Raw genomic sequence first — 57671 nt, 5'->3', positions numbered from 1 at the left:
GCATCATTGCCGCAGTTTGTTTGTTTTATTCGTTTTCAACCGTACACCCAGAACGTGAAAGGTACTTTTTTTACCCGTTCTTTTTCTTTCTAGTAACGGGAGTAAACGGTTCTTTCTTAACTGGTGATCTCTTTAACTTGTTTGTCTTCTTTGAGGTCATGCTCCTGTCTTCTTATGCATTAATGGTAATTGGCGGAACAAAATTTCAACTTCGAGAAACATTTAAATATGCAGTTATTAATGCTTTCTCTTCCATGTTGTTCCTAGTTGCCATTGCTTATATTTATGGCATCCTTGGAACCGTCAATTTTGCCCATATGGCAGAACGAGTTGCCGAACTTGAACAAGCTGGCGCTTTAAATGTCGTAGCCATTCTCTTGTTTCTAGTTTTTGCAACAAAAGGAGCGTTGTTTCCACTTTACTTCTGGTTGCCGCATTCTTACATTGGACCACCTACCGCCATTAGCGCCTTATTTGGAGGTTTGCTAACAAAGGTAGGGGTCTATGCAATTATAAGGATGTACACGCTTGTGTTCACATTTGATATTGCCTTTACGCATAATTCAGTCATGTTAATATTAGGTGGACTGACAATGCTTCTAGGTGTATTAGGGGCTGTTGCACAGTTTGACTTTAAACGGATTCTATCATTTCATATCATTAGCCAGATTGGTTATATGATTATGGGAATTGGACTAAATACAGCTTTAGCTCTAGCCGGCGCCATCTTCTTCCTTGCTCACAACATGATCGTTAAAACTGGGCTCATTTTAATGTCAGGTGCAACAGAAAAAGTCACTGGCACAACAGATCTAAAGAAAATGGGTGGAATATTAAAATCACATCCTGTATTAGCTTGGTTCTTTTTAATTCTCGGGCTATCGATTGCTGGTATTCCGCCACTCAGCGGCTTTTTTGGGAAATTCCCATTGATCGTAGCTGCATTAGATGAGGCTAGCTATTTCTTAGCATTTCTAGCTTTATTCGTTGGAATGCTGACCCTCTTCTCAATGATTAAGATCTTTTTAAACGTATACTGGGGAGCTCCTCAGTACACGAAAGAGCAGGCATCTATTTCACTTAAATCAACGTTATTTGCCGCCTCGCCTCTTATCGTATTGACAATTATTATGGGTATATTCGCTGAACCGTTCTTTGCTTATACTGAAATTATTGCAAACGAGTTATTAGATCCATCAATTTATATTCAATCTGTTCTGGGGGAGTAGATATACCATGGCCTTTCAATTATTAATTAACGTAATAATTGCCATCGTGTGGATGCTGTTTCAGAACAGCTTCACAATTGTTGATTTTGTTATTGGATTTACAATCGGTTTTTTTGTAGTCCTTGTCTTAATTCGTTTTAAAGGGTATGAATTTTATTTTTCTAGAGTGCTTGCTTTGTTGAAACTTATGCTCATCTTTGCTAAGGAACTTGCAATTGCTAATGTCGTCGTATTGAAAGCTGCATTTAGTCCTAAAATGGATGTTGCTCCAGGTATTGTAGCCGTTCCAACAAAATTAGAAACAGATGCTGAAAAAACATTATTTGCTGTAATGATGACATTAACACCAGGCACACTGTCCATTGAATTCTCATTGGATAATAACGTCATTTTTGTCCATGCCCTTGATGCAAGAGACCGTGAGGGAATTATTGACTCGGTCCAAAACACATTTGAAAAAAGCATTCTGGAGGTGACTCGAAGATAATGTTTGAGACGATCTTATCATGGATTTTAGTCGCAAAATGCGTAGGAGCCCTGCTCTGTGTCATTCGAGTCCTCATTGGTCCTACTTTATCTGATCGAATTGCAGCTCTAGATACTCTAGGCTTAATGCTCATTGGTTTTGTGGGGATTTTAATGATTATCCAAGATACCATTGCGTACACTGAGGTTGTGCTCGTTATAGCAATCCTTGCTTTTATTGGTTCAATTGCTTTAGCGAAGTTTTTAGAAAGGGGGACTTTATTTGACCGCGATTGAGTGGACAATTGTCATCCTTGCAAGCGTCGGTACGATCTTTAGTTTTGGTGCCGGCTTAGGCATCATTCGGTTCCCTGATGTCTATTCTCGTTTACATGCAACTGGGAAGAACGCAACTGCTAGCGTCATTTTGATTATGTCAGCAACATTTATTTATTTTCTTATTGAACACAATATGTTCATCGGAAAAATCTTGTTGACGATTCTATTTGTTTTTTTGACAACCCCTGTTGCAGCGCTCCTTATCTCCCGGTCAGCTTATCGTATTGGAGTTCCAATGGATAAGAGCTCTGTAAGAGATGAGATGAAGCCTTATTACGACAATGAAAAATCTTCTCCGGCAAAAAATGAATAAAGACTTGCGAATTCGCAAGTCTTTTTTCTATGAAGTAAAGTGGCCAATTTCTTCTCCCATTTTCACCTCTAACTGCGTAAGTGTAGGATGAAATGAATTTTTTTCAAATAGCAAAATGACAGTGGAACCGAATGAGAAATGCCCTACTTCTTCTGCCTTATCCCAATCTGCTTCTTTTTTCGTTCGAACAATCGTATTAATATTCATTGCGCCCACCTCAATCATGGCGGTAACGTTGTTGTTACGGTATAGGTAGTTAACTTGACGATAATTTAACGACAGCGGTTGTTTTCCGTAAAGTAAACCTAATTGATTTACAGGATAGGATCGATTTCCTAACAGCTTAGACTCTTTTACAATGCATTCAAAGGGGCTATGAATTCGATGATAATCACGCGGACTTAAGTAAAAAATAACATAGTAGCCTTCTTCATATTTTCTTCCTTCATGCTCTGAACCTAACATGTCGCTAAGCGAATAAAGTTGCCCTTTCACTTTAAAAGTAGCTCCCTCTTCAATGATCCCTCTTTCCTCACAAACGCCGTCTACTGGAGAGACCACAATATTCTGCCCAGCTGCAACAGGACGTACGTCAGTCTTTAAAGGACGGGTGAACAACGCGTGTAAACTCTTAAAATCTTTTTTATCGTAAAACGATTCATCCATATTTAACTGGAATGTTTTTATGAACGTAGGAATTAAAAGTCTACTCGCTTTTGATTTAGCGAATTGTTTAATAAGAAATGAACTCCACTTTCGATTTGTAAGCTCAATACACAGTTGAAACATTTTTCTTTTCAAATTAATCACCTTTAGCCATTTTTAAATCATTCAATACGAATGTATGGTATACTTTGGTATTATACCACGTAATTAAACTCGAAAAGAGGTGATTCATACGTGTTTCTATTAAATCAGCTTGATTTAACTAGAAAAAAAATAAAAGGACAGCTAGCCAATATTTTAACACTGATTAATTTAGGTTTTGGGATTACTGCTATCATGTTTATTTTTCAAGGAAGCATATGGTATGGTTTTTTATTCATTGCGATTGCTGCTTTATTTGATCGATTTGATGGTCTTGTTGCTCGTAAGTTAAGAATTGAAACAGAGTTAGGTAAACAACTTGATTCTCTTAGTGATCTTGTTTCGTTCGGTGTAGCTCCTGCCCTTCTTGTACAACAAGCTAGCCTAATGCCTTTAACGATCATTGGCGGCACTGCTGTTGTCTTATTCATCCTATGTGGCGCGCTTCGCTTGGCACGCTTCAATATTACCGATTCTCCCAATGAATTTATCGGGTTACCGATTACAGCGGCAGGGTGCATATTAGCTTTCTTGACTTTATTTAACGATACGTTATCTCCAGTCGTTTATATTGCAATTATGATTTCTTTATCAGGACTCATGATTAGTAATATTCGGGTAAAAAAAGGGTGATGTTTAAAGACACTACCTGATGGAATTGTGCATTTTCTTATTGAAAAATGGTAAATATGGTGTATCTTTCGCCAGAATACGCGTAAAAATACGACGTATGGCTTGACACCAATAGAATTCATGAGTAAATTAAGGGCAGGCAGTTCCGCTGCCCGCTTCCATAAGCGATTAAAAGCATACATATTATTCTCTTTTAGGAATAATAGGCTTATTTTAAGTTTAGAAAAGGAGTTTTTACAGATGAACAAAACAGATCTAATCAATGCCGTTTCAGAGCAAGCAGAAATTTCTAAAAAGGATGCTTCAAAAGCAGTGGACGCTGTATTTGAAGGAATCACTAATTCCCTTGTGAATGGTGGAAAAGTACAACTAGTAGGTTTCGGGAGCTTTGAAGTTAGAGAGCGTTCTGCTAGAAAAGGCCGTAACCCACAAACTGGTGAGGAAATTGAAATTGCAGCAACTAAAAACCCAGCTTTCAAACCAGGTAAACAATTGAAAGATGCGGTTAACGAATAGGAGCTTCACATAAGGTTAATATATTCCACTAGGGGTGCGTTTAAGCTGAGAGAAGGTTTTTTTAACCTTTAACTCTTCAACCTGATCTAGTTAACACTAGCGTAGGGAAGTGGACAAGCAAAGAAGTTCATTCTTTGTTAGAACAGTCGCCTCTTAATAAACGGGCGACTGTTTTTTATTTGAAAGGATGTCATCTATTTTGAACTCTGTTTATCGAGCTTTAACAATTGCAGGAACAGACCCGACCGGAGGAGCAGGAATTCAAGCTGATTTAAAAACATTTCAAGAGCTTGAAGTCTATGGCATGAGTGTAATTACTTCACTTGTTGCACAAAATACGACCGGTGTACAAGCTATTCATGATTTACCAATTGAATTCATCGAAAAACAATTTTACGCTGTTATGAGTGATATATACCCTAATGCCATTAAAACAGGAATGATTGCCCAGCCTGACATGATGGCTTTATTAAAAGAAAAACTAGAAGAACATCATTTAGTCACTTATGTTTGTGATCCCGTTATGATGGCCAAAAATGGTGATCCACTTCTTGAGAAACATGTTCGTGCCACTTTAAGAGATACACTTGTAGCAGTATCAAGTATTGTTACACCAAATATTGCTGAAGCAGAAGATTTAATAGAGATGAAAATTGAGACAGTTGAGGATATGAAAAAAGCAGCGACACGTATTGTAAAAGAACTCGGAGCAAAAAGTGCAATCATTAAGGGTGGTAGCTTAGCAGGGGACGCTGTAGACGTGTTCTACAGCACGAGTGAAGGTATTATAGTATTTGAGGCGCCTCGTACCGATACGAAGCATACACACGGTACAGGCTGTACTTTTTCAGCAGCTCTTTGTGCAGAACTAGCAAAAGGATCATCCATCTACCAATCTGTTCATAAAGCTAAACAATTTACTGCAGACGCTATCTATTGGTCCTTAAACCTTGGTAATGGATATGGTCCAACAAACCATTGGGCACACCGAATGCAAGGATTACCTACACAGTACAACACTAAAGGCTAAAACGATTCTTATTAGAATTATCTTGTACATTCGAACATGATAAGATCTGTTCAATTGAAAATGCTCTAAACGCTTGCTTTAAGTGACAGAAACAAAAAAGATGCGTCGTAGTTAGAGTGTAAACCGTTACCAAACGTTGTGATAATTTTTTATTCTTTGCTTCATAGATAATTTCAACCTGTTTCCGATCACGTGCAGCTTTGGTTAATAAATGTTCCATGATGCTTCCCTCCTTTATCTAAGTATAATCACGGAACGTGCGTTCGTCAATTTGAATTAGTAAAAAGCTCACCTAATAAGGTAAGCTTCTTTTTTTCCGATTGAATTACGCGATGCGAACGATTTGCAAAACTGCACCTTGCCCAGCTACTAATACTGCTGCACCAAGCAATCCAAACAATTCAACCTCTACCAAATCTCCTGCTGCTAATGTTGCCACAGCGTTTCCAGATAAATTTGTAACAGCAACTCCTGGTGATACAGCCGAAGACGTTAACGGGGTACCGTTAACTGTTAAACGCAGACCTAATAATAATCCTGCAGTTAAATTAACGCCATAGGAAATGCTATACGTCCCCGCTGTATTGATTGTGAAACCATCTCCAGCTGGAGTAATACCAGATGAAAGTTGGTTACTAGGAACTGGTACGGTTGTTCCTCCTAACAAAACAGCTATCGTTGAACCTCCATTTGTTCCAAATGCATACGTGCTTGTTAGCGATTCTCCCGTTGGACTAGCTGGACCGGTCGCACCTGTAGCACCTGTTACCCCTGGTACACCAGTCGCTCCAGTTGGTCCGGTAATGCCAATCCCGGCTGCGACCAATTCAAAATCTGGTGATACACCTGGAGTTCCTGTTGGAGCGTCTACAAGTACACGGTAAATGCTTCCTTCAAACGTAACAAGATCCCCTGCTACTAATGTTGGTGCAGTCGCTGGGTCAAACAAGGTTACCCCTTCTAAACCTACTCCTGTTGCTCCAGTCGGACCAATTGCACCTGTTGGACCTGTTTCCCCTGGTAAACCGGTTGCTCCTGTTGGACCAGTTATGCCTATTCCTGCTGCGACTAATTCAAAATCTGGCGATGCACCTGGAGTTCCTGTTGGAGCGTCTACAAGTACACGGTAGATGCTTCCCTCAAACGATACGAGCTGGCCCGCTAATAGTGCTGGAGCAGTCGCTGGATCGAATACAGTTACTCCATCAAGACCAAGCCCTGTTGGACCTGTTACCCCTGGTAAACCCGTTGCTCCCGTTGGACCCGGTAATCCGGTTGCTCCTGTTTCACCCGGCAATCCCGTTGCTCCTGTTTCACCTGGCAAGCCGGTTGCTCCTGTTGGGCCCGGTAACCCTGTTGCTCCTGTTTCACCTGGCAATCCTGTTGCTCCTGTTGGGCCCGGTAACCCTGTTGCTCCTGTTTCACCTGGCAAGCCGGTTGCTCCTGTTGGGCCCGGTAACCCTGTTGCTCCTGTTTCACCTGGCAATCCTGTTGCTCCTGTCGGGCCCGGTAAACCCGTTGCTCCTGTTGGACCTGATATACCTGTGTCACCTGTACCGCTGCCAATGATCAGCTGAAACTCTGGGGACGTTCCAGGTGTACCAATCGGAGCATCCACCAACACCCGATAAATGGATCCATCAAATGAAACAAATTCTCCTGCAACAAGGCTAGGTCTTACTAGCTCACTAAATGGAATTATATTATCAAGCCCTAATCCTGTTGGACCTGTTGGACCCGTTGGACCCGTTGGACCCGGTATACTCGTTATTCCGGTTACTCCTCCGGGAGGTCCAGTTGGTCCTGTTGGGCCTGTTGGACCAATTTGACCAGGACGTAAAAACCCTCCACCATTAGTCGGTGTCCTTGGAAACCTTTGTATATTATTACAATCAAAATAATCCATTCTTTACTCCCTCCTCTTTTTTCACCGCATAATTGCAGCTCTTAAATAATATGAATCTCTCGCGAGAATCGCTTGTGTGGACTACACGGTATTCTACTAGTTATTAGTTGATTTCTTACTAGAATAATTCTTTCAATTCTTAATTATAAAACCATTTCTGTTTTGCGGTTATGTTCTTTAATAAAAATAGACATCGGGACGTTTGATCTTTATAATCTGCTTATGCCCATTTAATACATATAAAGGTAAGGAGATTTTTAATTGGAGAATAAACCTGTCGGTAAACTGACAAATGTTTTTTATTGGACACTTGGAATATTAGTTATCTTCGTTGGAATAGGTATACTGTTTCCTTCTCAGCTCGAATCTGTAACTGCTACAGTGCGTAATTTCATTGCTGATGTTTTTGGTTGGTATTACTTAATTGTTGTAACAATCTTTTTGTTAGTCTGCTTGTTTTTTTGTTGTGAGTCCGTTTGGAAAATTACGTCTAGGAAAAGAAGACGACAGGCCTGAGTATAGCTACTTAACTTGGTTTGCTTTTCTTTTCAGTGCTGGTCTTGGCGTAGGACTTCTCTTTTTTGGTGCGGCAGAGCCGATCGCTCACTATGCAATTGAAGCTCCAACTGCAGATGAAAACACTGGTCAAGCTGCATTGGAATCGTTAAAGTATGTCTTCTTACACTGGGGTTTTCATGGTTGGGCGATTTATGCCATTGTCGCTATCTGTCTTGCTTATTTTAACTTCCGGAAAGATATGCCTGGCTTAATAAGTGCTACTCTTTCTCCACTCATTAACCCTAAAGGATTTTGGGGTCAAATAATTGATGTTATTGCTATTGTGGCTACATTATCAGGAATTGCTACGACTCTGGGTTTCGGTGCTGCGCAAATGAACGGTGGCATTTCCTTTCTAACAGAATTCCCGAATAGTTTTGGTTTGCAACTTGTTATCATTATTGTCATTACCATCTTGTTTTTAATTTCCGCAAGCACTGGTTTAGACAAAGGCATTCGTATATTAAGCAGCATGAATATGATTTTAATCATGTTAATGTTATTGTTTTTTATGGTTTTTGGCGCCTCACTTTACTCACTCAATTTGTTTACAAATACACTCGGACAGTATATTCAATCATTACCTGAGTTAAGCTTTAATATCGCCCCAAATAGCTCAGAACACCGCGAATGGATTAATGCCTGGACTCTTTTTTACTGGGCATGGTGGATGGCTTGGTCCCCTTACGTTGGAACATTTATTGCACGCGTATCACGCGGACGTACACTGAGAGAATTTGTCATTGGCGTATTACTCGTTCCACCAATAGTTGGCTTCGTTTGGTTCTCCTTTCTAGGTGGTACAGCTATTTCAATTGAGTCACAAGGAATTGCAGCCATTTCGAGCTTAGCTGAAGAGGAAGCCCTATTCGGTGTTTTAGAGACGATGCCGTTTAGTACGATCACTTCATACATTACCATTTTCTTAGTCGCTGTCTTTTTCATCACGTCCGCGGATTCAGCAACCCATGTTTTAGGAAGTCAGTCAACAAATGGTTCACTTAATCCCCCAACAAAAATTAAAATTTTATGGGGTATCCTGATGTCAACTACGGCTGCTGTTCTTTTGTATAGTGGTGGCTTACAAGGTTTACAAAATACAATGATAGTCGTTGCTTTTCCATTTTCCATTATTATGCTTCTGATGGTTATCTCATTGTTTAAAGCGTTGCGTCATGAACACTTAAAAAAAGAAGTCAACCAAAGACGCCTGCTCCGTGAAATTGCTGAGTTACGGCAATTTAAAAGCAAGCAAGAACGTGCTGAAAAGAAACGGTTGAAGGAAGAACGAAAAAAGAAGAAAAACGAAGAACGCCCAGAAAAAAAATTAAATGAGAAAAAAGCTAGAAAGAAAAAATACAAAACAAATAAACCTCCTAAAAAAGAATAAAAAAACGTGTTGTCTAAATCAGACAACACGTTTTTCATCTTCTTTGGTCAATGTATTTTCCTAAGTGTATGACCATTGCGCCCATTCTTTCTTTTTCTGGAAACAACACACGAGACACTCCAGACTCTGTTAATGCTTCGGCCGTTACTTTTCCGACTGCTGTCGCAAGGACAGCAGTTTCTAAACATGAAATTAAAGCTTGTTCAAGGCCACGAGCCTTTGCACATGCAAACAATGCCTTTACTTGCAATGCAGAAGTGAAGCAAATTGCATCATAACATTCCTCTTCTAAAAGCTCGTTTAGTAACTGATCTGCTATATCTTGATTTGGAGCATGATGGTGATAAGGTAACCAGATTGTCAATTCTGCTTGTTGTTCACGAAAAAATAATTCCAGTTCCGGTGATCGAATTCCATAAAGCTGGACAACAACCTTTTTTCCTTTAAAGCTGTATGATTCTAATTTCTGTAATAACTGCTTTGTTGTCCCATCATCTGAAACGAGTTCGAAGGGAACCTGTTCTTTATTAAGTACGGCTACCGCCTTATACCCTCTAACCGCTACATTGGTTTTCCTAAGTTTATCCACAAATTTATCTTTTACTCCTAGCTCATCAGCATGTTGTAAGAAGGTTTCAATTCCAATACCAGTCGTGAAAATAAACCAATCAATCGTAACATCCAAACTGTCGAAAATGAGTTTTTTGATGACAGCGGAATCTTCAATAACTGTACCTTGCATCGACCGAACCCGGCTTTCTCCTCCTTGCTTCTTAATTAATTCTTGCATCTCCTCTGTCTTACGAGATGCGGTTAGTGCAATCCGTTTATTCTGTAAGTACTTCATAAGCCCTCCCCTAATTTTCGTCTTGCATGAAAGTAATCAAACGGTTCTGACCATCTGTATTTTCTTGGTACAGACACAAACAAGCCCGGCAGCGCATACGTATAAATTGGAGGTGAAGATGATGTCTGCTATACTTGCTGCGATCACTTATTTTGCAAAAGAAGTGATTGTTTTTGTTTCGTATGTAAAGAACAATGCTTTTCCTCAACCTTTAAGCAAGGATGACGAAAAAAAATACTTAAAATTAATGGCAGAAGGCGACAAAGAAGCGCGAAATTTATTAATTGAACATAATTTAAGGCTTGTGGCCCACATTGTCAAGAAATTTGAAAACACACGTGAAGATGCGGAGGATTTAATATCGATTGGCACAATCGGACTCATTAAAGCAATTGAGAGCTATTCTGAAGGAAAAGGGACAAAACTCGCTACCTATGCTGCCCGTTGTATAGAGAATGAGATTTTAATGCATCTCAGAGCTTTAAAAAAAGTAAAAAAAGATGTCTCTTTACACGATCCGATTGGGACTGATAAAGAAGGAAATGAAATTAGTTTAATTGACATTCTTCAAGAAGATGCAGAAGATATTGTTGATCTATTACAAGCTAAGATGGAGAAAAAGCAAATTTATCAGTACATTCACGTACTTGATGATCGTGAAAAAGAAGTGATCGTTGGTCGTTTTGGCTTGCAATTAGAGGAGGAGCGCACGCAGCGTGAAATCGCAAAAGAGCTCAATATCTCCAGAAGCTATGTATCAAGAATTGAAAAACGAGCATTGATGAAGCTTTTTCATGAATTCTACAAGCACAGTCGCGGAAAAGGTTAAGCAACAAGGAGATGGCTAAATGCATCTCCTTTTTAGCTTTTTTTCACCGATCTCCATTTTCCAAAAAAGGCAGCCAATACTTGTTGAAATAACGTCCCTACAATGACCGGCAACGTTACAGCAGGTGGAAAATACACTACTGCAATTGCAGCACCAACTCCGATATTTCTCATCCCAGTTAACAACATCATACTTAATTGGTCTTCTCTTGAAAACTTAGCCCATTTCCCTACTAGAAGTCCTGTAAAATAACCGATAATAGCTAAGATAAAAACGGTTGCTGTAATTGAAAAAAGTCCGAAATCAAATGCACGGAAGTATGGAGCGGCGACAGAGCTATTTAAACAGATGACAAATAACAATCCTAGTTTTGTAAACGGTGCACCTATCTTGTGAATTGGACTAACCCAATTAGGTTTATAAACATGCATTACAAGCGCTAACACGGAAGGCGCAACAACCATCCAAAACACACCAAGTAAAATTCCGAGTGTATCTAGATCAATTACCGCTCCGAAAAAAACAGCTAATGTTGCTGGAATAAACACGGGAGCAACTAACGTGTTAACTAAAATAACGCACAGTGCTAGCGTACGATTCCCACCATAAACAGAGATCCACATTAAAGACACAATGCCAGTTGGGATTGAAAAAGCCAGAACTAAACCCGTTCGCGTAAAATAATCATCGTTAAATAACAGCCAACCGACTCCGTAAGCTATAGCTGGCATAACAACTTGTAAAAGCAAGAGTACAAAAGTAAACGGCAATGGAAAATGGACAACTTCTTTCAAATCAGCAGGATGGATTGTAATACTATTTGCAAATGACATGAGTGCAAAAATCCATGGTACTAAATACACAAACCCTTCTAACTGAGCGGCAGCTAACACGCCCATTAGCACAGCTACTGGAGTTAAAAACGGTAACCCTTTTTGTAATAATTTATTAATGTAAATCAAAATAGAATCTCGCTTCCTCATTCATAGTAAGTCTACTCCTTTGGAGCTATCATAGCCTTAATTGTCACTATGATCTAGTTTAAACCATTTGTTTAAGCGAAATAGTCGATTAAAAGAAGGGAAATAGGTATACTAAAAAAGAATGGAATTGAAAGGGGCTATCTACTATGAAATTTATTGACAATGCAAACATAACCGATCCACAGATTAATTTAGCTATTGAAGAATGGGCGCTAAAAAATTTAGATCCTGAAGAAACCTATTTACTTTTCTACATAAACGAACCATCCATTATAATAGGGAAAAACCAAAATACATTCGAAGAAATTAATCTCGATTACGTTAAAGAAAATCATATTCATGTTGTACGTCGCCTTTCAGGTGGTGGAGCTGTTTATCACGACCTAGGCAATTTAAACTTTAGCTTTATTACAAAAGATGACGGTGACTCGTTCCATAATTTCAAAAAATTTACGGAGCCTGTTGTTCAAGCATTAAAACAATTAGGTGTAGACGCTCAATTAAGTGGCCGTAACGACATTCAAGTAGGCGAACGAAAAATCTCAGGCAATGCGCAATTCACAACAAAAGGTAGAATGTTTTCTCACGGTACACTCATGCTTCAATCTGAGATAGAAAACGTCGTTTCTGCCCTTAAAGTGAAAGATGAAAAAATCAAATCAAAAGGGATAAAATCAATCAGAAGTCGTGTTGCGAATATCTCCGAATTCTTAAATAATCCAGTCACAATGGATGAATTTAAACAACTTCTATTGAGCTACATCTTCAATAACGAAACGAATATTCCAAAACATGATTTAACGGAAAAAGAGTGGAACGAAATTCATGCACTATCAAAAGAACGTTATCAAAATTGGGATTGGAACTATGGAAAATCTCCTTCTTTTGATATCCAACGCTCCAAACGCTTTGCAATTGGTTCGATTGATTTACGCTTAAATGTAAAAAAAGGCATGATAGAAGCGTGTAAGATTTATGGTGATTTCTTTGGTGTTGCGGATGTTTCAGAACTTGAAAAAGTGTTTATCGGTAAACGCTACGATGCAAAAGAATTAGCACAAACGCTTGAGGACGTTGATTTAAAAGCTTATTTTGGCAACATAGATAAAGAAGAATTCCTAACGTTAATCTATTAAATAAAAAAAGCGGCGACCAGTTAATGGTCGCCTCAATTGGGGAGAGAGACAAGAAAGAACAATTCGGAAGCAAAGGTTGCATCCTTTCCTTACTCTTACTCTATCGGATATCCACGTGCTAGACAGCAATTGTGTTACATCATCTTACAAACAAGTTTTTAAAGGAGGTTTGCGTCGTGCACTTCCATGAAATCAAACAGAGACTTACTACTGAACCAGTAGCATCGCATCAAAAAGACGCAGCAATCCTTCTTCCGCTCGTTCAAATTGAAAATCAGGTTCATATTCTTTTTCAAGTTCGTGCACTCTCATTAAATGCGCAACCTGGAGAAACCTGCTTTCCAGGAGGGCGAATTGACCAGGCAGATTCGACGCCTAAAGATGCAGCAATCCGCGAATTCACTGAGGAACTGGGAATTGACCCTTCCCTTCTTAGTATTCTCGCAGCTTTGCCAAAAATTGAATCACCACGAAAAGGTTTAATCTATCCATTTGTTGCAGAAGTGTACTCACTTGATACCATCCAGCCTAATCCAGAAGAGGTTGATGACTGGTTTACAATCCCACTTGACTACTTGCTTCATACCGAGCCTACAACAGGCTATATAACGATTACAATTGAACCTGGTGAGAATTTTCCGATCAATCAAATCGCAAATAAACGAGCTTATGAAAGAAAGACCTATCAGATGCCAGAGTATTTCTATACATACAATAATCGCATCGTGTGGGGTCTGACAGCACGGGTGCTAAATAGCTTCTTACAGCACCTAAAACAGCAATAAACGACCTTATCCGCTAGATAAGGTCGTTTTAGCTATTTATTTTCTAGTTTGTCTAATTGTATTTTTGCCCGGTAAGAAAGCAGGTGGCAGCTACATGCACATAGAAGCGATACACCAATCACAGTAGCAAGCCAAAGTGTCGGCTGAATCTGATAAGGTTCAGGGAGCCAAAGCCCAATCGTCAAGAAAAAACTTACCGCTAAAAATATTAAGCTAAATCCATGGTAATCTTGTTGTGCACACTTAAGATCCTTCTCTTTCTGTTCCACTTCATCTCCCCCTCATAACGCTATCTTAGCAGAGATCAAGAATGGAGATGACACTGTTTTCTTGGAAGGATAGGTAGATTAATCCACTAATTCTTCAATCATAAACATGACTTGCTTTGCTGAATTTACCGCAGATTTTTCTAAGAATGTGTCATAGGACATTTTCGCATCCTGACCTGCCACATCAGATAGTGCACGAATAATTACAAATGGAGTCTTAAATTGATGGCAGACTTGCGCAATCGCACCTGCCTCCATTTCTGCACAATACGCAGTTGGAAAACGTGTCTTAACTTCATTCACACGTGATTCCTCACCCATAAATGAATCTCCAGTGACAATTAACCCCTCTTCTGTGTGAAATCCGACTTTTTCCGCTGCTTTTTTCGCTGCCGCCATTAAAAGTGGTTCAGGAAGAAATGCTGGAACCATCCCAGGCACTTGCCCGTACTCATAACCAAATACCGTTGCATCTACATCATGGTAGCGCACTTCAGTTGATATAACGAGGTCTCCGACGGACATGGTTTTATTTAAACCACCCGCAACACCAGTATTAATTACATAATCGGGTTGATAGCGGTCATTAAGCAATGCCGTAGCTAATGCCGCATTGGCTTTACCGATTCCGCAGCGGGTTAAAACGACTCCAGCTTTTCCAATCGTACCTTCTGTAAATTCACAATCGGCAATAGTTGTAACAACCGGGTTTAAAATTTGTGTTCTTAAAAACTCTACCTCTTCTTCCATTGCTCCGATAATACCGATTTTCATCAAAAACCTTCCCTTCTTCCATAAGCATTCGTATTTTAGTATACACAGAATAAAGACGAATTTCATGCATTAACTTTTTTCACCTTATTTTATTGTCATAGTACTTCTTTTCGCTACTCTATAGTACTAAGGATCATTCTGTTCATGAATAAAGCAATGCGCTGTGCGCATTGCTTTATTCACTAATTGCGTGGGTTTGATTGATGCTCTGTTACTTGCCCAATTCTCCAACCTTGGTTATCTTCCCACTCTAGTCGAACCTGATAATAGAGGCCTGTACTATATTCAAGCAATGTACCTACAGAACTTGTTGTGGACCCACCATTTCCTAACCACATAAGCTCTGATGTAGAGCTGTTGAGGCCTGTTGCTTGATAAAGAGCTTGAACCATTTCATTCCAGTTTTCACCAGAGCTACTAAAATCATTTGGTGTTGGGTTGGCTTGCTCCGTCTGCAAAATATCCCCTTCAGCAAGGGTTGCACCATCTGATTGCTCTTCTTCAGTTTCCTCGTCTTCGTTCGTGCCCTCTTCCTCTTCTGTTCCTTCTACATCTTCGTCTTCTTCCGTTGCTTCATCATCTTCCGTATTACCTGACTCATCTTCTGTTCCTTCATCTGAATCAGGAGCAGCTTCTTCATCCTCGTCAATTGTTTCTCCTTCTCCACCTGTCTCACCTATACCTGTTTCCGGCTCTGGAACGTTTGCATCTTCAGAACCCCCGAAGAAATTAATAAGTAAACTACCTCCAAGAAAAAGAATTAATGCTGCAACAACGGTGATAGCAATATTTAAGATACGATTACTAGTGCGGTTACTTTTACGTTTTTGATAGCGTTGGCTCATCTTATATTTACCTCCAATTATCCTACGTGTCCTGACTTCATTATAGCTCGTTTCAGTTAAACTTCAACCGATAAGAAGTACCGTTTTTCTTTATAAAAAGAAGCTTCCTGTTAAAAACACAGGAAGCTTTACGATTCTATCGAATTTCAAGAATTTCAATTTGCATCTCACCAGCAGGCGTGTTGACCGTCACTCGATCTTTGACTGTTTTTCCAATCAAACTTTGTGCCATTGGAGAGTCATTTGATATCTTTCCTTCAATTGGGTCAGATTCAGCAGAACCTACAATTGTGTATTCTTCTTCATCACCATCAGGAAGTTCCATTAGCCTAACTGTTTTTCCAAGTGATACAACATTCCCATCCACTTTTTGATTTTCAATCATGATTGCATTTCGAATCATTTTCTCTAACTGGGAAATTCGACCCTCAACAAAAGCTTGATCTTCCTTTGCAGAATCATATTCAGAGTTCTCTGAAAGGTCACCAAAACTACGAGCTACTTTTATACGTTCAACGACTTCTTTGCGTCGCGTTGTAATCAAATGCTGCAACTCATCCTCTAACTTCTTTTTACCTTCTTCTGTCATATAATGTTTTTTCTCTTCTGACATTCTTTTTTCACTCCTCAAAATTATCTAGTTCATTATTCTAAAGCAGAAAGATTACCATTTCATTAGGTTGACTGCTGCTCAATAACGGTACGAATTTTTGTTGCCATTAAATCAATTGCTACTTTGTTTTCTCCACCTTCAGGTATGATGACGTCTGCATATCGCTTAGTCGGTTCCACAAATTGCAAGTGCATTGGTCTAACGACCTTCGTATATTGCTCGATAACCGAGTCTATAGAGCGTCCACGGTCTTGAGTATCTCGAAGAATTCGTCTCATAATTCGAATGTCCGCATCCGTGTCTACAAATACTTTTATGTCCATCATACTCCGTAAACGTTCGTCTTCAAGTATCAATATTCCTTCAAGGATAATAACATCTTTTGGAACAATTTTTGACACTTCTTTCGCTCGCGTATGGTTTGCATAGTCATAAGCTGGCTTAAAGATAGGCGACCGGTCTGTTAATTGCATTAAATGAGCATAAAGCAATTCATTATCGAACGCAAGTGGATGGTCATAATTTGTTTTCAGACGCTCTTCGAATGCTAAGTGGTCTTGATTTTTATAATAGGCATCCTGTTCAATTAAAACAATGGACGACTGATTAAACTGGTTGAATATTTCTTTTGCAACCGTCGTCTTACCAGATCCGGTTCCACCTGCAACTCCAATGATAACAGGTCTGTTTGAGTTCATGATTATTCCTCTTTCAACCAAGTTACATGGTCTTTTTTTATGCTACAAGCAAGGCCATCACCAATTGGCAAAATTCTTGTTTCATATTGTGGATGATCCGAAAGCCATGTGTTATACCGTTGAATTTTTTCAACTAATTTTTGATAGCGTTTCGGTTGATCCGATAAGTCTTCTTGTGCAACAAGTCCACGAAATAAGATATTATCACTTAAAACGAGTCCTGCTTCATCCAAGAAAGGAGTATATAATTCAAAAAAAGACTGGTACTGTCCTTTTGCAGCATCAATAAATAATACATCAATCTTGCTTAATTGCGCAACAGATTCAACCGCTTCTTTCGCGTCTCCATGGATAACCGTAATTCGATCACTCAAATTCGCTCGGCTAATGTATGCTAACGCTTGGTTGTATCTCGACTCATCTCGTTCAATTGTTGTTATTTGAACAGAAGGAAGCGCTTCCGCCATTTGAATAGCGGAATAACCAATTGCCGTTCCAATCTCTACAATGTGAGCTGGCTGTTTTAAATTTAAGAGGATCAACAAGGCATTCATGGCTGTTAATTCCATAATAGGAACACCCTCTACTTGAGCAACATGTTCCATTTCAGCCAAAATCGTAGAGCGCGATGGCGTGAGTGCTTCAACATACTTTATTATTTCTTGATTAATCATCTTGTCATCCTTTTTCACGTTATGCAAAGGGGACTCACAATCCCCTTTGCATTGTCATTCTTGTTTTACTCAGTATCCTCACTTTGTGCTGCTTCTTCCCACTCATGGCGATACGTATTTCGAGCTTCAAGGTGTTGATCATAATCTTCGTTGTATATGATATCACCATTATAACGAGCATAAAAGTAAATGTACTCCGTATCATTGGGATCAGCAGCTGCTACAAATGATTGCTCACGAACGGTTGCTATCGGACCTGGTGGTAACCCCGTGTAGCGGTACGTATTATATGGCGAATCAATATCTAGGTCTGCATATGAAGTCATATAGATATGCTCTCCTTGCGCATAGGCAACGGTTGGATCGACTTGCAGCATCATTCCTTCGTTTAATCGATTATGCAAGACACCTGCAATTTCAAAACGATCAAATGATTCACGTGCTTCCCGTTCAATAATAGACCCCATTGTCATTAATTCGTGAAATGAATACTCACTATTTTCAACAAGCGTCTTATTGTTCTGGTAAACGCGTTCTGTTTGATTTAGCATATCTTTTATCACAGCCTCAATACTTGGCTGCTCATCTTCAAACTGATAGCTAGCAGGAAATAAGTACCCTTCAAGCGGATGATGAATATCTTCATTCAATATCTCATCGGTTAACATTTCATATTCTTCAATTAAACCTGTTACATAGTCTTGATTATCAATATACTCAAAGACCTCTTCTTGCGATGTACCAGTAAATTCAGCCAGACGTTCTGTTACTGTATTTAAAGTTAAACCTTCTGGAATGGTAATCGTTGAAGCAGCTTCCGCTATGACTCTACCATCTTTTAATTGCTCAATTAGCTGATCTGTATCCATTTCAGTATTTAATGTATACGTACCCGCCTGAAATCCCGATTCATTTTTATAGCGTGTATAGTACCTAAATAAAGAAGCGTTACGAATTAAACCCTCTTCCTCAAGGATCGTGGCAATACCAGTTGTCGATGTATTTACAGGAATGGTTACTTCTATATCATTACCTTCGCCTTCAGCATCAACAGGTTTTAAGGCATTCGATAAATACGTATAACCGCCAATTAAACCAATTAAGATTATAGCAAAGATAACCGATAAGCAGATTAATACAATCTTACGCACCGTTCTAGCTTGTGATGCGCGCTCTTGGTAAATTTCATTGGAATCTTGCTTTGTATGTTTTCCCATTAATTGCCTCCTTATCCATCCAATTATACTACATTCTGAATAATTAGTGTAAGAATTAGACAAATTTCAGCATAAAAATAAGTTTGAACCCGTGCAACGTTGCACGGGTTATTTGTATTATTCGTCTTCCTCATCTGAAAACGTATTAAGCATTTCTTCAATCATGCTCCATTCATCATCCGTTTCAACTGGGAAAAAAGCAATATCGTTCTCTTCACCTTCGCGGTCTTCATAACGAAACGCAAACACTTCAACTTCTTCTTCTTCATCTTCTTCTTCGCCAACAGGAATTAGTACAATGTATGATTTTTCCGTTTCGTCTACAGTAAAACGAAAAAGTTCATCAAATAAATGTTCTGTGCCTTCTTCATCTGGTATTACAAAGCGTTCTTTTTCTTCTTGTGTCATCTTAAATCCCTCTATTCTTTAATTTAACCTTTATTATGAATGAGCTTGTCGATCTAAATAACCTTGTAAAATTAAAACAGCAGCCATTTGATCAACTACTTTTTTTCGTTTTTTGCGGCTTACATCAGCATCAACAAGCACACGTTGAGCTGCAGCAGTCGTCAAGCGTTCATCCCACAAAATGGTTTCTACATTGCTATACGTTTTTAACGTCTCTGCAAAAGCCTCACTACGCTGTCCACTCTCACCGACGGTTCCATTCATATTTTTAGGGTAACCAATAACTACTTTTTGAACATCATGTTCTTTAATTAGATGTGCAATTGATTCGTAATCAGACTGTGTCTGCTCTTCTTCACGCTTAATGGTTGGAAGCCCTTGGGCTGTCCAACCAAACGCGTCACTTAGAGCAACACCAATCGTTTTTGTTCCTACATCAAGACCAATAACTCGCATCATTTTCCTTTTCCATGTTCTTGGAGATATGATTTTACTAACGTTTCAATAAGCTCGTCTCTTTCCAGCTTTCGAATAAGCGTTCTAGCATCTTTGTGACGAGGAATATAGGCTGGGTCTCCAGATAGCAGGTATCCGACGATTTGATTAATCGGATTGTACCCCTTTTCTTCAAGAGCATCAAAAACAGACAAGAGCACGTCTCGAACCTCTTCGTCAAATGAATCATCATTAAAATTGAACTGCATTGTATTATCCATTGAACTCAATCGCTCTCACCTCTTTACGTTTATCGTCAGCAAAACAACGTGTAAAAGCTACAATACCCTCATTGTACATCATTCTAGTTCGATTAGGAAATTGATTTAACATACTCGTCTACGTATGCTAAGGCTTCTTCTAACTTAGACGGGTCTTTTCCTCCAGCTTGAGCCATATCTGGACGACCGCCACCACCACCGCCAGTTCTTGAAGCGACCTCTTTAATTAGCTTTCCAGCGTGATAACCTTCAGCCATTGCTTCTTTCGTCACACCTGCAACAAATGACACTTTGTCACCAGTTTTAGCACCTAACACAATAACGGCTTTTAAATATTGTTGTTTTAGTGTATCAACCATTGCGCGGATGGCATCCATATCTTTCGCTTGAACAACAGTCGCAACTACTGTTACATCACCGTAGTTTACAGCTTTATCACCTAGGTGACCTGCTTCAACTTGACCGAGTTTAGCGGTTAATGATTCATTCTCACGATTTGCATCTCGAAGCTCACTTAAAACACCGTCAATGCGCTGCGGTATATCCTTGAATTGCTTCACTTTTAAGCGGTCCTTTGCATCATAAAGAATAGACAGTTGATCATTTAAAAATTCATATGCACCTTTAGAAGTGACTGCTTCAATTCTACGAACACCTGCACCAATTCCTGATTCAGAAACCACTTTAAACAATCCTATTTCTGCAGCATTGCGGACATGGCACCCACCACATAACTCTAAACTATAATCACCTACTTGAACGACGCGGACTTCATCACCGTACTTTTCACCAAATAAAGCCATGGCTCCCATTTCTTTCGCTTCAGCTAATGATTTTGTCGAGATTTCTACCGGTAATGCCAACCAAATCTTTTCGTTAACCAATTGTTCAATTTGTTTCAACTCATTGGGTGTTACTTGGCCAAAGTGAGAAAAGTCAAATCGTAATCTTTCACTGTTAACTAATGAACCAGCTTGATTTACATGTTCGCCTAACACATCTTTTAAAGCCTGATGTAATAAATGTGTAGCGGTATGATTTTTGACAATATCTAACCGTTCACGAACTTCAATTCGAGCTTCAACTTGATTCCCTACTGCTAGCTCCCCAGATTCTACTTCAACCGTGTGTAGATGTTGACCGTTTGGAGCTTTTTTCACATCAATCACACGACCATAGCCTGTCTCTGTTTTTATCGTACCGCGATCAGCAACTTGTCCGCCACTCTCAGCATAAAAAGGAGTTTTATCAAGTAACATTGATGCTGTTTGTCCTGTACCTACCTGTTGGACTGATTCTTTGCCAATAATTAGCGTTTGAATTGTTGCTGTCGTTTCTGACTTTTCATAGCCTACAAACATGCTTGGCGCCTTTAACTCACCAAAAATATCTTCTTGAACTCCCATTGAAGATGATTCCTGACGAGCTGCTCGTGCTCTACTTCTTTGACCTTCCATCTCACGCTCAAATCCATCACGGTCAACTACAAGTCCTTGCTCTTCTACATATTCTTCTGTTAGATCAACTGGAAATCCATACGTATCGTATAAGCGGAACGCATCGGTGCCTGCAATCATTTGTTCATTATTTGTTTGCGCTTGAGCAATAAGATTATTTAAGATTGCCAACCCGTCATTAAGTGTTTCATGAAACCGCTCTTCTTCCGTACGAATAACCCGTTGAATAAAGTCTTGTTTGCTTTCAACTTCTGGATAGAAATCTTTCATGATTGCTCCAACAACGGGAACTAACTCAAACATAAACGGCTTGTCAATTCCAATTGTTTTTGCAAAGCGCACCGCACGACGTAGTAAGCGGCGTAAAACATACCCACGACCCTCATTCGATGGCAACGCCCCATCACCAATCGCAAAAGCAACCGTACGAATGTGATCAGCAATGACTTTAAAGGCAGCGTCTTCTTCACTATCGCTTTGTTTATACTTTGTGTTAGCAAAGTTTTCTACTTGGGCGATTATCGGTAAGAAGAGGTCTGTATCGTAATTTGTTCGAGCGCCTTGGATCACAGAAACCATTCTTTCTAATCCTAAGCCAGTATCAATATTTTTCTTAGGGAGTGGCGTATACGTGCCATCAGCATTATGATTAAACTGAGAGAAAACCAAATTCCAGATCTCTAAATATCTTTCATTTTCTCCACCTGGATAAAGTTCAGGATCATTACTGTCATTTCCATACTCTGGACCACGATCATAGAAGATCTCCGAATTTGGTCCACTTGGTCCTTCACCGATATCCCAGAAGTTTCCTTCAAGGCGAATGATTCTTTCCTCTGGAACACCAATTACTTCAGCCCAATGCGCGTAAGCCTCGTGATCTTCAGGATGAACCGTTACTGATAGTTTCTCAGGATCAAACCCAATCCACTTTTTATCCGTAAAAAACTCCCAAGCTAAATCGATCGATTCTTTTTTGAAATAATCACCAATCGAAAAATTCCCAAGCATCTCAAAGAACGTGTGATGGCGCGCCGTTTTACCGACATTTTCAATATCGTTTGTGCGTATTGATTTTTGTGCAATGACGATCTTAGGATTTTTAGGAACCACTCTACCATCAAAGTACTTCTTTAGCGTTGCAACGCCACTATTTATCCACAATAAGCTTGGATCTTCAAATGGGACGAGTGATGCACTCGGCTCAACGGAATGGCCCTTTTCTTTAAAGAAGTCAATAAACATTTGACGTACTTCAGCAGACGATAATTGCTTCATATAAATCACTCCTTATGTAAATAAATGCAAATAAAAAAACTCCTCCCTCAAAAAAGGGACGAGATGTCTGTTCACGCGGTACCACCCTCATTATGATAACGAGTAACCTTGTTATCATCACTTCAGTCCCTTTAACGCTGGGGCACGGCAACCTTTTAATTGCTACTCCAGAATAGCATTCCACATTTCTTCAATCATGCTCTTTCCAGCCAAGAAAGCATGTCTCTGTGAATGGGCTAATGTGTACTCATTCCTTCAATGTATGTTCATTTTATGCTATTACGATCATCTGTTCACGACGATTATAGCGCTCACGTAGAGCAATGTCAATCATACTCCACTTCGCCCTTTAAATATTGCCTAATATGCATTAAAGTGACTTTCATAATTGCAGTAACAGGCACTGCGACCAAGAGACCGATAACACCAGCAACCTCTACACCAATTAATAAAGCAAATATAATGAGCACAGGGTGAAGATGAACAGTTCTCCCAACAATTAAAGGCGATAAAATATTGCCTTCTACTTGTTGAATGATAAATAAGGAAATTGCAACATAGATCGCAAGTGATGTTGAGTCAAGTAGCGCTACGCCAATGGCAGGTACCGCACTAATAATTGCACCAAAATAAGGAATCAAGTCAGTTGCACCAACAAAAAGACCAAGTATAACTGGGTAAGGAACACCTAATACCCAAAAAGTGATTGTTGAAATGACACCAACGCATAAAGCAACAAGAAGCTGGCCCCTTATATACGATCCAAATGTTTTATCCACATCTCTTATATAGAGAAGCACTTTCTCTCTCCATTTTCTCGGGGTAATATAAAATCCAACACGTTGAACAAGTGTGTAATCCTTTAACAAGTAAAAAACAATAAAAGGAACAACAACCCAGACCATAATCGATTGAATGGCCGTAAGAATGATTTGTTCTAATTGATCTAGCGATTTTGCCGCAAAAGTTTCTACTTTTTCAGTCCATTCTTCAACATGCACCTGAATCGGATCAGGAAGTCCACTCAATTGTTTTTGATATGTAAAAATCGTCTCTTTAATTGAAGCTAATTGTTCAGGTAACACATCAATCGCATCGTGCACTTGTCGAATAAACACGGGAATACCAATCATTAATATAAGAACAATTGTTGCGATAAATAGAAGAAATAGAAGTGCTGTTGCTAGACCTCTTGATAACCCATAGGTCGCTAACTTTTCAATTATAGGGTGCAATAAATAGGCAATCACACAAGCAACGACTAATGGGAGGAGTAAGGTTTTTCCAATAAGCCATATTGGTTCTAAATAAGCAGCTAATTGCCCCAACAATAGAAAAAAAACTAATATAATTAACCATTTTCCCCACTTTAATACATCTTGTTGTAGTCGTTCACGTTTCACTCTACACCACCTCAGTTTAGATTGCGCAGGTTTAGGTGATTTAATCAAAAAAAACGGCTTTCGCCGTTTTTTAATGGAACATTTTTTTCACTTTTTTCTTTGTTTTCTTCCACGTGCGTGCATTCATTAGCTTTTTTTCAGCATCCATAATTGGCTCAAATAAATGATGGACTTTCTTTTTCGTTTTTCGATCATTCATTGAATACCAAGCAGCGCCAAGGCCAATAACCATTAAAGGTGCGATTGATTTTCGCAAGAAATTCACCTCAATTCACTACATGTTTACACGTCGATCTTCTTCCTCAAACAAATCATCTAGAGAACTTAATGACCCATCTTCTTCGACTTGATGAAGCATTAAAGTACCTTTAACAAGGTTCATCTCAATAAAGCAATTCCAGCAATAGTACTGGTTTGTTCCAATTTTACCGATATCCTTTCGCTGGCAGTTTGGACAGCGCATCATAGGAGCCTCCTTTAGAGAGACAAAATGGCTCGTTCTTTCTTAATGATTAAGTCATGACCTTTTATCACTTGACGGCCTTCCTTTAAATCAGCTAACCAACCATCTGTCACTTCATACCCTATGATCGTGCCCAATTCCATCTCGAAATATACATCTTCTGCCAGCCCAAGTAATTCCCCTTCATCAGACAAAACCGGTTTTCCCTTGAGCTTTTTTCGACTCGTACAAATCGGATATAGCTGCTTATGACGATCCGAATAAGCTTGTAAAACAGTGGAATTCTTTACCATGACAGCTGAAGATCCAGATTGTGCAATCTGCTCAACAGGAAGAAATAAATGGTGCGCTAGCAGTCGATGAGGCTTTACTAATAAACCAACAACGGTATTCCCGTCCATTAAGCCATCAATAACATGACCCAACTCTTCCCCATCAGCAGTTGTTATAATGGGCAGACCGATTAACGCTTGCATTGTTCGCAAAAGTTGCACCACCCTTCCGAACATTTATAAGGTGTGCAATCCTATTAAAGGCTATCCACGGAGAACGTTACCAATCGTTGTTTATTTTGTCCACGCCTGCAGACGTTCTTTTAATTTGGATTGTCTTGTTTCATTTGCTTGTTGAATAGCTCTTTGAAACGTTTGAATATCCCCGCATAAGAGCAAATATTGCTTCGCTCTTGTAATACCTGTATAGAGTAAGTTTCGTCTTAACATACGGTAATAAGAAGCAACAACTGGCATGACTACAATCGGAAATTCGCTTCCTTGTGCTTTATGGATGGATGAACAATAGGCATGTGTTAAATGATTTAAGTCCTTCTTTTCATAAATAACCTCAAGTCCATCAAAAGATACAACAAGCTGGTCTTTTTTTTCAGTCGTTTCTTTTGCATAAATGATAGCGACAATCTCGCCCCTGTCACCGTTATAAACACCGTCTTCTGCATTGTTTACAAGCTGAAGTACCATATCTCCTTTTCGAAAAATGACATCACCAAACGGCAATTCTCTCCGTTCTTCTTTAGGTGGATTAAACAGCTCTTGCAACACACCATTTAAAATAGTTATCCCAGCTTGTCCACGATACATTGGTGCAAGTACTTGGATTTCTTTTGCACTATAACCTTTCTTAATCGCATTCTCACAAATTTGCCGGACCGCCGTTTGAACCTGGTGCTGATTACATGAGAAAAAGCGTCGATCTGCTTTTTTTTCAGTAAAATCATCAGGTAAATTGCCATCCTTCATGGAATGAGCTAATTCAATAATAGATGAACCTTCTGCCTGACGATAAATATCATTTAATCTTACAGTCGGTATAACTTCTGCATCCAACAAATCCTTTAATACTTGACCAGGCCCAACGGAAGGAAGCTGATTTTCGTCACCTACTAATACGACCTGCATTCCCTTCGGTATTGCTTTAAATAATTGGTTGGCAATCCAAGCGTCAACCATTGACATTTCATCGACAATTAACAACTCACCCTCTAGTTGGTCATGGTCGCCTTTTTCAAACCCACTTGTTGCTCCTTTCCAGCCGAGCAAGCTGTGAATCGTTCCTGCAGGCAACTCAGTAGCTTCTGCCATGCGTTTGGCAGCTCGACCGGTAGGTGCAGTCAGCTTTAAAGGAAAAGGAGATGTTTTGGAGTACCCATTTAAATTAAGAGAAAGGCCATGTAACGCTGCATACGCTTCAACAATTCCTTTGATTACCGTTGTTTTACCTGTTCCTGGACCTCCAGTCAGTAATAACAGGGGTGATTCAAGTGCGGTCTCAATCGCTTCTTTCTGCTTGGAGGAATAGGTGACTTGATGACTTTCTTCAAGTTTCCCTAACGTTTTTTCAATTTCCGCTTTAGTAAATTCTTGCTTTATCGTTTGTGAACTTATCCTACGAACGTTTGCTGATATCCCTTTTTCAGCATAAAATAAGGACTTCAAATAAACACGGTCTTCTTCTGTAACAAGTAACCCTTCTTCATTCATTTGTTCAATTGCATCCGTAATGTCGGTTTCAGTAATTTGTTCTTGTGCATTTGATAAGAGGATTTTTGCTTCATTAATTAATTCATCTCGAAACAAAAATAGATGGCCAGACTGCAAACTTAACTCATTCGTAATGTACAACAAACCCGCTCTTAAGCGTTCAGGATGACTTCCAGTAAGTCCAATAGCAGCACCTAATTGATCAGCTCGTCTAAACCCAATTCCTTCAACATCCTGTATGAGTAAGTATGGATTTGTTCGAATAACATCTAAGGCCTGGAGTTTGTAGGAACGATAGACACTCATTGCCAGTTCAGTTCCAAAGCCATACTGCGATAACTGGATTATTACTTGCTCAGCACCTTGATGTTCAAGCAGCTGATTGTATAACAAGTCTGCTTTGTCCTTTGAAAGCTTTGGGATCGATTTTAACACATGTCGGTCCTCTAAAATGGCAGAAATAGCGCGTTCACCTAACTGCTCAACAATCGTTTCTGCCGTTTTTTGACCGATTCCTGGAAATCGATCACTTGATAAGAACTTGCTAATTCCACTTTTGCTCTGCGGCAAGTCTCTTCGAAACGTTTCTACTCGATACTGAGTACCAAACCGTGGATGATCTGTCACTTGTCCAAAAAACGAATAGGTTTCATTTAGCTCAAGTTCAGGCAAGTGACCGATAATGGTCGTTTTATTGGACTCTAATTCTTCATTACTCTTATCTACTTTAACTGTTGCTACGGTATAATCATTGTCATCATTCCGAAACAAAACATGTGTCACTTTTCCTTTAACGAATCCAATAGAGCTATTTGCTTCCACTGCAATCACCCTTTATCTAAAGCATCTTCGAGAACACGAATTCCATTTCCTGCTAATAGATGGTCTGGTTGGTAGGATAGTGCAGTTCGAAATGAATTCAAAGCTGAATCAATATCTTCCTTTGAAGCAAAAATAATCCCTAAATTATAATGAGCATCTGCATGAGATGGGTCAAGTTCAATCGTTTTCTCAAAATAAACTGCTGCATCGTCCAGCTGCTCTAATTGAGCTAAACACAGTCCGTATTGAAAGCTAATTTCACTATCATTGGGGCTTAGTTCATAGGCTCTGCTTAAATTTGCTTGCGCATGTGCTAGTGAACCTGTCTGATAATAGCTCATACCAAGCATGTAGTAAGCATCTGCCTCGTCCATTCCTTGCTTGATCGCGAGTAGAAAAGAGTCAGCGGCCTTCTCAAATTGATCTTGTTGATAATAAATCGTTCCTCGCCCGTAATAAGCCGCCGTTGCTTTGCTGTCTAATTCAATTGCACGCTCATTAAATAACAAAGAACGTTCAAAGTCACCAAGTACACTTAATAAATTCGCCATATTTATATACCCTGTCGTTTCTTTCGGATGCGCTTCAATGTACGCAGTAAACACTTTTGCGGCTTCTTCATATTTGCCATCTTGCATTAATTGAATGCCCTGTTTGTTTTCCATTAGTAACTCCTCCTTAATTAAAAAGGGAAAACACCACTAGGCATTTTCCCGAATAACTTCATCAATCGTTCCTCCGCCAATACAACGATTTCCTTCATATAATACAACCGCTTGTCCTGGCGTAATGGCACGCTGGGATTCATGAAACTCTATATAAGCTGACTGACCATCTTCTTTTGGATAAACAGTCACGTCTTGGTCGTCTTGACGATAACGAAACTTTGCTTTACATGTGAAAGATTCTGTTCTAGCGTCTGTTAAGATCCAGTTCATCCCCACAGCTCGTAACCCTTCAGAATAAAGACCAGCATGATGATAACCTTGCCCGACAATTAACACATTGCGCTCTAAGTCTTTGTCGATAACAAACCATGGCTCACCAGCTCCACCAATGCCAAGTCCTTGACGTTGTCCCAGAGTATAATACATTAATCCATCATGTGTTCCTTTTACTTCTCCATCTTTTGTTTCCATATTTCCCGGTTGTGCAGGTAAAAACGTTTGAAGAAATTCTTTAAAATCACGCTCACCAATAAAACAAATACCTGTACTGTCCTTTTTGGTAGCTGTTACTAATCCAGCTTCAGCTGCTTTTTTTCGAACATCGGATTTAGGTAGATGTCCTAATGGAAATAATACTTTTGAAAGTTGCTTCTGACTAAGCGCATTTAAGAAATACGTTTGATCTTTATTCGTATCGATTCCTTTAATAAGCTGATATTCACCATCTTTGTAATCTAGCTGAGCATAATGACCTGTTGCAACATAATCAGCACCTAGAGAAATAGCATGGTTTAGAAACGCTTTAAACTTAATCTCTTTATTGCACATCACATCAGGATTCGGCGTTCGACCAGCCTTATATTCATCAAGAAAATACGTAAACACTTTGTCCCAATACTCTTTTTCAAAATTAACAGCGTAGTAAGGAATGTCTAACTGCTGGCAGACCCTTTCTACATCTTCATAATCTTCTGTGGCTGAGCAAAAACCACTGTCATTGGTGTCATCCCAATTTTTCATAAATATCCCGATTACTTCATACCCTTGCTCTTTTAATAAAAGAGCTGTAACAGAAGAGTCTACTCCACCTGACATCCCCACAACGACACGGGTATCTTCTGGTTTTTTCATGTTTATTCCTCACTTTCGCACACCACTACTCAATAAATGCATTTTGTTGGTGCGCATCCCTCACTGCTTTTGCAATTGCGTTAAATGTGAACTCTAATTGATCGTCTGTATTTCCTAGACCAAAACTGAATCGAATCGCTTCATCGACTTTATTGCTCTCTTTCCCATACATAGCTTCTATGACATGAGACGGTAAATGCGTGCCAGCCGTACAAGCGGAACCACCCGATGCAGCAATTCCAAGCAAATCCAACTGCATTAAGAGTGCTTCTGTTTTCACTCCATCAAAACAAACATTTAGAATATGTGGAAGTTTATATTTATCTGATCCATTTTCAGTAACTTTTATTTTGTACTCATTCATTATAGCGAAGAATTGACTCCGGAAATAAGTATATTTACTCGCTCGATCTTGGTATTCAGCTGCTGCTAATTCAAATGCTCTTGCAAAACCAACCGCTCCAGGAACATTTTCTGTACCAGCTCGTCTACGTTTTTCTTGCTCACCGCCAAAAAACATAGGCTGTATTTCAATGTTCTCTCGCAAATAAAGACAGCCAATTCCTTTAGGACCATTAAGCTTGTGACTAGATATCGATGCCATATCAATCTTCAGAGCTTTTACGTCTATTGAAAGAATTCCAGCAGCTTGAACTGCATCTGTATGAAAAACAGCTTGATGATCAGCTATTAGTTCGCCAATCTCGACAATTGGCTGTAATGTGCCGACTTCATTATTTCCAAACATAATCGAGACAACTATGGTTTCATCCGTAAGCGCATCTTGCAAGTCTGCTATTGAAATTCGTCCATCAGAATCAACTGGTAAACGCGTTACTGAAAAGCCTTCTTGCTCAAGCTGATCAATTGTATGAAGTATAGCATGATGCTCAATTTCAGTTGTAATAAGATGCTTACCTTTATGAGCATTTGCGCGCACATAACCAACAAGTGCAAGATTGTTTGCTTCTGTTCCACCACTTGTAAAAATGATTTCGTTTGCGTTAGCCCCAAGTACATGCGCGATACGAGCTCTTGCTTCAAAAAGAGCTTGCTTAGCTTTCCTTCCAAAAAGATGCGTACTTGACGGGTTCCCAAACTCCATCGAAAAATAGGGAATCATTTCGTCTAACACACGCTTATCTACAGGCGAGGTCGCTGCATGATCTAAATAAATTGGCTCCATTTCCAAACACCTTTCAGTGAAAATTAAATATAAAACATATAGTAATCTTGTTCCCCTTCTTCTTTGAAGTTAGCAAGATCGGCAAGTGTAGTTGTATCCAACACATCTTTAACAGCATCACGAATTTTAATCCATAAATCGCGTTTTGCAGGTTCTTCATCTTCTAATACTTCAACCGGACTAATGGGACCTTCAAGTACGCGAATAATATCACCTGCTGTGATCGTCTCAGCTTCTTTAGCTAGCATATAGCCACCATACGCCCCTCGTACACTCTTTACAAGCATCGCGTTCCGGAGTGGTGCAATTAACTGTTCTAAATAATGCTCAGAGAGATTATACTCCTTCGCAATTGATTTTAAGGATACTGGCCCTTCACCTGTTTTTTTTGCTAATGCCATCATAATCGTCAAGCCATAGCGGCCTTTTGTCGAAATTTTCAAGAGCGATACTCCCCTTTTATCAAGTGATTTGCTCATAATCTTTATTCTATAAAGTCTTACCTTACTGATGTTTTATGTCACCTGACATTATAACACGTTTCCCTATTTGATTGGTAACATCCAATCGTCTGATTTGGACAAGCTTGCTTGACTACGCTACACTACTTGAAGACAATCTAATCGGGAGGATTTATATGAAACGAAAACCGTTAGCGTTTCGGATGAGACCCACTTCTATTGATGATGTAATTGGGCAACACCAGCTGCTCGGAAAAGGAATGCTGTTACGCCGAATGATAGAAGCTGACCAGCTCTCATCTATGATTTTATACGGGCCACCTGGTACTGGAAAAACTTCCATTGCCAGTGCAATTGCTGGTTCTCTTGGTCACCATTTTCGCATACTCAATGCGACCGTTCACAATAAGAAAGATATGGAAACAACCGTTGCTGAAGCTAAAATGTACGGTTCATTAATCCTTATTCTCGATGAGGTACATCGTCTTGATAAAGCAAAGCAAGATTTTTTACTACCTCATTTAGAAAGCGGCTTACTCCTTTTAATTGGTGCGACAACTGCAAATCCATATCATTCAATTAATCCGGCAATTCGCAGTCGTTGCCATATTTTTGAACTTGAGCAACTTCAGCCTACTGATATTGAGACAGCATTAAATAGAGCATTAAACGACAAAGAACATGGTTTAGGTAATGAAAATGTTACCATCGACAAAGAAGCCATTACTCATCTATCCCTTGCATGTGGTGGGGATGTTCGCTCAGCGTTAAATGCTCTTGAATTGGCTGTATTGTCAACGCCTAAAAAAGAGAACGGGTTAAGAACCATCTCCTTAAAAACTGCTGAACAAAGTATACAAAAAAAGAGCATTCAACACGATAAAGATGGAGATGCTCATTATGATGTACTATCTGCCTTTCAAAAATCAATTCGTGGAAGCGATGTGAATGCAAGCCTTCATTACTTAGCACGACTACTTGAAGCAGGTGATCTCATCAGCATTCATCGTCGAATGCTTGTTATAGCTTATGAAGATATCGGTTTAGCTAATCCTCAAGCAGGTTCAAGAACACTTGCTGCGATTGAATCAGCTGAAAGAATTGGTTTACCAGAGGCTCGAATACCATTAGCTAACGCCGTAGTAGAACTAGCACTTTCACCAAAAAGCAACAGTGCGAATAAAGCAATTGATGCTGCTCTTCAATCTCTACGAGAAGGGGGATCAGGTGACATTCCCCTTCATTTAAAAGATGCACATTATCAAGGCGCCAAAAACCTAGGAAGAGGAATAGATTATAAGTACCCACATGATTATCCAGACGCTTGGGTTAAACAACAATACTTACCAGATGCTTTTAAAAACCACATTTACTTTGAACCCAATGAAACCGGTAAATTCGAGAAAGCACTTGGTGATTTATATAAAAAGCGCAAATGAGAGACTCTCATTTGCGCTTTTTTCTAGTAAAGATTACTGGTCTCGTTTTTTAATAACCTAGTATAAAAAATGAAAAGGTTGGCAAAAGTAGTACCAACGACATATACGCAGGAGTTGGAACAATGAAAATCAGACAAGATGCTTGGTCACATGAAGACGATGTATTACTTGCCGAATCAGTACTCACACATATAAAAGAAGGAAGCACACAATTAAAAGCATTTGATGAAGTAGGCGATGCCTTAAATCGTACGTCAGCAGCTTGTGGATTCCGTTGGAATGCAGTCGTTCGACAAAAGCATTTAAAGCATATTGACCAAGCAAAAAGAGAACGAAAAGAAAGAAAACGAATGCTTTCATCAAGTTATTTTCCTGCTTTCGAGAGGCCACGTCAGCAAACAACCTATTCATTCAAGCGCGAAAAGGCAATGAATGAAACCATATCGGTTGATTCAATCATTGAACAGTTACAGCAATTATCAAATCAAAAGATGGGGAACAGCGATTTGCAAGTTGAAAACGAAAAGCTCCGAAACGATTTGCAAAAAGTGACTTCAAAACTAAATGAATTGCAGCATCTAGTTGCTCGAAATAAACAAGAGCATAGTATGATTGAAGAAGACTATCAATCACTTATAACGATTATGAATCGAGCGAGACGCATGTCTATTTTGGAAGATCATGCCGACAGCCAGGATGACTTCCGCATGGAGACAAATGGAAGTCTTGAGAAACTGGATAAATAGATTGTAAAAAGGACCCTAATTCGAGGGTCCTTTTTACGTCTGTCTTTTAACTTCAATTCCTTCAAGTAAGGTCGTAATAACGTGACCAGCCATAATTAAACCAGATACTGACGGGACAAACGCATTAGAAGAAGGAGGTAATTTTGCTTTTCGGATTGAACTTTTCTCCGCAGTTTCAGGTACAATTTCTTTGCGAATATCTTCCCGTATTAATATAGGCGATTCATCTGAAAACACAACTGTTACACCTTTGTGAATGCCCTCTTTTCTTAAACGGGTACGAATAACTTTTGCAATAGGATCATAACTCGTTTTTGAAATATCGGTAATCTTTAAGCGCGTCGGATCCATCTTATTTGCAACGCCCATACTAGAGATTAAAGGAATTTGTCTTTTTCGACATTCTTTAATTAGATGTATTTTATATGAAATGGTATCGCTTGCGTCAATAACAAAATCTAAATTGTGATTAAAGAAAGATTCATACGTCTCTTCTGTATAAAACATTTTCAATGAAACCACTTCACAGTCTGGATTAATATCATGAATACGCTCTGCCATTAAATCAACTTTAGGTTTTCCAACCGTTGAAAGCAACGCGTGAATTTGACGATTTACATTCGTAATATCAACATCATCTTTATCAACTAAGACAATTTTACCGACACCTGAACGTGCGAGTGCTTCTGCAGAAAATGATCCCACACCACCTACTCCTAAAACAGCCACCGTACTTCGCTTTAAACGATTAAGACCGTCATGGCCAATCGCTAACTCATTTCTTGAAAATTGATGTAGCATTTGTATAATCAAACTCCTTCTGAGTGAACTTTTGTGATCATATCACACTTCCTAAAAAAAACACATAAAAAAAAGCAACCAAATCTGGTTACTTCACAAACTATACAATATCCCGATCATGCCGTAGGAAAATGAAGCTTTGAACCTGCCAGGCAGGTGGGTGCTTTGTACCAATCATTTTAAGTCCTCAGCTACCGAGGCATGTAATCAGATCTGTAACGGCAAGCTCCCTTTTTTAAGGTGTTGGCTCAAAGAATTACAAACCATACGCACATATCAGGATATGTTATTAAGATGACTATAGCAGATGAAATCGTTAAAATCAATCTTTATCTAAAAATTGTGACGTTTGACTCACACGTCCTCTTCTCTATTAACTACCCTTCATTTTAATAAATAAACAGTATAATCATTCGAGTTTTCAACAAAAATATGATAAGTTGATTAAAAAGGAGGTCTGCATTTTGGAAGCTCTTGTCACACAACGTTGTATTGAAGTAACTCAAGAGATAGGTATACTGGAAAAAAGGGTAGTCGAAACTTCTTTTGAACTTCAACTATTTGAAGATCGTATTCAAGTACAAGATGATTATTTCCCACTGACGTCAGTGTTCGATATCTCATTTCGATTTCCAAGTCAATCAGAGAATTCTCTAGGTTTCCTATATTTGCATACGAGCCAAGGGGTGTCCACTTTTAAGATAAAATCAAAACCAGAGACTCTAATTAAAGAATTTAAAAAACTCGTTCCGGAAACAAAATTTCGATCAGATCTTTAAAACTGCCTCTTTTTGCGAAACCTTGCTTTCCAATTCTTTACTCAAACATGGGTATATCGGAAAGGGAGGGGTTTCGCTAATTGACTCAACATAAAAGATCGTCCCTTCCTTTACGGTTCGCTTATCTAATATTTTTGTCTTCTCTAAATAAGGCAGCGCTTGAGTCAATTGATCTTCCTCTACAAACCACAATTCCTTCCCAATTGTTTGCTTATCTAATTCTTCTTTTTTTCTTAATGAACTTTTCGGTTTAAACAAATGATGTTGTTGATGGAAAACAAAGTCTTCAACCGCACTGTTAGCAGTTGGCGCTTTACCTGCACCTGCTCCAGCAATTAGTATTTGATCAATTGCCTCCCCATCAAGACATATGCCATTCATAACCCCGTCTACTGTTGACAAAACATGGTCGTTTACAATAATGGTCGGTTGAACACTGCCCTTAACACAATCCTCTCCATCATAAACGAGTTCTCCTACTAATTTAAGCGACCAGCCAAATTCCTTAGCTCCACTAGCATGCCAAGCTTCAACTTGACTAATACCAGATCGCTTTACATCCTCTATATTGAGCCACTTATTGTAACAACTCTTCGCTAACAAGCATGTTTTATAAACCGCGTCCCAACCATCTACATCATCTGTTGGATCTTCTTCAGCGTAGCCGAGCAACCTAGCTTCCTGTAAAGAATCCTCGTATGTTTGACCTGTAGCCATCTTTGTTAGAATATAATTTGTTGTTCCATTTAAAACCCCAGTAATAGCATAGATTTCAGTTGTTAAAAACACACTTTTCAATGAATTTACAATAGGGATAACCCCGCAAACGGCCGCATCCCAACCATAGTAAACACCAGCTTCCTTTGCTATCTGATCAAGCATTTGACCATGTGTTGCAACCAACTTTTTGTTCGCACTAATAACAGTTGTCCCTTCGCTAAGTAACTCACCTGTATACATTTTAGCTAAATCAATTCCGTTCATCGCCTCAAATACGAAGTCATATGGTCCACATGACTTAAACTCTTCCCAAGATGAAACAAACTGTTCAGTAGGATATCGGCGTTTCTTTAATTTGTCTTTAATTAAAATAGCCTCAATTGTAAACGATTGACCAGTTACTTTTTCAATGTCGCCTCTCGTTCTTATTAACCTTTCATAAATCCCAGTTCCTACTGTTCCGAAGCCAATTAATCCAATTTTCAACATAAACACCCTCTCTTCAAAAATAAAAAGCCCCCTTTTCGAAAGAAAAGGGGGCTACCACGCTTATCTTTCAGAACAAATTGTTCTGCTGAAAGGAGCACCTTGACTATGAATCTTGTCAGGTTGCCGGGCTTCGTCGGGTCAGTTCCCTCCACCACTCTGGATAAGTTTTATTCAGTTAAACTAAATTGATAGTAAAGCGATTATAAATTGTCTATTGAATTCTGTCAACTGCGTTTTCCTAATACAGATAGGTTCAAATCAATTAATTGCTCAAGGCTCACCTTACTCGGTGCTGCCGTTAACAAATCACTTGCACTAGCTGTTTTTGGAAATGCAATGACTTCTCTTAAATTATTTTTTTGCGCAAGAAGCATCACAATCCGGTCAAGACCAAGAGCAATACCACCATGTGGAGGTGTGCCGTATTCAAATGCATCTAGCAAAAAGCCAAACTCTTCTCTTGCTGCCTCTTCAGAGAACCCAAGCAGACTAAACATTTTCTCTTGTAAATCACGTTCGTAAATACGCTGGGACCCACCACCAAGCTCATAGCCATTTAGAACCAAATCATAGGCTTCCGCTCGCACATTAGCAGGGTCCGTTGCCATCAAGTGCTCATCTTCTGCTTTCGGACGAGTAAATGGATGGTGTAAGGCAACATATCGACCTGCTTGATCGTCGTACTCAACAAGAGGAAAATCAGTAACCCAAAGAAAATGAAATTTACTTTGATCAATCAAATCAAATTCTTTACCAAACTTTAAGCGCAGCGCTCCTAAAGAATCAAACACCACTTGTTTTTTATCAGCACCAAAAAAAAGTAAATCGCCAACATCTGCCTTCATTGTTGTAAGTAATTCTCTCGCCTGCTGTTCATCAAAAAATTTAGCAATCGGGCCTTTCAATCCTTCTTCTTCAACTTTAAGCCATGCAAGCCCTTTTGCTCCATATGGTTTAACAAAATCAGTTAATGCATCGATCTCTTTTCGAGACATTTTATTGGCTCCACCTGTAAGCGTAAGCCCCTTAACGATTCCTCCAGATTCAAGCGCCGTTTTAAAGACTTTAAACTGTGTGTCGACCAAAACTTCAGTTAGGTCAACAAGTTCCATTTCAAAGCGCGTATCTGGTTTGTCAGACCCGTACCGATTCATCGCATCATCATAAGTCATTCGTTGAAATGATTCCTCAATCGTTAAATCATGTGTTTCTTTCATTAATTTTTGCATCAGCTTCTCTGCCATCGCTAGAATATCTTCTGTATCTAGGAAGCTTGCCTCTACATCTATCTGAGTAAACTCAGGCTGACGATCCGCTCGTAAATCTTCATCACGGAAACAGCGTACAATTTGAAAATACTTCTCATATCCTGCCACCATCAGCAATTGTTTAAAGATTTGCGGAGATTGCGGTAATGCATAAAACTCACCTTGATGAACACGGCTTGGTACTAAGTAATCACGCGCTCCTTCAGGTGTGCTTTTTGTGAGCATTGGTGTTTCAATTTCTAAGAACCCATCATTGTCAAAGAAGTCACGCACTGTTTTCATTACTGTGTGTCTAAGCTTAAATGCTTGTTGCATATCAGGACGGCGCAAGTCCAAATAGCGATATTTTAAGCGCACATCTTCAGAAGCATCTGTGTTTGCTTCAATTTGGAAAGGAAGCGGCTTAGATGCATTTAGAAGTTCAAATTCTTCTATGTGAATTTCTATTTTACCCGTCGCAAGTTTTTCATTAACAGCAGCCTCGTTACGAGCAACAACCGTTCCTTTTAAAGCAACAACGTATTCATTACGGACACGGTCAGCTCCTTCTAAAGCCTCTTTATTAATGTCCGGACTACAAACGACTTGGACAACACCTGAACGATCACGCAAGTCCAGGAAAATCACTTGACCTAAATCACGTCTTCTTTGAACCCAGCCTTTTAACTCAACTGCTTGGCCAATTTGTTTCTCTCCAATTTCACCACAGTAATGTGTTCGTTTAAACAATTTCGTTTCCTCCTTGAATGCTTTCTTTAATACTCGCTGTTAATTGGCTAAATGATACATGTTTTTGTTCACCGGTAACCATATTCTTTACAACAGCTTCTCTTTTTTCCATCTCTTCATCACCGATAATGACTGTACATGCAGCACCATATCGATCAGCTGCCTTTAATTGTGCTTTCATTTTTTTATCTAAATAGTCTTTATCTGCTCGAATACCTGCTTTCCTAAGCTCATGCAACAATTTCGGTGCATAGGCAGCCGCTTCATCTCCAAGTGCAACAATGTATGCATCCAGTTTTGCCCGTTCAGGTAGAGAGACCTGCTCCGCTTTCATTGCTAGGATGAATCGCTCGATACTGAACGCAAAACCGATACCTGGCGTTTCTGGTCCTCCAAAATCTTGAACCAGACCATTATAACGTCCACCACCACATAATGTTGTAATGGCCCCAAATCCAGGTGCAGTGCTCATTAGTTCAAAAGCAGTATGGTTATAATAATCAAGACCACGTACTAAAGTCGGATCAACTTCATAACGAATCCCAAGTAAATCAAGCGTCTTTTTCAATTGTTGGAAATAAGAATCCGATTCTTCATTTAAGAATTCAAGAATAGAAGGTGCGCTTTGAAGTAACGGGTGATCCCGGTCCTTTTTACAATCTAGAATTCTTAATGGATTTTTTTCAAGACGAATTTGACAATCACTACAAAACTCACTAATTGCAGGTTTAAAATGATTGATTAATGCTTCTCGATGGGACGTTCTGCTTTCTGAATCACCAAGTGAATTGATGACAAGCTTCAAGTTAACAATCCCTAATTTTTTACAAATGTCGATTAATAAAGCCAAAACTTCTGCATCCAGTTGAGGACTTGCACTGCCAAGCGCTTCAACACCGAACTGAACAAATTGACGCATCCGCCCAGCTTGAGGTCGTTCGTATCGAAACATTGGTCCCGTGTAATACAATTTCGTTGGTTGATTTGCTGAACCAAAAAGTTTGTTATTCACATACGATCTTGCCACTGAAGCTGTTCCTTCAGGCCTCAGCGTTAAGCTTCTATCTCCCCTGTCTTTAAATGTATACATTTCTTTTTGAACGATATCTGTTGTATCTCCAACACCTCTTGTAAAAACTTCTGTGTGCTCAAATATAGGGGTACGTATTTCTTCAAAATGATACGTCTCGCACGTTTCTTTCGCTATTCTTTCAATTAATTGCCAGATGACGACATCTTCTGGCAAAATATCCTGCGTTCCTCTTGGTAACTGAATCGACATACAATCTCTCCTTTTTTAAATGCAAAAAACTCCCGCCTCAGATGAATAATTTCATCTGGGACGAGAGTTAAACCCGTGGTACCACCCAAATTGAGGCAATGCCTCCACTTTATCTGTTAACGCCAGCTACGTTCATCCCTACTAAATAAATCGTTCAGGAAAAAAGCCTCGAAGGTGTTCATTCGTTTCGGTAGATGAGGCTACTTCCAGCCTTGGCAGCCCTCTCTTTACATCTATAACCCTTAACTACTATTCCTTGTCATTGGTTCATCTATCCTATTTAAGTTGTTTCTAACTATACGAAATGCACAGCTGTTAGTCAATAGTTAATTTCGAGACTGCTGCTTTTTGTATACAAGCAATTCTCGCTGAGACAACCCTAGTTCAACATGAACTGCTTGTTCAAATAGGGGAATAGCCGGAGTTTGATTATTTGTTTCATGCAGGTTTAATACACTCAGTTGTTTATCCTGAACATGCATAAAAGTCAGCTCCTCTAAACGTATTTCTGTTTAGAATAACCAAAGACCCTTTAGTTTAAACCTTTTTCGCTAACCAACTGACAGATTAGTTATAATTCATTCAAGTAAAAGTCAGTTGCTCTTTTGGTAGATCTGTTCAATTACAGCCGTCACGATTTTCGCTTCATTCGGTTTAACGAGTGGTTCTCTTCCTTCTAAACAACTAGAAATAAAGTGTCGCGCTTGCGCTAAGCCTTCATTCTCTTCACCAGAAATCCAGTCCGCAACGGTTGTTGTCATTATTCCTTGCTCTGCTTTGTTTAAGGCATAAGGAAAAACAGAGATTCCCCCTTTTGTTCCAGAGATGGACAACGATTCTTTATCAGAAGGGACATTGGCTGCCCAAGATGTCTCAAATAGCATCGTCGCACCATTTTTAAACTTAATAAAAGCGGTCGCATGATCTTCAACGTCAATTGTGGTAGCGTCATAGATCCCCCATTCATTTACTTGATCGGGATCTCTGCTAACCATTTCGTACGTTTGACCTTCTACCAGCTCAATTTCAGGGTAATCCATTAACCACAGTGCTAAATCAAGCAGGTGACATCCATAATCCATTAAACAACCGCCACCCTGAATGTCCTTATTTGTAAAGACACCCCAGCCAGGTACTTTTCTTCGTCGCATCGCCTCAACACGGACAACTAGTGGATCACCAATTGAACCTGCAACAATTGCTTTTTTAGCTGCCAGTGACTCCTTTTTAAAGCGATAATGGTAGCCTATTTGCAAGACCTTCTCCGCCTTTTTGGCTGCTTCTTCCATTTCAATTGCTTCGTGACTGGCAATTGCCATCGGCTTTTCACAAAAAACATGCTTTCCGGCATCTAAAGCTTTCATCACCGATTGATGATGAAATTTGTTTGGAGTACAAATAACAACTGCATCCACATGTCTTAGCAACTGTTCTTCTGACTCAGCAACAAACTCAATCGAAAACGTTGCAGCGACCTCTTTTGCTCGAACGTGATTAACATCAAAAACGCCATAAACTGAGACGCCCTCAATCTCTTTAAAAGCAGGGATATGTCGACCAGTTGCTATCCCACCAGCGCCAATTATTCCTATTTTAAAATTAATCATTCAGATTGTCCCGGTACTGGCTCAAGTGGCTTTGCTTTCCCATAAACAGGAACAGCTCTGCTTGAAGGAGCAGCCCATTTGACCGCATTTTTTATTACACGCTGAACATGCTTATTTTCATACGTAGGAAATGTTTCGTGACCAGGACGGAAGTAAAAAATCTTTCCGTTCCCACGATTAAACGTACATCCACTGCGGAAGACTTCTCCACCTTGGAACCAACTCATAAAAACAACTTCATCCGGATTAGGAATATCAAAATGCTCCCCATACATCTCTTCTTTCTCCAACTCAAAATACTCGTCAATTCCGTCAGCAATTGGATGACTTGGACTAACCACCCATAAACGCTCTTTTTCATCTGCTTCACGCCATTTTAAATCGCAGCTTGTCCCCATTAACGTCTTAAAGATTTTTGAAAAATGTCCCGAATGAAGAACAATTAAGCCCATTCCCTCTAATACTCGCTTATGTACACGTGCAACAACCTCATCTGAAACTTCGTCATGGGCAACATGGCCCCACCAAATTAAAACGTCTGTTTGCTCTAATACATCGTTTGTTAAGCCATGCTCCGGCTCATCTAACGTTGCCGTTTTTACTTGATGATCTTCACCCAAAAAACTCGCGATTGCTCCATGAATTCCAGCGGGATAAATCTCAGCTACCTTCTCATTCTTTTTCTCATGTCTAAATTCATTCCAAATTGTTACGTTCATTTCTGTTCCCCCTCTAAATTAGTAAAGCATGTCTTTACGTGGATTTTCGAATTAATAAAGGTGCATCTAAAAGCTGTGTTCCATTGCTACGGCTATCGCTTTTTAAATCAGCTAACATTTGTAGCATTGCTGCCTTCCCCATTTCAAGCGTTGGCTGATGGACCGTTGTTAACTGTGGCTCAAGCAAAGAAGCAGATGGTTGATTATCAAACCCTACTACCGCTAAATCCATTGGTATGCGCAAATTGTTTTTCTTCGCTTCGGCAATTAAACCTGAGGCAATCTCATCACTGCCCGTAAGAATAGCATCTGGACGATCATCACACTTCATTATTTCATTTAATATGCGCTTCCCATCCTCAACCGAATGGCCAATAAATCGCCAACTCGATTCAATCGGCAGTTCCGCTTTTTTCATCGTCTCAACATAACCAGAATATCTATCGGTTGCTAGAGCCGAGTCAAAAAGAGTTTGCGAGCGTTCATCATGAACATTGCAGTAGGCAATTCGTTTGTAACCCTTTTCAATTAAATGTGTAGTCGCATCAACCATTGCTTGTTTTTGATCAATTGTAATAATAGCAACACCTTCAGCATGACTAGGATATTCATTGCATAGCACAATTGGACCGTATTCTGTAAAGGGCGAAATAATAGCCCACTCGTTTACAATTGATGCGAGTATAATACCATCAACTTGCTTTGTACGTAACAGCTGCAGGAAATGCAGTTCTTGACTTGCACTACCTCGTGTATTACACAAAATTAAGCGATAGGAATGCGCGGCTGCTATTTCATCCATCGCATCTACAATCGCACTAAAGAAAGGGTTTACGATTCGAGAAACAAGTACCGCAATCGTTCTCGTTTCAGTTCCACGAAGCCGCTGAGCAGATGAATTCGGAATATAACCAAGTTCTGTCATTGCGACGCGTACAGCTCTTCTTTTTTCTTCGTCAACGTAAGGGTGGTTATTCATCACACGTGATACAGTTGATCTGGATACACCAGCATGTAGCGCAACATCTTTTATTGTTGGCATCCGTCCACCTCTTTATGAAATCGATCTCACAAATCCATTTTAACTTTTTTACCTAAATTGTCAAGGACCTTTGTTAGGTTTATCTAGTCATTTCTAAAAAGATTCAATAAGAGGTGTTTCTTAGATAAGTGATCGATTTTTACGGTAGGCAGAAGTATGCCTCAAAGATGTAGCTAGGCCCTCGCAGCTTCAATTTGCTATATGCTATGTTTCTTCTATACGGCTCAATCTACTAACAATCAGCCCTTCTTCTCCTAACTTAGAACGAGACTGCACATAAAACTGGAAAAAGGCTGTTGAGAGAAAAAGAATCTCAACAGCCTCTTGAAGTCAGTTTAAAACTACTCACTTATTAACTTTCAATAATTAGCGTAACGGGACCATCATTCACTAATTCAACGTCCATGTGAGCACCAAAGACCCCTTCCTCCACAGAAATCCCTTTTGCTTCAAGTGTTCGATTAAACAATTGATAGAGGTCTTTAGCTATATCTGGTTTTGCAGCAGCCATGAAATTGGGCCTTCTTCCTTTACGACAGTCACCATATAACGTAAACTGTGAAATCGACAAAACTGAACCGCCGATATCCAGTACTGATAAGTTCATCTTATCGTTCTCGTCGCTGAATATTCGGAGATGAGCCACTTTTTCCGCGCAAAAAAGAACATCTTCCTTTGTATCATTATGGGTTAATCCAACTAGTAGAACAAGCCCAGCTTTGATCTCTCCTACCACTTCGTTATCTACCTGGACTGATGCGCATTTAGCACGTTGTAAGACGACTCGCACCTTTATCTACCTTCTTCATTAATGCGTTACTCGACGCACTGAGTATATATCTTTAAGCTGTTTTATTTTATCGACAATCTTTTGTAGGTGAGCCACATTGGAAATGGAAATACTCATTTCAATTGTGGCTATTTTATGCTTGTGATCCGATCGTCCAGAAACGGTATTAATTTGTGTCCTTGTTTCCGTCATTGTGTGTAGAACTTCATTTAATAAGCCGTTACGGTCAAATGCCGTAATTTCAATATCAACACTGTATGATTTAGCAGCTCTAGATTCACCTTCCCACTCTACTTCAAGCAATCTAGAACTCGTATTCTCTTCTGCTAAAACATTAGGACAATCTGTTCGATGAATTGAAACACCGCGACCTTTTGTAATATAACCGACAATCGCATCTCCAGGAACGGGGGTACAGCAACGAGCTAACCGAATTAATAAATTGTCTACCCCTTTTACATGAACGCCAATGGAGTTGGAGCGCTTGTTTGGGCTAAATGTTTGAATATCACTTAGCGCTGCATCTAACGATTGTTTTTCCTGCTCTTGATCCTTTGCCTTGCGCTGCTTTTCAGTTAAACGATTGACGATTTGTTTACCGCTTATCCCACCATAGCCCACAGCAGCATACATATCTTCTTCACCAGCAAAGCTAAATTTAGCAGTTACTTCATTTAAGTTTTCCTGCGTTAAAATGTCCTTGGGATCAAAATCGAGTGCCCGTATCTCTTTTTCAATCGTTTCTTTTCCCTTTTCAACATTTTCTTCACGCTTTTCTTTTTTAAACCACTGCTTAATTTTATTTTTTGCATGTGATGATTTTGTAATTTTCAACCAGTCATGGCTTGGTCCATAAGAGTGCTTTGAAGTCATGACTTCAACAATATCACCCGTTTTCAACTCGTGATCTAGAGGCACCATCTTACTGTTTACTTTTGCCCCGATACAGCGGTTCCCAATTTCACTATGAATCCTGTAAGCAAAATCAAGTGGAACAGAGCCACGCGGTAGTTCAATAACATCTCCCTTAGGTGTAAAAACAAAGACCATATCAGAGAACAAATCCATTTTCATGGATTCCATAAATTCCTGAGCGTCATTTGTGTCGGTTTGCGATTCGATTACGTCTCTAAGCCAACTGAGCTTGTCCTCAAAGGAATAGCGCTTATTTGAAAGTGTTTTGCCTTCTTTGTACGCCCAATGAGCTGCTACACCGAATTCTGCCACACGATGCATATCATCCGTTCGAATCTGAACCTCTAAAGGATCCCCGTTTGGTCCTACAACTGTAGTGTGAAGAGACTGATACATATTAGCCTTTGGCATGGCAATATAGTCTTTAAAACGACCAGGCATGGGACGCCAGCATGTGTGAATAACACCAAGTACGGCATAACAATCTTTAATGTTTTTTACAATAATACGAACAGCAAGCAAATCATAGATTTCATTAAATTGCTTTTGTTGAATAACCATCTTCCGATAAATACTGTAAATATGCTTAGGTCGTCCTGATAATTCTGCTACAACATGAACATCGTCAAGCTGAGATTCGATCTTTTCCATAACTTCAGAAAGATAGTCTTCTCTTTCAGCACGTTTCCGTTTCATTAAATTTACGATTCGGTAATACTGTTGAGGATCTAAATAACGAAGCGCTGTGTCTTCAAGCTCCCATTTTATTTTTGAAATCCCTAAGCGGTGAGCTAATGGCGCAAAAATCTCAAGCGTTTCATTTGACGTAACTCGCTGCTTCTGAGGTGGCATAAACTTAAGCGTCCGCATATTATGGAGGCGGTCTGCAAGCTTAATGAGTAAGACGCGAATATCTTTCGCCATCGCCATCAACATTTTTCGATGATTTTCAGCCTGTTGCTCTTCTTTTGATTTATATTTAAACTTTTTTAACTTCGTTACACCATCTACAAGCATTGCCACTTCGGCGTTAAACGCTTTTTCTAGATCTTCAACCGTTGCGTCTGTATCTTCAACAACATCATGAAGAAATGCAGCAGCAATTGTGTTAGGATCGAGCTCCAGCCCGACAATAATGCCAGCAACTTGAACTGGATGTAAAATATAAGGTTCACCAGACTTGCGGTACTGTCCGCTATGTGCCTGTTCAGCAAACTCGTATGCTCTTTCTAAAAAGCTTATGTCTTCTCTCTGCAAATAGGCGCTTGCATTTTCTAGCACCTGATCAATCGTCATGGAATCACCTTACTCATTCGACAAGTTTTCTTTCTATTATCCGCTACTCGAACTTTCTTGTAAAGGGGAGAACCTTTAGAAATAATAAAAAGAGGTCTGTTTATAAATAAACAATCCCCTTTTTTATAAGTGAGCTTTATTGATAAGTCATTAGAGAAAAAATATCATACTTATCTAGCTTCTTACGACCATTGATATAAGCTAGCTCTATCATGAATGCCAGACCAACAACTTCACCGCCAAGTTCTTCTACAAGCTTCGTTGTTGCTTCGATTGTTCCTCCAGTGGCAAGTAAATCATCTGTGATAACAACACGTTGCCCAGGCTTAATACTATCTTTATGGATTGTCAAACAATCCTTCCCGTATTCAAGGCCATAGTCACACTCAATTACTTCTCGAGGCAATTTTCCTTTTTTTCGAACAGGAACAAAGCCAATTTCAAGATCAAAAGCAATTGGACAACCTACTACAAAACCCCTTGCTTCAGGACCAACAATCACGTCAGCATTACGCGTTTTTGCATAGTCTGTTAGCTCGTTAATTGCTTTTTTATATGCCGGTCCATCTTGCATTAATGTCGTGATATCTTTAAATCGAATTCCTTCTTGTGGCCAGTCTTCTACGATCGTAATATATTTTTTATAATCCATTACTCATTGACTCCTTCTTTACTGAAGCATGCATCAACTGATCAAAACATGCTTTTAGGTTTTGGTATGATGCATAAACTAATTCATTTTCTAACCAAGATTGTTCCTGTTTATTTCTAAATGTTCTTGATTGATCAAGCGATTTTTTTTCAGGTTGTTCGACAATTTTCACTGTACTCGTTTCCAGATGAACAAAACCGAGCTCCGTAAATACAGTATTCATGAACGTTGTGGTTTGCGCCGACCATCCTTTAAACTGTTCGAGCTTCCTTAACTCATTAAAAGAGATCTCTTTTCTTTTTTTAAGAAATGCATAGTACCATTTAAACTGATCACGATTAGGGTTTGTCGTGAAAAAAGACTCTTCTGCTTCTGAAAGTACAACATAGATACGATGAGGTTTGGCTAATGATTGAAAAAGCGCCTCTAAGTCGCTGCGATTATTAGGTACATCCAAAATAACTAAATAGGAATGACTTAAGTCCGGCAGGAACGTCAACGGATCATAAACAACCGTTGAATCATTTAGCTTGAGCCTTTCTTTTGTTGATGGCTGAAACGCTACAGAAATCGTGTTCTCCGGTAACTCTTCTAGTCTCTCTTTCAAACGGTTTGGCTTAATACTTCTCCAATCAAATAATTGCCACTGTGCTACCTTTAAATCATCAATTAGAATCTGTGGCTTTACTTTTCCATTCCACTCATTTATAGACAGTGTACCTACCGCCGACAACTTTGCTTGGGGAGTAATTTCTTCGAACAGATGGCCTTTACGAAAAGCTATACCGTCTAACTGATTTTCATCACCAGTAAATTGAACTTTTAAATGAGTCGAGTCACTGCCAATTCGCTTGAGTTCAGCGACAGAAGCATTCTCAATCAGCACATTTGGCTTAGTGTTTGCAACTCCAAAAGGGGCCAGTGCTTCGATTTGACTTAAAACATCAAGAGTGACATCATCTACCGTAGCAAGTAAATCAATTTCTTTAACAGGAACAAGCGCTTCTTCAGTCAGGATCATACTTGCTTGTTCATTTAGCCTATTTTGTAACAGATCAATATTCTCTGCCGCTAGTGTCATACCTGCAGCCATTGGATGTCCACCAAAATGAGGTAAGATGTCCCGGCTTTTTGAAAGCTCCATAAACATATCAAAGCCATCAATACTTCTGGCTGACCCTTTTGCTAACCTACTCTCCGGATCAATACTCATCACAATTGTTGGTCGATAGAACCGCTCTACCAGACGCGAGGCGACAATGCCAATAACACCAGCATTCCAGCCTTCTTGAGCAACGATGATTACATGAGGAAGGTCGTTACCTTGCTCAACCAGCTGCATTGCTTCTTCCGTCATTTCATTAACAATGGTTTGTCTGTCTTTGTTTAACCGATCAATTTCGTCAGCAAGTTCCTTAGCTTCCTCAAAATCCTCAGCCATTAATAGCTCCACTGCCGGATCAGCCGAATCAAGACGGCCGGCAGCGTTCAACCTAGGTCCCATTCCAAACCCAACATGATCAGCATCTAGGACGCCTTTTTTTATTCCGCAAACATCTTTCAATGCACGTAAACCTGGACGGCTAGTTGATTGTAATGCTTGTAGACCTTTTTTTGCAATTAATCGATTTTCCCCAACTAAAGGGACTAGGTCTGCAATGGTCCCAATGACCGCAAAATCAAGCAGTTCATCTGGCACTCTGCCTAATAAGGCGTGAGCTACTTTAAAAGCTACTCCAACACCTGCAAGTTCTTTAAATGGATATGGACAATCTGGCTGCTTCGGATTAATAGTAGCAAACGATGCCGGCAGCACCGGTGGCGGCTCATGATGATCCGTAATAATAAAATCAAGGTCAATATCCTTAGCGTAAGCCGCTTGGTCTAATGCTGCAATTCCTGTATCGACCGTAACAACAAGTTTATATCCTTCTTCTTTTGCCCATTTTAAAGCGGGATTATTAGGGCCATATCCTTCGGTAAAACGATTAGGGATATAGTAGTCGCAATCTGCATTATGCATTCTTAATGCGGTCATTAATACTGATGTAGAACTAACGCCATCTGCATCATAGTCACCGAACACCAATATTCGCTCATTCTTTTTTATCGCGTCATTAATTCGGTCTATCGTTTCTTTCATACCCTTTAATAGAAATGGATCCAAGAATTCCGGTTCTTCTAATAAAAGAAATTGTTTAGCAGACGAAACGTTATTTATTCCTCGACGCACAAGTAAACGGGCAACAAAAATAGACAGCTTTAACTCATCGGCTAGTTGCTGTGCCGCTGTTTCATCTTGGTCTAAAATACGCCATCTTGCTTTTGATTGCAACATATGTAAAACACCCCTCGACCATCCTATTATACAGGAGTGTTCGAGGGGTGACAATGATCTAAGATTACCCTTTTTCTACTTGGTTCTTTTTCGTTTTATCAAGACGACTCCCCGTTTCCGGTGCCTCTGCTCTTTCACTTTCTAAACTCGCTCGCAAGCGTTTAATCTCTAATTTTTGCTGATGAAGCTTGATGACAGACATCGCCCCTGCAACAATGGCTCCTAAAAGAACAGAAAATAAGATAATAAGGATTAGTGGCCATTCAGCTTGTGTAAAAAGTAAATTAACAGGCACAGACTCTACGTTCATCACGGCAAATACTGCAATTAAGATAGCCGCTATCACACCAACTATAAAGGCGGTTTGTGCTTTCATTTAAACACCTTCTTCTTTTTTTATTAAATATATTCTTCTTCTGGCTCTTTTGGAGGCTTATTTTTAAGTTTGACTTGCCTTTTCCATTCCCAAACAAGCCACATCTGTGCACATAGAAACATAGAAGAATATGTTCCAGCAACCAGTCCAATAACTAGTGCTAGTGAGAATGAGCGAATTGCTTCCCCGCCAAAAATAAATAATGCAAGTGCCGCAAATAATACCGTCAACACGGTGTTAATTGAGCGTGTAATAACTTGTAGTAAGCTTTTATTAACGATTTGAGCTAAGTGTTCAGAACTCGTTATTTCTTTTTCTTTTAACACATTTTCCCGCATGCGATCAAACGTAACAATTGTATCATTAATCGAATAACCTACCACCGTTAATACAGCAGCAATAAACGGCACATTAATTTCTATTTGCAGCAAACTAAAAAGCGCTATAATGATAAACGCATCATGTAGAAGCCCAATTATCGCTGATATCCCGTATAGGAAATGGAAGCGAAGTGCCACATAGATAACGATACCGATTGATGCAATTAAGACGGACAAGATGGCATTACGTGCTAACTCTTCCCCAACCAAAGGAGAGACGGTGCTAATATTCGGCTCGAACCCATACTCTTGATTAAAGTATGACTGAATGATTGCGATCTCTTGTTGATTAAATTCGTCAACAAACCGGGCACTCGCATTTTGGCTTCGTTCTCCACCTAAAGTAACTGAAGGCGTATAGTCATTGTCAATCTCAATTGCTTCAAAATCGGCAATGATTTGCTCAGTTGTTAGCGTCTCATCCGTTTGAATTTCTACATTTGAACCACTTTCAAAGTCAACACCTAAGTTTAATCCCATTGTGAACAGCAAAACAATGCCAACAATAATGGATAGACCTGAGCCAACAAAAAATTTATTTCGGTGTTTTGTTAAATCAACATTCCAATTTTCGGGCTTAAAGCTCATCTATCTCACCTCTTTTTACGCCAAACCAACCTGGCCGCTTGTTTAAAAATCGACTGTTAACCCAGAGGCTAAGCAGTATTCTCGTACCCCAAACAGCAGTTAAAAAAGAGACAAGAATGCTAATAATCAACATGACTGCAAAACCTTGAACAGAGCTTGTCCCAAAATAAAACATCACTCCGGCAGCAATTAATGTCGTAATGTTTGCGTCAAAAATAGTAGCAAATGAACGGCGTCCACCTACTTTAAATGCTGACATGATAGACTTTCCTGTTTTTATTTCTTCTCTTATTCGCTCATACGTAATAATATTGGCATCAACAGCCATACCTACTCCAAGTATTAATGCTGCAATCCCAGGTAATGTTAAAACAGCATTTAACGCATTAAAGACAACTAACACTAAAAATGTATACACGCTTAATGTAATTACAGCGATAACCCCAGGAAAACGATAATAGATCATCATGTAAGCAAAAATTAACGCGACACCAATTAAACCAGCATTAATGGTTTGGTTCATTGCTTGTTCACCAAGCGATGCCCCCACCGAAGTCGAATAGATTTCATTTAATTCAACTGGTAGTGATCCCGCATTTAAAATTTCTGCTAAAAAGCGCGTTTCTTCCGTTGTAAAATCACCTGTTATCATGACGTTTCGACTGACAATTGGCTGATTAACAGTTGCTGCTGAAAGATACTTTGGTTCGGGCTTAGTCGCTTCTTCTGCGTAACTATCCCCTTCTTCAAAATCGAGCCACATCACAAGTAAATTCTCGCCAATAGGTTGTTGAGAAAGCTCCCTTGTGATGTTTCCAAATTGCTCGCCATCATCAAGCGTCAACGTCACCATTGGGCGATTCGTATCAGGATCAAGCGATGCACTCGCCCCGTTTTGCGTTAAATCACTTCCGTCTAATAAAATGTTGTCTTCTACATCACGGATGGTTAATTCCCCACCCGTCGCTAGAATATCTCTTGCAGATTCTTGATCTTCAACACCAGCTAGTTGAACACGAATTCGATTTTCGCCTTCAATTTGAATGGTTGGTTCTGAAACCCCAATCGTATTTACTCGTTCGTTTAATGCTGTTGTAGTTGAAAGCAATGCTTGATCATCAATTACGTCCCCTTCATTTATTGCCTCTACTTCGTACAGCACTTCAAATCCACCTTGAAGATCAAGTCCTAGATTTACATCTTGTACGACGGGCTTTGCAAAATAAGAAATTCCTGCTGCAAGAACCACGACAATTAAAAAGAAAAGGGCAATCTTGCCTTTTTTCACCATCATTAATTTCCTCCCAAAATCTCTTGCTGTTCGTGCATTTACTTTGTTGCCGCTTCGAATTCCTTAAACCAATCAATTGGTTCTTTATATGTATTTACCGTTAGCCATGTCATATAGCCCTGCGGTTGAATCGATAGTAATTCATCAACGAAGGCATAAAAAGGCATAAACTCTTTCTTTTTTTTCAACTTATCCATGTAAAACAGCCAGAGATCTTCTTTTGTTACGCGATTGTATCCTAGCTCATGGAATTCTTCGAGTTTAATGGAAAGAACGGGTATTACGTCGTCTTTCCAAATTTCAAATTGCTGCTTTTCAACCATTGATCCAACCCTCTCTATGAAAACACTAAGTATACATATACTAACAAATTATTGCAGTTCCTGCTATCTTCAAAAAAATTAATTCAAGCTATTTTTCAACGACAGCCTGTCATGTCCTGTCCAACTTTGCATACATATAATAAAAAAACAAAGCATCGTATGAAAAAGGCAGGGTTGCCATGAGTAAACAAACGTTTTTAAAAGGGACACTAATTTTAATTGCAGCAGGCTTTATTACCAAACTTCTTGGATTTATAAATCGAATTGTTATGGCAAGAATGCTTGGTCCTGAAGGCGTCGGGCTCTACATGATGGCCATTCCTACCATGCTACTTCTGTTAACTTTAACACAAATGGGTTTACCCGTTGCCATTGCCAAACTGGTTGCAGAAGCAGAGGCTCGTAATGAACACGGTCGAATTAAGAAAATTTTAGCTGTCTCCATCACGATTACGGGACTACTAAGTATTGTTTTTACAACAACACTCATTTTATTAGCTCCCATCATTGCAGATACAATGTTAACTGATGCCCGCGCGATTTATCCACTATATGCAGTCATCCCTATTGTACCAATAATTGCATTGTCTTCTGTTTTAAGGGGCTATTTTCAAGGAAAACAAAATATGAAACCCACCGCTTACGGGCAAGTCATTGAGCAAATTGTCCGCATCACGCTTGTTGCTGTTTTAACTGCGGCATTTATGCCTCTTGGACTTGAGTATGCTGTTGCAGGAGCGATGCTATCAGCTATTTGCGGTGAGCTCGCATCACTATTTTATATGGTTTATTTATTTAAAGCTCAGAAACCATTCCGCTTTAGAAAAAACTTTTTTTCTGCAATAAAAGGAGAACGAAAAACATTAACTGATTTGCTAGGGATCGCTGTGCCAACAACCGGTAGTCGCTTAATTGGAACCACAGCCTTATTTTTTGAACCTATCGTAGTCGCACAAAGCCTTGCACTAGCAGGTACAATGACCGTTGTTGCTACTCAACAGTATGGATTACTTGTCGGATATGTTGTTCCTTTATTAACCTTACCGACATTTATAACCTATTCACTTTCAGTCTCGCTCTTACCAAATTTAAGCGAGGCATTAGCTCACAATAAAACATCATTGATTCATCATCGACTCGAACAAGCACTTCGGATGGGCCTTATTTCAGGCGGAATCTGTGTAGTTATCTTGTATGTATATGCAAGCGAACTGATGACCCTAATGTATCATGCTCCAGAGGCAGCCACCATGCTTAAAGTCATGGCTCCATTTGCTTTATTTCTCTATTTGCAAGGGCCTTTACAGGCAGCTTTACAAGCGTTAAACTACGCAAAAGTATCGATGATGAATAGTCTAGTAGGAGCTTTAATAAAAACTGGAGCTATTTTTGCACTCGCATCTAACCCTGGCTTTGGTATTATGGGTGCCGCACTTGCAATCGTAATTGGCTTTGTTTTAGTTACCTTGCTTCATTTTGCATCAATAGCAAAAACAACAGGTTTTTTTATTCACATACGCCCGATAATTAAACTAACGCTATTAATCGGCGCCACGCTCATTCTAAGCGAACAGATCAATCAACATCTTTTTCTTTTCTTACCTTACGCAACAAAAACTCTACTTGCTATCACGCTAACAGGCTTGATTTATGTATTCGGTATGATTGCTCTGCGTCTGTTAACAAAAGAAGAATTGCAACTTATACCATTCTTTAAAAACAGAAACAAATAAAACACTTCTAAGACAACATCTTCATTCATTAAGTAGCAATGAAGATGTTGTAATAATGAAGTGCTCTCTATTCTACCAGAAAAATAAACCTGCTAACGCAATTCCTGCAATCGCCCCAAGCGCAATTGGGTAACCAATACCATATCCAAATCCGCCGTAACCGCCATAGCCACCATACCCGTATCCATAACTAAATCCACGATTTCCTAATGGTTGGATATAGACATTATCTCGATCAACATTGACAATTCTGCCGTAATGTCGTTTACCGCAGTTTTCAGTTATATAGACGCATTTACCCATATGATCATTGCAGATCTGTTGATTTCGTTTACTCACATAATGACCTCCTTCCTCGTTCATACTTGCTATTGTATGAAAGCAAGACAAGGTCTGTATCAACATCTATCACGAAAAAAATACCCATTTTATAACAAATCTATAAAAAAAGACTGCGTTCCTTTTAACGAGCAATAGGAAATTTTTTTAATATCTTTGTATCCAAACTTTTTTAATTGTTGCCTTAACCAGAGTTCCGTTCGTTTTAATTCATTTAAATTTTCATGTTGGATATTGCCGTCAATGATTAACGGGAGAATGCGATCACACATTTCTTCTCTACTTGTCAACTGCTTATTTAGATAATGGTCCGCAATCGTTGTTCTCATCATTTGAAAACCTTTTACTAGCATATAGACTACAAATAAATAAACAACTGCTATTTTTAAAAAGGCTGTACTTGAAATGGCTACGGCAATCAAACTAGCCATGAAGAAACCAAAAGCAAATTCTGTTGCATTTAATTGACCTAATTTTGATTTACCTTGAAGAAGGAACATGCTTTTGATTGATAAATATACTGAAATACCTTGCAGAACAATAAAGTCAATTGGCATGAGACACCCCTTCATCAAAACATATTCCTAGCTACTATGCCCGGGTCAACTCATTTTATCCATTGGTATTTTTCCGTTGTACAGGCATATGAATAGAAGAAACAAGCTTTTAAAGGAGGTTTTTTTTTGGAAAGTCGTTTTTTTCCTGCTATATTAACTGGTACTGGAGTTAGTATTGGAATTGCTCTATGTGCAAGCGCTATGATGGCGACATTACTAAAATTCACTTCTTTAACCGAACATTCAGTTGGTTGGGTCATGGTTGCAGCCGCTTTACTTGCGTTATTTATTGGAGGATTTATTGCTGGGGGCAAATCCGGTACGAAAGGATGGTTAGCCGGCGCTCTATGTGCTCTCATCTTCTCAGCTATTGTTCTGGCAATTAGTTATCTTGGTTATAATGAAACGATTTCAGTTAAACAACTCTTGTTATTTGCCTCGTATGGAGGTATTGCAGCTCTAGGTGGTATGATCGGTGTAAATCTTTCTAATGCTGCTTAAAAAAAAGATGGTGACATGAGTCACCATCTTTTTTTAATCGGATTGTACAACTTCACGAATCGCCGAACGATCGTAAGTTAATTTGCGATTGTCGTTTACAAGAAGAACAACAACAGATTCATCAATTGAATCAATTACTCCATGCAAACCACCAATTGTAACAATCTTATCTCCACGCTGAAGCGAAGCATGCATTTCACGCACACGTTTCTGTTGCTTTTGCTGTGGACGAATTAGCAAGAAATAAAACAGTACAATGATCCCGATAAATGGGAGCAATGTAACAAGTAAACCAGCTGCGCCTTGATCCATCATTTATCCTCCTTTCTTTCATAAAACGCTTCACTTTAAAAGTTTTTGGCGTTTTCTTTATTAAAACCATACGCTTCAAAAAACTGTTCACGAAAATCAAGAAGACGGTCATCCATAATTGCTTGACGGACTTGTTTCATTAAAGTTAGCAGAAAATACAAATTGTGGTATGTCGTTAGACGGAACCCAAATGTTTCTTCGCATTTTATAAGATGCCTAATATACGCGCGTGAATAAGTGCGGCATACATGGCAATCACAGTTCTCATCAAGGGGACGGAAATCCCGTGCATATTTTGCATTGCGGACAACCAATCTTCCAGCACTTGTCATGCAGGTACCATTTCTCGCTATACGGGTCGGCAAGACACAATCAAACATGTCGATCCCTCTTATCGCCCCGTCAATTAACGAATCTGGTGAACCAACACCCATTAAATACCTTGGTTTATCCGCTGGCATTAGTGGGGTAGTAAATTCAAGCACACGATTCATGACATCTTTCGGTTCCCCGACTGACAGTCCACCTACAGCATAACCGGGGAAATCTAGTGATGTCAAATCTTTTGCGCTTTGTTTACGAAGTTCCTCATGTTCTCCGCCTTGAATGATGCCAAATAACCCTTGCTTAGCATTTTTTCCTGATTGATGATGTTCCGTTAAGCATCGTTCAGCCCAACGACTTGTGCGCTCAACTGAATCTTTCATGTATGAAAAATCAGCAGGATAAGGAGGACACTCATCAAAAGCCATCATAATGTCTGAACCTAGTGAATGCTGAATTTGCATCGCTTTCTCAGGCGTCAAAAACAACTTCTCACCACTCAAATGATGACGAAAATGTACGCCCTCTTCCGTAATTTTACGTAAATCACTTAAGCTAAACACCTGAAATCCACCGGAATCCGTTAAAATTGGCTTATTCCAATTCATGAACTTATGGAGACCGCCAGCTTCTTCAATGATGTCTTCTCCAGGCCGTAACCATAAGTGATAGGTGTTACTTAAAATTATTTGTGCGTCCATTTTCTCTAAATCTTCAGGACTCATTGTTTTCACGGTAGCCATTGTACCAACTGGCATAAACATTGGTGTTTCAAACGTCCCGTGAGGAGTATGGACTCTTCCCAAACGAGCGCCAGACTGTTTACATGTTTTTATATGTTCATACGTAATTGCCGCTGCAGTCAATTTAGTCTTCCCCATTTCTTTCCGGTTCAATAAACATTGCGTCTCCAAAACTAAAGAATCGATACTTGTTTTTTATCGCATGATGATAAGCCGTCATCACCGGCTCCTTACCAACCAAAGCACTAACAAGCATTACCAGTGTTGATTTAGGTAAGTGAAAATTGGTTAGTAATCCGTCCACAGCTTGAAAGTGATAACCAGGATAAATAAAGATCGATGTCCACCCAGATGCTTCGACAAAGTCGTGATGATCTTTATAAATTGTTTCTAATGTCCGTGCTGAAGTAGTACCCACAGCTATAATTTTACCACCTGATTCTTTCGTCGATTGAAGCGTCTCAGCGGAGTGAGCGCTCAATTGATAATATTCAGCATGCATCTCATGATCTTCCACACTGTCTGCACTCACTGGCCTAAATGTACCAAGCCCTACATGTAGCGTTAAGTAGACTATTGAAACACCTTTTGCTTTTATACGGTCTAATATTGCTTGAGTAAAATGAAGACCTGCTGTTGGCGCGGCTGCCGAACCCAGTTGATTCGCATAGACCGTTTGATAACGGGACGAATCTTCAAGTCGCTCCTTAATATAAGGAGGAAGTGGCATCGTACCTAATTGATCAATGAGCTCATAAAACACACCTTGATAATGAAATTGAAGCTCTCGTCCACCGTCTGGCTTGATACCTGTACATGTCGCTTCTAATTTCCCGTCTCCAAATGTTACGCTTGTCCCAATCTTAAGCCGTTTTGCTGGTTTAACAAGTGTTTCCCACTTGTCACCTTCCATTTGTTTTAGAAGCAAAACTTCTATAACAGCACCGGTATCTTTTTTTTCACCAATTAATCGGGCAGGCAACACTTTCGTATCATTTAAAACGAGGCAATCACCCGAAACGAGATGCTGTTCAATATCTGAGAATGAGCGGTCTGTTATTTCTTTTGTATCTTTATTTAAGACAAGCAAGCGCGAATCCGTTCTTGTTTGTAACGGTGTTTGCGCGATTAATTCTTCAGGTAAATCAAAATCAAAGTCAGTTACTTCCACATTATCACCTTATCCAACTATTCTAATCAACAAACCTTTATTAGCATACATCCCAATGAATCGTTTCGCAAGCATATTACCGTCTAAAAAAAGACAGGATAACGGATAAGACAATGCTTAATATGATGCACGTTACAATCGGAAAATAGAAAGTCATGTTTTCACTTTTTATAAATAGATCACCCGGTAATTTCCCCAATGGCAAGAAACGTGCTGCGAAATGCCAAATGATTCCTATAGCGACAAGGATGACACCTATAATGATTAACGTTCTAGCCATTTGGAAACTCCAGACCAAAATGATCATAACACAATGGTGTAGCAACTCTTCCACGAGGTGTACGCTGAATAAAGCCAATTTGTAAAAGGTACGGCTCATATACTTCTTCAATTGTATCCGGCTCTTCTCCAATTGTAGCTGCAATTGTCTCAAGGCCAACCGGTCCACCTTTAAACTGAACCATCATCCCTTTTAACAATTTGTCATCAATATGATCGAGCCCTAATGGATCAACATGAAGTTTTTCAAGTGCTGTTGATGCACTTTCAAGTGAGATTATGCTTTCTCCATTCAC

The 57671-nt window shown here is 39.4% G+C and carries 65 protein-coding genes, 1 other RNA gene, 2 riboswitches and 2 other annotated features (2 of these 70 running past the window's edge); of the genes, 17 read left to right on the top strand and 49 right to left on the bottom strand.

Annotated features, from left to right (window positions below; translation table 11 throughout):
• The 4 genes in view from JOC54_RS06265 to mnhG are tightly spaced (at most 7 nt apart) and all read left to right on the top strand, a layout consistent with a single transcriptional unit that may run on beyond the window.
• Positions 1 to 1229, top strand: partial view of a Na+/H+ antiporter subunit D gene (locus JOC54_RS06265; protein ID WP_204465179.1) — the 3' portion only. It extends 256 nt beyond the left edge of the window; 1229 of the gene's 1485 nt are visible here — the last part of the coding sequence; the start codon falls outside the window, past its left edge; its stop codon occupies positions 1227 to 1229.
• A gap of 7 nt (positions 1230 to 1236) precedes the next feature.
• A complete protein-coding gene (locus JOC54_RS06260) occupies positions 1237 to 1716 on the top strand; it encodes a Na+/H+ antiporter subunit E (RefSeq protein ID WP_204465177.1) in 480 nt (159 codons plus the stop codon).
• Positions 1716 to 1991, top strand: coding sequence for a Na(+)/H(+) antiporter subunit F1 (locus tag JOC54_RS06255; RefSeq protein WP_054793913.1), 276 nt, complete (start codon positions 1716 to 1718; stop codon positions 1989 to 1991). Before JOC54_RS06260 ends, JOC54_RS06255 begins: the two co-directional genes overlap by 1 nt.
• Positions 1978 to 2346, top strand: a complete 369-nt coding sequence (mnhG, locus tag JOC54_RS06250; RefSeq protein WP_204465175.1) for a monovalent cation/H(+) antiporter subunit G — start codon at positions 1978 to 1980, stop codon at positions 2344 to 2346. The genes JOC54_RS06255 and mnhG overlap by 14 nt, the downstream gene beginning before the upstream one ends.
• 27 nt (positions 2347 to 2373) lie before the next feature.
• Here mnhG and JOC54_RS06245 read toward each other — a convergent pair whose 3' ends face one another.
• Positions 2374 to 3147 (bottom strand): phosphatidylserine decarboxylase, encoded by a 774-nt coding sequence (locus JOC54_RS06245; RefSeq protein ID WP_204465174.1) that lies wholly within the window; start codon positions 3145 to 3147, stop codon positions 2374 to 2376.
• Between the two features lie 99 nt (positions 3148 to 3246).
• On the opposite strand from JOC54_RS06245, the gene pssA reads away from it, so the two are divergent.
• The 3 genes from pssA (at position 3247) to thiD (ending at position 5332) form a co-directional block, all read left to right on the top strand.
• Positions 3247 to 3786, top strand: a complete 540-nt coding sequence (gene pssA / locus JOC54_RS06240; RefSeq protein ID WP_204465173.1) for a CDP-diacylglycerol--serine O-phosphatidyltransferase — start codon at positions 3247 to 3249, stop codon at positions 3784 to 3786.
• A gap of 240 nt (positions 3787 to 4026) precedes the next feature.
• Complete coding sequence (locus JOC54_RS06235) at positions 4027 to 4302, top strand: HU family DNA-binding protein (RefSeq protein ID WP_035422118.1); 276 nt, start codon at positions 4027 to 4029, stop codon at positions 4300 to 4302.
• 20 nt (positions 4303 to 4322) lie between these two features.
• A riboswitch (TPP riboswitch) is annotated at positions 4323 to 4427 on the top strand.
• A gap of 74 nt (positions 4428 to 4501) precedes the next feature.
• Positions 4502 to 5332 (top strand): bifunctional hydroxymethylpyrimidine kinase/phosphomethylpyrimidine kinase, encoded by an 831-nt coding sequence (thiD, locus tag JOC54_RS06230; RefSeq protein WP_054793911.1) that lies wholly within the window; start codon positions 4502 to 4504, stop codon positions 5330 to 5332.
• On the opposite strand, the gene JOC54_RS06225 is transcribed toward thiD, so the two are convergent.
• Entirely contained in the window at positions 5322 to 5552 is a 231-nt protein-coding gene (locus JOC54_RS06225) for a WYL domain-containing protein (protein ID WP_204465172.1), read from the bottom strand. The genes thiD and JOC54_RS06225 overlap by 11 nt on opposite strands.
• A gap of 105 nt (positions 5553 to 5657) precedes the next feature.
• A complete protein-coding gene (locus JOC54_RS06220) occupies positions 5658 to 7238 on the bottom strand; it encodes a BclA C-terminal domain-containing protein (RefSeq protein ID WP_204465171.1) in 1581 nt (526 codons plus the stop codon).
• Positions 7239 to 7499: 261 nt separating this feature from the next.
• On the opposite strand from JOC54_RS06220, the gene JOC54_RS23340 reads away from it, so the two are divergent.
• Entirely contained in the window at positions 7500 to 7754 is a 255-nt protein-coding gene (locus JOC54_RS23340) for a BCCT family transporter (protein WP_367617769.1), read from the top strand.
• A complete protein-coding gene (locus JOC54_RS06215; RefSeq protein ID WP_367617768.1) occupies positions 7705 to 9186 on the top strand; it encodes a BCCT family transporter in 1482 nt (493 codons plus the stop codon). The genes JOC54_RS23340 and JOC54_RS06215 overlap by 50 nt, the downstream gene beginning before the upstream one ends.
• 34 nt (positions 9187 to 9220) lie before the next feature.
• Here the strand turns inward: JOC54_RS06215 and JOC54_RS06210 are convergent, their stop codons facing one another.
• Positions 9221 to 10033: a uroporphyrinogen-III synthase gene (locus JOC54_RS06210; protein WP_035442207.1), complete on the bottom strand. Its 813-nt coding sequence runs from the start codon at positions 10031 to 10033 to the stop codon at positions 9221 to 9223.
• Positions 10034 to 10154: 121 nt separating this feature from the next.
• Here JOC54_RS06210 and sigK point away from each other — a divergent pair, with 121 nt between their 5' ends.
• Complete coding sequence (sigK, locus tag JOC54_RS06205) at positions 10155 to 10862, top strand: RNA polymerase sporulation sigma factor SigK (RefSeq protein ID WP_035418619.1); 708 nt, start codon at positions 10155 to 10157, stop codon at positions 10860 to 10862.
• A gap of 32 nt (positions 10863 to 10894) precedes the next feature.
• Here sigK and JOC54_RS06200 read toward each other — a convergent pair whose 3' ends face one another.
• Positions 10895 to 11845: a bile acid:sodium symporter family protein gene (locus JOC54_RS06200; protein WP_204465170.1), complete on the bottom strand. Its 951-nt coding sequence runs from the start codon at positions 11843 to 11845 to the stop codon at positions 10895 to 10897.
• A 146-nt stretch (positions 11846 to 11991) separates the two neighbouring features.
• Between JOC54_RS06200 and lplA the strand changes: the two genes are divergently transcribed.
• Positions 11992 to 12981 carry a lipoate--protein ligase gene (gene lplA / locus JOC54_RS06195; RefSeq protein ID WP_204465169.1) on the top strand — a complete coding sequence of 330 codons (990 nt, stop codon included), beginning with the start codon at positions 11992 to 11994 and terminating at the stop codon, positions 12979 to 12981.
• Positions 12982 to 13157: 176 nt separating this feature from the next.
• On the top strand, positions 13158 to 13766 hold the full coding sequence (locus tag JOC54_RS06190) for an NUDIX hydrolase (RefSeq protein WP_035418617.1): 609 nt from the start codon (positions 13158 to 13160) through the stop codon (positions 13764 to 13766).
• A 32-nt stretch (positions 13767 to 13798) separates the two neighbouring features.
• Here JOC54_RS06190 and JOC54_RS06185 read toward each other — a convergent pair whose 3' ends face one another.
• From JOC54_RS06185 to cymR, 20 genes are all read right to left on the bottom strand, one after another.
• Positions 13799 to 14035, bottom strand: a complete 237-nt coding sequence (locus JOC54_RS06185; protein ID WP_035418615.1) for a YrhC family protein — start codon at positions 14033 to 14035, stop codon at positions 13799 to 13801.
• A 78-nt stretch (positions 14036 to 14113) separates the two neighbouring features.
• Positions 14114 to 14809, bottom strand: a complete 696-nt coding sequence (gene mtnN / locus JOC54_RS06180) for a 5'-methylthioadenosine/S-adenosylhomocysteine nucleosidase (protein WP_204465429.1) — start codon at positions 14807 to 14809, stop codon at positions 14114 to 14116.
• Between the two features lie 182 nt (positions 14810 to 14991).
• Entirely contained in the window at positions 14992 to 15654 is a 663-nt protein-coding gene (locus JOC54_RS06175; RefSeq protein WP_035418614.1) for a YrrS family protein, read from the bottom strand.
• A gap of 136 nt (positions 15655 to 15790) precedes the next feature.
• Entirely contained in the window at positions 15791 to 16267 is a 477-nt protein-coding gene (greA, locus tag JOC54_RS06170; protein WP_035418613.1) for a transcription elongation factor GreA, read from the bottom strand.
• 62 nt (positions 16268 to 16329) lie between these two features.
• Complete coding sequence (gene udk, locus JOC54_RS06165) at positions 16330 to 16965, bottom strand: uridine kinase (protein ID WP_035418612.1); 636 nt, start codon at positions 16963 to 16965, stop codon at positions 16330 to 16332.
• Between the two features lie 2 nt (positions 16966 to 16967).
• Positions 16968 to 17639, bottom strand: coding sequence for an O-methyltransferase (locus JOC54_RS06160; RefSeq protein ID WP_035418643.1), 672 nt, complete (start codon positions 17637 to 17639; stop codon positions 16968 to 16970).
• A gap of 65 nt (positions 17640 to 17704) precedes the next feature.
• Entirely contained in the window at positions 17705 to 18856 is a 1152-nt protein-coding gene (gene mltG, locus JOC54_RS06155) for an endolytic transglycosylase MltG (protein WP_054793594.1), read from the bottom strand.
• 117 nt (positions 18857 to 18973) lie between these two features.
• The gene (locus JOC54_RS06150; RefSeq protein WP_035442208.1) at positions 18974 to 19264 is read right to left on the bottom strand and encodes a DUF1292 domain-containing protein; all 291 of its coding nucleotides are present in this window, start codon (positions 19262 to 19264) and stop codon (positions 18974 to 18976) included.
• Positions 19265 to 19297: 33 nt separating this feature from the next.
• Complete coding sequence (gene ruvX, locus JOC54_RS06145) at positions 19298 to 19720, bottom strand: Holliday junction resolvase RuvX (RefSeq protein ID WP_035418642.1); 423 nt, start codon at positions 19718 to 19720, stop codon at positions 19298 to 19300.
• Positions 19720 to 19989 (bottom strand): IreB family regulatory phosphoprotein, encoded by a 270-nt coding sequence (locus tag JOC54_RS06140; RefSeq protein WP_035418611.1) that lies wholly within the window; start codon positions 19987 to 19989, stop codon positions 19720 to 19722. Before JOC54_RS06140 ends, ruvX begins: the two co-directional genes overlap by 1 nt.
• Positions 19990 to 20072: 83 nt before the next feature.
• Positions 20073 to 22715: an alanine--tRNA ligase gene (gene alaS / locus JOC54_RS06135; RefSeq protein WP_035418610.1), complete on the bottom strand. Its 2643-nt coding sequence runs from the start codon at positions 22713 to 22715 to the stop codon at positions 20073 to 20075.
• Between the two features lie 51 nt (positions 22716 to 22766).
• Positions 22767 to 22983, bottom strand: a binding site (T-box leader).
• 58 nt (positions 22984 to 23041) lie between these two features.
• Positions 23042 to 24118 (bottom strand): AI-2E family transporter, encoded by a 1077-nt coding sequence (locus JOC54_RS06130; protein ID WP_035418609.1) that lies wholly within the window; start codon positions 24116 to 24118, stop codon positions 23042 to 23044.
• Positions 24119 to 24188: 70 nt separating this feature from the next.
• A complete protein-coding gene (locus JOC54_RS06125; protein ID WP_035418608.1) occupies positions 24189 to 24374 on the bottom strand; it encodes a DUF3918 family protein in 186 nt (61 codons plus the stop codon).
• A gap of 18 nt (positions 24375 to 24392) precedes the next feature.
• Positions 24393 to 24584 (bottom strand): YrzR-like zinc ribbon domain, encoded by a 192-nt coding sequence (locus JOC54_RS06120; protein ID WP_035418607.1) that lies wholly within the window; start codon positions 24582 to 24584, stop codon positions 24393 to 24395.
• 11 nt (positions 24585 to 24595) lie between these two features.
• Positions 24596 to 25057: a PRC-barrel domain-containing protein gene (locus JOC54_RS06115; RefSeq protein WP_235194487.1), complete on the bottom strand. Its 462-nt coding sequence runs from the start codon at positions 25055 to 25057 to the stop codon at positions 24596 to 24598.
• Positions 25058 to 25147: 90 nt separating this feature from the next.
• Positions 25148 to 27400 (bottom strand): SF1B family DNA helicase RecD2, encoded by a 2253-nt coding sequence (gene recD2 / locus JOC54_RS06110; RefSeq protein ID WP_437183518.1) that lies wholly within the window; start codon positions 27398 to 27400, stop codon positions 25148 to 25150.
• 5 nt (positions 27401 to 27405) lie between these two features.
• Complete coding sequence (locus JOC54_RS06105; RefSeq protein WP_035418605.1) at positions 27406 to 28065, bottom strand: tetratricopeptide repeat protein; 660 nt, start codon at positions 28063 to 28065, stop codon at positions 27406 to 27408.
• A 36-nt stretch (positions 28066 to 28101) separates the two neighbouring features.
• Complete coding sequence (mnmA, locus tag JOC54_RS06100; protein WP_035418604.1) at positions 28102 to 29199, bottom strand: tRNA 2-thiouridine(34) synthase MnmA; 1098 nt, start codon at positions 29197 to 29199, stop codon at positions 28102 to 28104.
• A gap of 25 nt (positions 29200 to 29224) precedes the next feature.
• Positions 29225 to 30385, bottom strand: coding sequence for a cysteine desulfurase family protein (locus tag JOC54_RS06095; protein WP_204465166.1), 1161 nt, complete (start codon positions 30383 to 30385; stop codon positions 29225 to 29227).
• A 23-nt stretch (positions 30386 to 30408) separates the two neighbouring features.
• Complete coding sequence (cymR, locus tag JOC54_RS06090) at positions 30409 to 30828, bottom strand: cysteine metabolism transcriptional regulator CymR (RefSeq protein WP_035418602.1); 420 nt, start codon at positions 30826 to 30828, stop codon at positions 30409 to 30411.
• Between the two features lie 194 nt (positions 30829 to 31022).
• Here cymR and JOC54_RS06085 point away from each other — a divergent pair, with 194 nt between their 5' ends.
• Both JOC54_RS06085 and JOC54_RS06080 read left to right on the top strand, forming a co-directional pair.
• On the top strand, positions 31023 to 32285 hold the full coding sequence (locus JOC54_RS06085; RefSeq protein ID WP_204465165.1) for a replication-associated recombination protein A: 1263 nt from the start codon (positions 31023 to 31025) through the stop codon (positions 32283 to 32285).
• A 122-nt stretch (positions 32286 to 32407) separates the two neighbouring features.
• Entirely contained in the window at positions 32408 to 33031 is a 624-nt protein-coding gene (locus tag JOC54_RS06080) for an RsfA family transcriptional regulator (protein ID WP_204465164.1), read from the top strand.
• 33 nt (positions 33032 to 33064) lie between these two features.
• Here JOC54_RS06080 and JOC54_RS06075 read toward each other — a convergent pair whose 3' ends face one another.
• Together JOC54_RS06075 and ssrS are read right to left on the bottom strand one after the other, a co-directional pair.
• The gene (locus JOC54_RS06075; protein ID WP_204465163.1) at positions 33065 to 33832 is read right to left on the bottom strand and encodes a tRNA threonylcarbamoyladenosine dehydratase; all 768 of its coding nucleotides are present in this window, start codon (positions 33830 to 33832) and stop codon (positions 33065 to 33067) included.
• Positions 33833 to 33937: 105 nt separating this feature from the next.
• Positions 33938 to 34118, bottom strand: a non-coding RNA gene (ssrS, locus tag JOC54_RS06070) — 6S RNA.
• A gap of 178 nt (positions 34119 to 34296) precedes the next feature.
• On the opposite strand from ssrS, the gene JOC54_RS06065 reads away from it, so the two are divergent.
• The gene (locus JOC54_RS06065) at positions 34297 to 34611 is read left to right on the top strand and encodes a hypothetical protein (protein ID WP_204465161.1); all 315 of its coding nucleotides are present in this window, start codon (positions 34297 to 34299) and stop codon (positions 34609 to 34611) included.
• Here the strand turns inward: JOC54_RS06065 and JOC54_RS06060 are convergent.
• From JOC54_RS06060 to JOC54_RS05990, 15 genes are all read right to left on the bottom strand, one after another.
• Positions 34600 to 35820 (bottom strand): homoserine dehydrogenase, encoded by a 1221-nt coding sequence (locus JOC54_RS06060; protein ID WP_204465159.1) that lies wholly within the window; start codon positions 35818 to 35820, stop codon positions 34600 to 34602. The two genes, JOC54_RS06065 and JOC54_RS06060, sit on opposite strands and share 12 nt — an antisense overlap.
• 57 nt (positions 35821 to 35877) lie before the next feature.
• A riboswitch (SAM riboswitch) is annotated at positions 35878 to 35987 on the bottom strand.
• 57 nt (positions 35988 to 36044) lie between these two features.
• Entirely contained in the window at positions 36045 to 37817 is a 1773-nt protein-coding gene (aspS, locus tag JOC54_RS06055) for an aspartate--tRNA ligase (protein ID WP_204465157.1), read from the bottom strand.
• Complete coding sequence (hisS, locus tag JOC54_RS06050; RefSeq protein WP_204465155.1) at positions 37810 to 39099, bottom strand: histidine--tRNA ligase; 1290 nt, start codon at positions 39097 to 39099, stop codon at positions 37810 to 37812. The genes aspS and hisS overlap by 8 nt, the downstream gene beginning before the upstream one ends.
• Positions 39100 to 39152: 53 nt before the next feature.
• Positions 39153 to 39371, bottom strand: a binding site (T-box leader).
• Between the two features lie 54 nt (positions 39372 to 39425).
• Positions 39426 to 39581, bottom strand: a complete 156-nt coding sequence (locus tag JOC54_RS06045; protein WP_157684186.1) for a hypothetical protein — start codon at positions 39579 to 39581, stop codon at positions 39426 to 39428.
• A 111-nt stretch (positions 39582 to 39692) separates the two neighbouring features.
• Positions 39693 to 40706, bottom strand: a complete 1014-nt coding sequence (locus JOC54_RS06040; RefSeq protein WP_204465152.1) for a Gfo/Idh/MocA family protein — start codon at positions 40704 to 40706, stop codon at positions 39693 to 39695.
• The gene (locus JOC54_RS06035) at positions 40703 to 41425 is read right to left on the bottom strand and encodes a ThuA domain-containing protein (RefSeq protein ID WP_204465151.1); all 723 of its coding nucleotides are present in this window, start codon (positions 41423 to 41425) and stop codon (positions 40703 to 40705) included. Before JOC54_RS06035 ends, JOC54_RS06040 begins: the two co-directional genes overlap by 4 nt.
• 34 nt (positions 41426 to 41459) lie before the next feature.
• On the bottom strand, positions 41460 to 42467 hold the full coding sequence (locus JOC54_RS06030; protein ID WP_204465150.1) for a LacI family DNA-binding transcriptional regulator: 1008 nt from the start codon (positions 42465 to 42467) through the stop codon (positions 41460 to 41462).
• Positions 42468 to 42819: 352 nt separating this feature from the next.
• Positions 42820 to 43257 carry a D-aminoacyl-tRNA deacylase gene (gene dtd / locus JOC54_RS06025; protein WP_204465148.1) on the bottom strand — a complete coding sequence of 146 codons (438 nt, stop codon included), beginning with the start codon at positions 43255 to 43257 and terminating at the stop codon, positions 42820 to 42822.
• Positions 43258 to 43275: 18 nt separating this feature from the next.
• Complete coding sequence (locus JOC54_RS06020) at positions 43276 to 45468, bottom strand: RelA/SpoT family protein (protein WP_035418597.1); 2193 nt, start codon at positions 45466 to 45468, stop codon at positions 43276 to 43278.
• A gap of 136 nt (positions 45469 to 45604) precedes the next feature.
• Positions 45605 to 46120 carry an adenine phosphoribosyltransferase gene (locus JOC54_RS06015; protein WP_204465146.1) on the bottom strand — a complete coding sequence of 172 codons (516 nt, stop codon included), beginning with the start codon at positions 46118 to 46120 and terminating at the stop codon, positions 45605 to 45607.
• On the bottom strand, positions 46110 to 48458 hold the full coding sequence (recJ, locus tag JOC54_RS06010) for a single-stranded-DNA-specific exonuclease RecJ (protein WP_204465144.1): 2349 nt from the start codon (positions 48456 to 48458) through the stop codon (positions 46110 to 46112). Before recJ ends, JOC54_RS06015 begins: the two co-directional genes overlap by 11 nt.
• Positions 48459 to 48522: 64 nt before the next feature.
• Entirely contained in the window at positions 48523 to 48834 is a 312-nt protein-coding gene (locus tag JOC54_RS06005) for a LapA family protein (protein WP_204465143.1), read from the bottom strand.
• A gap of 23 nt (positions 48835 to 48857) precedes the next feature.
• On the bottom strand, positions 48858 to 49802 hold the full coding sequence (gene secF, locus JOC54_RS06000) for a protein translocase subunit SecF (protein WP_204465142.1): 945 nt from the start codon (positions 49800 to 49802) through the stop codon (positions 48858 to 48860).
• Entirely contained in the window at positions 49792 to 51096 is a 1305-nt protein-coding gene (gene secD, locus JOC54_RS05995; RefSeq protein ID WP_239586609.1) for a protein translocase subunit SecD, read from the bottom strand. Before secD ends, secF begins: the two co-directional genes overlap by 11 nt.
• A gap of 35 nt (positions 51097 to 51131) precedes the next feature.
• The gene (locus JOC54_RS05990; protein ID WP_035441881.1) at positions 51132 to 51416 is read right to left on the bottom strand and encodes a post-transcriptional regulator; all 285 of its coding nucleotides are present in this window, start codon (positions 51414 to 51416) and stop codon (positions 51132 to 51134) included.
• A 179-nt stretch (positions 51417 to 51595) separates the two neighbouring features.
• Between JOC54_RS05990 and spoVB the strand changes: the two genes are divergently transcribed.
• Complete coding sequence (spoVB, locus tag JOC54_RS05985; RefSeq protein WP_204465141.1) at positions 51596 to 53149, top strand: stage V sporulation protein B; 1554 nt, start codon at positions 51596 to 51598, stop codon at positions 53147 to 53149.
• A gap of 72 nt (positions 53150 to 53221) precedes the next feature.
• Here spoVB and JOC54_RS05980 read toward each other — a convergent pair whose 3' ends face one another.
• Positions 53222 to 53488 (bottom strand): hypothetical protein, encoded by a 267-nt coding sequence (locus tag JOC54_RS05980; RefSeq protein WP_437183517.1) that lies wholly within the window; start codon positions 53486 to 53488, stop codon positions 53222 to 53224.
• Positions 53489 to 53577: 89 nt separating this feature from the next.
• Positions 53578 to 54045 carry a YetF domain-containing protein gene (locus tag JOC54_RS05975; RefSeq protein ID WP_239586608.1) on the bottom strand — a complete coding sequence of 156 codons (468 nt, stop codon included), beginning with the start codon at positions 54043 to 54045 and terminating at the stop codon, positions 53578 to 53580.
• A 126-nt stretch (positions 54046 to 54171) separates the two neighbouring features.
• Here JOC54_RS05975 and JOC54_RS05970 point away from each other — a divergent pair, with 126 nt between their 5' ends.
• The gene (locus JOC54_RS05970) at positions 54172 to 54546 is read left to right on the top strand and encodes a TIGR04086 family membrane protein (protein WP_204465135.1); all 375 of its coding nucleotides are present in this window, start codon (positions 54172 to 54174) and stop codon (positions 54544 to 54546) included.
• Positions 54547 to 54579: 33 nt separating this feature from the next.
• Here the strand turns inward: JOC54_RS05970 and yajC are convergent, their stop codons facing one another.
• The 5 genes from yajC to ruvB form a co-directional block, all read right to left on the bottom strand.
• Positions 54580 to 54858, bottom strand: a complete 279-nt coding sequence (gene yajC, locus JOC54_RS05965) for a preprotein translocase subunit YajC (RefSeq protein ID WP_035418593.1) — start codon at positions 54856 to 54858, stop codon at positions 54580 to 54582.
• Between the two features lie 35 nt (positions 54859 to 54893).
• Positions 54894 to 56063 (bottom strand): tRNA guanosine(34) transglycosylase Tgt, encoded by a 1170-nt coding sequence (tgt, locus tag JOC54_RS05960; protein WP_204465425.1) that lies wholly within the window; start codon positions 56061 to 56063, stop codon positions 54894 to 54896.
• A complete protein-coding gene (queA, locus tag JOC54_RS05955; protein WP_035418591.1) occupies positions 56050 to 57096 on the bottom strand; it encodes a tRNA preQ1(34) S-adenosylmethionine ribosyltransferase-isomerase QueA in 1047 nt (348 codons plus the stop codon). Before queA ends, tgt begins: the two co-directional genes overlap by 14 nt.
• Before the next feature lie 76 nt (positions 57097 to 57172).
• A complete protein-coding gene (locus JOC54_RS05950; protein ID WP_204465132.1) occupies positions 57173 to 57376 on the bottom strand; it encodes a DUF2905 domain-containing protein in 204 nt (67 codons plus the stop codon).
• Positions 57369 to 57671: the end of a Holliday junction branch migration DNA helicase RuvB gene (ruvB, locus tag JOC54_RS05945; RefSeq protein ID WP_204465423.1), read on the bottom strand. It continues 699 nt past the right edge of the window; only the last 303 of its 1002 coding nucleotides appear in the window; its start codon lies beyond the right edge, outside the window — the gene reads right to left on this strand; the stop codon is at positions 57369 to 57371. Before ruvB ends, JOC54_RS05950 begins: the two co-directional genes overlap by 8 nt.

This window comes from Shouchella xiaoxiensis, from assembly GCF_016907895.1.
GTDB classification, from domain to species: domain Bacteria; phylum Bacillota; class Bacilli; order Bacillales; family Bacillaceae_D; genus Shouchella; species Shouchella xiaoxiensis.
The sequence above is the reverse complement of the archived record's forward strand: the minus strand, read 5'-3'. Positions and strand labels throughout refer to the sequence as shown.

Coding starts and splice junctions, on each gene's coding strand:
- JOC54_RS06260 (WP_204465177.1), top strand. CDS start 1,237: ATGGCCTTTCAATTATTAATTAACGTAATAATTGCCATCGTGTGGATG.
- JOC54_RS06160 (WP_035418643.1), bottom strand. CDS start 17,639: ATGATTAATCAAGAAATAATAAAGTATGTTGAAGCACTCACGCCATCG.
- JOC54_RS06235 (WP_035422118.1), top strand. CDS start 4,027: ATGAACAAAACAGATCTAATCAATGCCGTTTCAGAGCAAGCAGAAATT.
- hisS (WP_204465155.1), bottom strand. CDS start 39,099: ATGTCGATTCAGTTACCAAGAGGAACGCAGGATATTTTGCCAGAAGAT.
- JOC54_RS06120 (WP_035418607.1), bottom strand. CDS start 24,584: ATGATGCGCTGTCCAAACTGCCAGCGAAAGGATATCGGTAAAATTGGA.
- mtnN (WP_204465429.1), bottom strand. CDS start 14,809: ATGAAAATCGGTATTATCGGAGCAATGGAAGAAGAGGTAGAGTTTTTA.
- JOC54_RS06015 (WP_204465146.1), bottom strand. CDS start 46,120: ATGGATTATAAAAAATATATTACGATCGTAGAAGACTGGCCACAAGAA.
- secD (WP_239586609.1), bottom strand. CDS start 51,096: ATGATGGTGAAAAAAGGCAAGATTGCCCTTTTCTTTTTAATTGTCGTG.
- mnmA (WP_035418604.1), bottom strand. CDS start 29,199: ATGAAAAAACCAGAAGATACCCGTGTCGTTGTGGGGATGTCAGGTGGA.
- secF (WP_204465142.1), bottom strand. CDS start 49,802: ATGAGCTTTAAGCCCGAAAATTGGAATGTTGATTTAACAAAACACCGA.
- JOC54_RS06105 (WP_035418605.1), bottom strand. CDS start 28,065: ATGGAAAACAAACAGGGCATTCAATTAATGCAAGATGGCAAATATGAA.
- yajC (WP_035418593.1), bottom strand. CDS start 54,858: ATGGATCAAGGCGCAGCTGGTTTACTTGTTACATTGCTCCCATTTATC.
- mltG (WP_054793594.1), bottom strand. CDS start 18,856: ATGGGAAAACATACAAAGCAAGATTCCAATGAAATTTACCAAGAGCGC.
- JOC54_RS06045 (WP_157684186.1), bottom strand. CDS start 39,581: ATGCATGTTCAGGATAAACAACTGAGTGTATTAAACCTGCATGAAACA.
- JOC54_RS05990 (WP_035441881.1), bottom strand. CDS start 51,416: ATGGTTGAAAAGCAGCAATTTGAAATTTGGAAAGACGACGTAATACCC.
- JOC54_RS06200 (WP_204465170.1), bottom strand. CDS start 11,845: ATGAGGAAGCGAGATTCTATTTTGATTTACATTAATAAATTATTACAA.
- JOC54_RS06020 (WP_035418597.1), bottom strand. CDS start 45,468: ATGACGATTGATCAGGTGCTAGAAAATGCAAGCGCCTATTTGCAGAGA.
- ruvX (WP_035418642.1), bottom strand. CDS start 19,720: ATGCGAGTTATTGGTCTTGATGTAGGAACAAAAACGATTGGTGTTGCT.
- JOC54_RS06035 (WP_204465151.1), bottom strand. CDS start 41,425: ATGAACGTAACAATTTGGAATGAATTTAGACATGAGAAAAAGAATGAG.
- JOC54_RS05975 (WP_239586608.1), bottom strand. CDS start 54,045: ATGCCAATTGACTTTATTGTTCTGCAAGGTATTTCAGTATATTTATCA.
- JOC54_RS06085 (WP_204465165.1), top strand. CDS start 31,023: ATGAAACGAAAACCGTTAGCGTTTCGGATGAGACCCACTTCTATTGAT.
- recJ (WP_204465144.1), bottom strand. CDS start 48,458: ATGTTGCAATCAAAAGCAAGATGGCGTATTTTAGACCAAGATGAAACA.
- tgt (WP_204465425.1), bottom strand. CDS start 56,063: ATGGGGAAGACTAAATTGACTGCAGCGGCAATTACGTATGAACATATA.
- JOC54_RS06255 (WP_054793913.1), top strand. CDS start 1,716: ATGTTTGAGACGATCTTATCATGGATTTTAGTCGCAAAATGCGTAGGA.
- JOC54_RS06150 (WP_035442208.1), bottom strand. CDS start 19,264: ATGACACAAGAAGAAAAAGAACGCTTTGTAATACCAGATGAAGAAGGC.
- greA (WP_035418613.1), bottom strand. CDS start 16,267: ATGTCAGAAGAGAAAAAACATTATATGACAGAAGAAGGTAAAAAGAAG.
- JOC54_RS06175 (WP_035418614.1), bottom strand. CDS start 15,654: ATGAGCCAACGCTATCAAAAACGTAAAAGTAACCGCACTAGTAATCGT.
- JOC54_RS06220 (WP_204465171.1), bottom strand. CDS start 7,238: ATGGATTATTTTGATTGTAATAATATACAAAGGTTTCCAAGGACACCG.
- JOC54_RS06210 (WP_035442207.1), bottom strand. CDS start 10,033: ATGAAGTACTTACAGAATAAACGGATTGCACTAACCGCATCTCGTAAG.
- JOC54_RS05950 (WP_204465132.1), bottom strand. CDS start 57,376: ATGGCTAGAACGTTAATCATTATAGGTGTCATCCTTGTCGCTATAGGA.
- JOC54_RS06060 (WP_204465159.1), bottom strand. CDS start 35,820: ATGTTGAAAATTGGATTAATTGGCTTCGGAACAGTAGGAACTGGGATT.
- sigK (WP_035418619.1), top strand. CDS start 10,155: ATGTCTGCTATACTTGCTGCGATCACTTATTTTGCAAAAGAAGTGATT.
- lplA (WP_204465169.1), top strand. CDS start 11,992: ATGAAATTTATTGACAATGCAAACATAACCGATCCACAGATTAATTTA.
- JOC54_RS06225 (WP_204465172.1), bottom strand. CDS start 5,552: ATGGAACATTTATTAACCAAAGCTGCACGTGATCGGAAACAGGTTGAA.
- alaS (WP_035418610.1), bottom strand. CDS start 22,715: ATGAAGCAATTATCGTCTGCTGAAGTACGTCAAATGTTTATTGACTTC.
- JOC54_RS06095 (WP_204465166.1), bottom strand. CDS start 30,385: ATGGAGCCAATTTATTTAGATCATGCAGCGACCTCGCCTGTAGATAAG.
- JOC54_RS06075 (WP_204465163.1), bottom strand. CDS start 33,832: ATGCTACATCAATTTTCAAGAAATGAGTTAGCGATTGGCCATGACGGT.
- JOC54_RS06005 (WP_204465143.1), bottom strand. CDS start 48,834: ATGAAAGCACAAACCGCCTTTATAGTTGGTGTGATAGCGGCTATCTTA.
- JOC54_RS06030 (WP_204465150.1), bottom strand. CDS start 42,467: ATGCCAACAATAAAAGATGTTGCGCTACATGCTGGTGTATCCAGATCA.
- JOC54_RS06040 (WP_204465152.1), bottom strand. CDS start 40,706: ATGATTAATTTTAAAATAGGAATAATTGGCGCTGGTGGGATAGCAACT.
- JOC54_RS06115 (WP_235194487.1), bottom strand. CDS start 25,057: ATGCAAGCGTTAATCGGTCTGCCCATTATAACAACTGCTGATGGGGAA.
- spoVB (WP_204465141.1), top strand. CDS start 51,596: ATGAGTAAACAAACGTTTTTAAAAGGGACACTAATTTTAATTGCAGCA.
- udk (WP_035418612.1), bottom strand. CDS start 16,965: ATGAACTCAAACAGACCTGTTATCATTGGAGTTGCAGGTGGAACCGGA.
- JOC54_RS06080 (WP_204465164.1), top strand. CDS start 32,408: ATGAAAATCAGACAAGATGCTTGGTCACATGAAGACGATGTATTACTT.